Annotated in this window: 45 protein-coding genes (1 of these 45 running past the window's edge); 18 read left to right on the forward strand and 27 right to left on the reverse strand. The window is 34.6% G+C overall.

All coding sequences use genetic code 11. The features are described from left to right. Positions 1-489: the 3' end of an NADP-dependent malic enzyme gene (locus tag ACTCAF_RS01720; protein ID WP_463061577.1), read on the forward strand. Its footprint begins 1806 nt before the window's first position; the window shows 489 of its 2295 coding nt (coding positions 1807-2295); the start codon falls outside the window, past its left edge; it ends in the stop codon at positions 487-489. Between the two features lie 29 nt (positions 490-518). Here ACTCAF_RS01720 and ACTCAF_RS01725 read toward each other — a convergent pair whose 3' ends face one another. Next, on the reverse strand, positions 519-1043 hold the full coding sequence (locus ACTCAF_RS01725; protein ID WP_463061578.1) for a biotin transporter BioY: 525 nt from the start codon (positions 1041-1043) through the stop codon (positions 519-521). After that, positions 1036-1914 carry a patatin-like phospholipase family protein gene (locus ACTCAF_RS01730; RefSeq protein WP_463061579.1) on the reverse strand — a complete coding sequence of 293 codons (879 nt, stop codon included), beginning with the start codon at positions 1912-1914 and terminating at the stop codon, positions 1036-1038. The genes ACTCAF_RS01725 and ACTCAF_RS01730 overlap by 8 nt, the downstream gene beginning before the upstream one ends. A gap of 46 nt (positions 1915-1960) precedes the next feature. Between ACTCAF_RS01730 and ACTCAF_RS01735 the strand changes: the two genes are divergently transcribed. Next, positions 1961-2611 (forward strand): endonuclease V, encoded by a 651-nt coding sequence (locus ACTCAF_RS01735; RefSeq protein WP_463061580.1) that lies wholly within the window; start codon positions 1961-1963, stop codon positions 2609-2611. On the opposite strand, the gene ACTCAF_RS01740 is transcribed toward ACTCAF_RS01735, so the two are convergent. From ACTCAF_RS01740 to ACTCAF_RS01765, 6 genes are all read right to left on the reverse strand, one after another. Next, positions 2612-3361 (reverse strand): DUF169 domain-containing protein, encoded by a 750-nt coding sequence (locus ACTCAF_RS01740; RefSeq protein WP_463061581.1) that lies wholly within the window; start codon positions 3359-3361, stop codon positions 2612-2614. Next, positions 3358-3774, reverse strand: a complete 417-nt coding sequence (locus ACTCAF_RS01745; protein WP_463061582.1) for a CBS domain-containing protein — start codon at positions 3772-3774, stop codon at positions 3358-3360. The genes ACTCAF_RS01740 and ACTCAF_RS01745 overlap by 4 nt, the downstream gene beginning before the upstream one ends. 78 nt (positions 3775-3852) lie before the next feature. Beyond that, on the reverse strand, positions 3853-5775 hold the full coding sequence (locus ACTCAF_RS01750) for a putative nucleotidyltransferase substrate binding domain-containing protein (RefSeq protein WP_463061583.1): 1923 nt from the start codon (positions 5773-5775) through the stop codon (positions 3853-3855). A gap of 6 nt (positions 5776-5781) precedes the next feature. Next, entirely contained in the window at positions 5782-6150 is a 369-nt protein-coding gene (locus tag ACTCAF_RS01755; RefSeq protein WP_463061584.1) for a hypothetical protein, read from the reverse strand. A gap of 104 nt (positions 6151-6254) precedes the next feature. Continuing rightward, positions 6255-8060 (reverse strand): sodium:solute symporter family protein, encoded by a 1806-nt coding sequence (locus tag ACTCAF_RS01760; protein ID WP_463061585.1) that lies wholly within the window; start codon positions 8058-8060, stop codon positions 6255-6257. A gap of 12 nt (positions 8061-8072) precedes the next feature. After that, the gene (locus ACTCAF_RS01765; protein WP_463061586.1) at positions 8073-8333 is read right to left on the reverse strand and encodes a DUF4212 domain-containing protein; all 261 of its coding nucleotides are present in this window, start codon (positions 8331-8333) and stop codon (positions 8073-8075) included. Positions 8334-8819: 486 nt separating this feature from the next. Here ACTCAF_RS01765 and ACTCAF_RS01770 point away from each other — a divergent pair, with 486 nt between their 5' ends. Then, the gene (locus tag ACTCAF_RS01770; protein WP_463061587.1) at positions 8820-10694 is read left to right on the forward strand and encodes an AMP-binding protein; all 1875 of its coding nucleotides are present in this window, start codon (positions 8820-8822) and stop codon (positions 10692-10694) included. A 1-nt stretch (position 10695) separates the two neighbouring features. Here ACTCAF_RS01770 and ACTCAF_RS01775 read toward each other — a convergent pair whose 3' ends face one another. The 14 genes from ACTCAF_RS01775 to ACTCAF_RS01840 form a co-directional block, all read right to left on the reverse strand. After that, a complete protein-coding gene (locus ACTCAF_RS01775) occupies positions 10696-11508 on the reverse strand; it encodes a TIGR02757 family protein (protein WP_463061588.1) in 813 nt (270 codons plus the stop codon). Beyond that, positions 11474-11581, reverse strand: a complete 108-nt coding sequence (locus ACTCAF_RS01780) for an RCKP-type rubredoxin-like domain-containing protein (RefSeq protein WP_463061589.1) — start codon at positions 11579-11581, stop codon at positions 11474-11476. The genes ACTCAF_RS01775 and ACTCAF_RS01780 overlap by 35 nt, the downstream gene beginning before the upstream one ends. Further along, positions 11581-11988, reverse strand: coding sequence for a Fur family transcriptional regulator (locus ACTCAF_RS01785; RefSeq protein ID WP_463061591.1), 408 nt, complete (start codon positions 11986-11988; stop codon positions 11581-11583). The genes ACTCAF_RS01780 and ACTCAF_RS01785 overlap by 1 nt, the downstream gene beginning before the upstream one ends. Before the next feature lie 10 nt (positions 11989-11998). After that, a complete protein-coding gene (locus tag ACTCAF_RS01790; RefSeq protein ID WP_463061592.1) occupies positions 11999-14380 on the reverse strand; it encodes a TIGR03960 family B12-binding radical SAM protein in 2382 nt (793 codons plus the stop codon). A 14-nt stretch (positions 14381-14394) separates the two neighbouring features. Further along, positions 14395-15510 carry a rod shape-determining protein RodA gene (gene rodA / locus ACTCAF_RS01795; RefSeq protein ID WP_463061593.1) on the reverse strand — a complete coding sequence of 372 codons (1116 nt, stop codon included), beginning with the start codon at positions 15508-15510 and terminating at the stop codon, positions 14395-14397. Then, positions 15497-17311, reverse strand: coding sequence for a penicillin-binding protein 2 (gene mrdA, locus ACTCAF_RS01800; protein ID WP_463061594.1), 1815 nt, complete (start codon positions 17309-17311; stop codon positions 15497-15499). Before mrdA ends, rodA begins: the two co-directional genes overlap by 14 nt. Next, positions 17292-17684, reverse strand: coding sequence for a hypothetical protein (locus ACTCAF_RS01805; protein ID WP_463061595.1), 393 nt, complete (start codon positions 17682-17684; stop codon positions 17292-17294). The genes mrdA and ACTCAF_RS01805 overlap by 20 nt, the downstream gene beginning before the upstream one ends. A 64-nt stretch (positions 17685-17748) precedes the next feature. After that, positions 17749-18549: a rod shape-determining protein MreC gene (mreC, locus tag ACTCAF_RS01810; protein ID WP_463061596.1), complete on the reverse strand. Its 801-nt coding sequence runs from the start codon at positions 18547-18549 to the stop codon at positions 17749-17751. Positions 18550-18554: 5 nt separating this feature from the next. After that, positions 18555-19577, reverse strand: coding sequence for a rod shape-determining protein (locus ACTCAF_RS01815; protein WP_463061597.1), 1023 nt, complete (start codon positions 19575-19577; stop codon positions 18555-18557). Positions 19578-19665: 88 nt separating this feature from the next. Beyond that, positions 19666-20223, reverse strand: coding sequence for an HD domain-containing protein (locus ACTCAF_RS01820; RefSeq protein ID WP_463061598.1), 558 nt, complete (start codon positions 20221-20223; stop codon positions 19666-19668). After that, positions 20220-21167, reverse strand: coding sequence for a prolipoprotein diacylglyceryl transferase (gene lgt, locus ACTCAF_RS01825; RefSeq protein ID WP_463061599.1), 948 nt, complete (start codon positions 21165-21167; stop codon positions 20220-20222). Before lgt ends, ACTCAF_RS01820 begins: the two co-directional genes overlap by 4 nt. After that, positions 21167-22048 carry a DMT family transporter gene (locus tag ACTCAF_RS01830; protein ID WP_463061600.1) on the reverse strand — a complete coding sequence of 294 codons (882 nt, stop codon included), beginning with the start codon at positions 22046-22048 and terminating at the stop codon, positions 21167-21169. Before ACTCAF_RS01830 ends, lgt begins: the two co-directional genes overlap by 1 nt. Next, positions 22045-22926, reverse strand: a complete 882-nt coding sequence (locus tag ACTCAF_RS01835; protein WP_463061601.1) for a DMT family transporter — start codon at positions 22924-22926, stop codon at positions 22045-22047. Before ACTCAF_RS01835 ends, ACTCAF_RS01830 begins: the two co-directional genes overlap by 4 nt. Next, complete coding sequence (locus tag ACTCAF_RS01840; RefSeq protein WP_463061602.1) at positions 22907-23788, reverse strand: DMT family transporter; 882 nt, start codon at positions 23786-23788, stop codon at positions 22907-22909. Before ACTCAF_RS01840 ends, ACTCAF_RS01835 begins: the two co-directional genes overlap by 20 nt. Before the next feature lie 168 nt (positions 23789-23956). Between ACTCAF_RS01840 and pta the strand changes: the two genes are divergently transcribed. Together pta and ACTCAF_RS01850 are read left to right on the forward strand one after the other, a co-directional pair. Continuing rightward, on the forward strand, positions 23957-24943 hold the full coding sequence (gene pta / locus ACTCAF_RS01845; RefSeq protein ID WP_463061603.1) for a phosphate acetyltransferase: 987 nt from the start codon (positions 23957-23959) through the stop codon (positions 24941-24943). 13 nt (positions 24944-24956) lie between these two features. Further along, a complete protein-coding gene (locus ACTCAF_RS01850) occupies positions 24957-26201 on the forward strand; it encodes an acetate kinase (RefSeq protein ID WP_463061604.1) in 1245 nt (414 codons plus the stop codon). Between the two features lie 25 nt (positions 26202-26226). Here ACTCAF_RS01850 and ACTCAF_RS01855 read toward each other — a convergent pair whose 3' ends face one another. Beyond that, positions 26227-26970, reverse strand: coding sequence for a slipin family protein (locus tag ACTCAF_RS01855; protein WP_463061605.1), 744 nt, complete (start codon positions 26968-26970; stop codon positions 26227-26229). An 88-nt stretch (positions 26971-27058) separates the two neighbouring features. On the opposite strand from ACTCAF_RS01855, the gene ACTCAF_RS01860 reads away from it, so the two are divergent. The 9 genes from ACTCAF_RS01860 (at position 27059) to ACTCAF_RS01900 (ending at position 35960) form a co-directional block, all read left to right on the forward strand. After that, positions 27059-27928 carry a YicC/YloC family endoribonuclease gene (locus tag ACTCAF_RS01860; protein ID WP_463061606.1) on the forward strand — a complete coding sequence of 290 codons (870 nt, stop codon included), beginning with the start codon at positions 27059-27061 and terminating at the stop codon, positions 27926-27928. Beyond that, the gene (gmk, locus tag ACTCAF_RS01865; RefSeq protein WP_463061607.1) at positions 27925-28536 is read left to right on the forward strand and encodes a guanylate kinase; all 612 of its coding nucleotides are present in this window, start codon (positions 27925-27927) and stop codon (positions 28534-28536) included. Before ACTCAF_RS01860 ends, gmk begins: the two co-directional genes overlap by 4 nt. A gap of 1 nt (position 28537) precedes the next feature. Continuing rightward, complete coding sequence (locus tag ACTCAF_RS01870) at positions 28538-28759, forward strand: DNA-directed RNA polymerase subunit omega (protein ID WP_463061608.1); 222 nt, start codon at positions 28538-28540, stop codon at positions 28757-28759. Next, positions 28752-29945, forward strand: a complete 1194-nt coding sequence (coaBC, locus tag ACTCAF_RS01875) for a bifunctional phosphopantothenoylcysteine decarboxylase/phosphopantothenate--cysteine ligase CoaBC (RefSeq protein ID WP_463061609.1) — start codon at positions 28752-28754, stop codon at positions 29943-29945. The genes ACTCAF_RS01870 and coaBC overlap by 8 nt, the downstream gene beginning before the upstream one ends. Further along, positions 29938-30573 (forward strand): uracil-DNA glycosylase, encoded by a 636-nt coding sequence (locus tag ACTCAF_RS01880; RefSeq protein ID WP_463061610.1) that lies wholly within the window; start codon positions 29938-29940, stop codon positions 30571-30573. The genes coaBC and ACTCAF_RS01880 overlap by 8 nt, the downstream gene beginning before the upstream one ends. Positions 30574-30635: 62 nt before the next feature. Next, positions 30636-31823 (forward strand): CsgG/HfaB family protein, encoded by a 1188-nt coding sequence (locus tag ACTCAF_RS01885; RefSeq protein WP_463061611.1) that lies wholly within the window; start codon positions 30636-30638, stop codon positions 31821-31823. A 6-nt stretch (positions 31824-31829) separates the two neighbouring features. Then, positions 31830-32942 (forward strand): flagellar assembly protein T N-terminal domain-containing protein, encoded by a 1113-nt coding sequence (locus ACTCAF_RS01890; RefSeq protein WP_463061612.1) that lies wholly within the window; start codon positions 31830-31832, stop codon positions 32940-32942. A gap of 141 nt (positions 32943-33083) precedes the next feature. Then, entirely contained in the window at positions 33084-33485 is a 402-nt protein-coding gene (locus ACTCAF_RS01895; RefSeq protein ID WP_242820275.1) for an RrF2 family transcriptional regulator, read from the forward strand. Between the two features lie 168 nt (positions 33486-33653). Next, entirely contained in the window at positions 33654-35960 is a 2307-nt protein-coding gene (locus tag ACTCAF_RS01900; RefSeq protein ID WP_463061613.1) for a vitamin B12-dependent ribonucleotide reductase, read from the forward strand. A gap of 33 nt (positions 35961-35993) precedes the next feature. On the opposite strand, the gene ACTCAF_RS01905 is transcribed toward ACTCAF_RS01900, so the two are convergent. Next, positions 35994-37256, reverse strand: a complete 1263-nt coding sequence (locus ACTCAF_RS01905; RefSeq protein ID WP_463061614.1) for a sodium:solute symporter family protein — start codon at positions 37254-37256, stop codon at positions 35994-35996. Further along, a complete protein-coding gene (locus tag ACTCAF_RS01910) occupies positions 37253-37768 on the reverse strand; it encodes a macro domain-containing protein (RefSeq protein ID WP_463061615.1) in 516 nt (171 codons plus the stop codon). Before ACTCAF_RS01910 ends, ACTCAF_RS01905 begins: the two co-directional genes overlap by 4 nt. Before the next feature lie 145 nt (positions 37769-37913). Here ACTCAF_RS01910 and ACTCAF_RS01915 point away from each other — a divergent pair, with 145 nt between their 5' ends. Together ACTCAF_RS01915 and ACTCAF_RS01920 are read left to right on the forward strand one after the other, a co-directional pair. Beyond that, the gene (locus ACTCAF_RS01915) at positions 37914-38708 is read left to right on the forward strand and encodes a nitrilase-related carbon-nitrogen hydrolase (RefSeq protein WP_463061616.1); all 795 of its coding nucleotides are present in this window, start codon (positions 37914-37916) and stop codon (positions 38706-38708) included. 20 nt (positions 38709-38728) lie between these two features. Then, positions 38729-40294 (forward strand): acetyl-CoA hydrolase/transferase C-terminal domain-containing protein, encoded by a 1566-nt coding sequence (locus tag ACTCAF_RS01920; RefSeq protein WP_242820280.1) that lies wholly within the window; start codon positions 38729-38731, stop codon positions 40292-40294. Positions 40295-40428: 134 nt separating this feature from the next. Here the strand turns inward: ACTCAF_RS01920 and priA are convergent, their stop codons facing one another. After that, positions 40429-42366, reverse strand: coding sequence for a replication restart helicase PriA (gene priA / locus ACTCAF_RS01925; protein ID WP_463061617.1), 1938 nt, complete (start codon positions 42364-42366; stop codon positions 40429-40431). Positions 42367-42491: 125 nt separating this feature from the next. Here priA and ACTCAF_RS01930 point away from each other — a divergent pair, with 125 nt between their 5' ends. Continuing rightward, on the forward strand, positions 42492-43205 hold the full coding sequence (locus ACTCAF_RS01930; protein ID WP_463061618.1) for a FecR domain-containing protein: 714 nt from the start codon (positions 42492-42494) through the stop codon (positions 43203-43205). Here ACTCAF_RS01930 and ACTCAF_RS01935 read toward each other — a convergent pair whose 3' ends face one another. Further along, positions 43206-45278, reverse strand: coding sequence for a CHASE2 domain-containing protein (locus tag ACTCAF_RS01935; protein WP_463061619.1), 2073 nt, complete (start codon positions 45276-45278; stop codon positions 43206-43208). Between the two features lie 49 nt (positions 45279-45327). On the opposite strand from ACTCAF_RS01935, the gene ACTCAF_RS01940 reads away from it, so the two are divergent. Continuing rightward, positions 45328-45966, forward strand: a complete 639-nt coding sequence (locus tag ACTCAF_RS01940; protein ID WP_463061620.1) for an LPP20 family lipoprotein — start codon at positions 45328-45330, stop codon at positions 45964-45966. Positions 45967-45973 lie beyond the last annotated feature (7 nt).

Below are 45973 nucleotides of genomic sequence, written 5' to 3' on the forward strand. Positions count from 1 at the left end.
CCTGATGCCGAAGCACTTTCTCAGATTGCTATTCAATCTGCAGAAACATGTAAAAAGTTTGATATAGAACCTAAAATTGCAATGCTTTCATTTACTAACTTTGGTAGTGTAAAGATTCCAAGGACTATGAAGGTTGCAGAAGCTATGAGGCTTGTAAAAGAGAAGGATCCGACACTTGTTGTTGATGGAGATATGCAGGCTGATACTGCTACATATCCTCCAATAGCTGAAGAAGCATTTCCATTCTCTGCTATTAAAGGGGATGCAAATGTCCTTATTTTCCCAAATCTTGAAGCAGGGAACATTGCTTATAAACTCCTTTACAGGTTGGGAAATGGTACTGCAATAGGACCTATTTTGCAGGGTTTCTGTTATTCAGCTCACGTGTTGCAAAGAGGAAGCGATGTGGATGAAATAGTTAATATGGCTGCAATTGCTGTAGTTGATGCAGAATATAAGAGGGTAAACAAAGATAAGCTCTGTAAATAGGAGTGTATAAAGGGCAGGTTATCCTGCCCTTATTTTTTTATATTTATTTTATTTGCAATTATACAGGCTATTATTAGTTTTATAAAATCAAAGCCGACAGGCAAGAGAAAACCCACCTTTAAAGCAGTAGTAAGTGGAAATGTTTTGTTTTGTATATGGTTTATATTGAAATATAGATATAAAACGCCGATTGTGTAGATAACTACAAGTCCAATTAGCCCACCTAAAAGCTTCCCTTTTAATCCGCTGACTTTTTCTGAAATGAGACTTATAGGAATTGTGGCAAGCAGAAAACCAATGAGATATCCGAAAGTCGGCTGCAAAAAGTAAGACAAACCTCCGCCATTGGCAAATACAGGAAGACCAATAAGACCTAGCAGAATATAGGTAAAAATTCCAGTAAATGATATTTTCAGACCAAAAATCATAGGTATAATGAGAACTATGAATGGCTGTAGAGTAATAGGTACGGGTTGAAATGGAAATTTGATAAACGTACTTATTATCATTAGTGCTGTTGCAATGCCTGAATAGGCAATTCTTCTGTTATCCAAGGCCTGCCTCCTTAATAATTTTTATCCCTTCTTTATAGCCAATTTCTACAATTTCTTTAGCTTTTGTAAAATCTGTTAACTTGTAATCATCAAGGTCTGGTTTTATCTCGATTATATTTTTCAAACCCTTAATTTTATATTCGTAAATACTTTCCTGCATAATTGCAATTGTTTGCACAAGTGTTTCCAGCATATTGGGGTATTTTATTTCTTCACTGTTATTCAGTTTAAATAATTGCTTAATCATTGAGTTAAAAGATTCGTTAATATTTTTCTTTTGGGATTGCTGTTTATTTATGAAATATTTTTTTATAAGTTTGTCTTTTATTACAAATGGACCTACGTTTACAGCTATCTTTATATCACAATCTGATGGGAGAAGGTCAACTGGTACAGGGTTTTTTACGCCGCCATCTATCAGAAACATCCCTTCATGATACACCGGGATGAACACTCCCGGAAAGGATATACTTGAACGTATTGCTTTGATAATGTCCCCTTTGTTGAAGATTACTTCAAGACCGGTAAGAGAGTCTGTTGCCACACAGGCAAATTTTATTTTTAGTTCACTTATTTCTCTATTTTCGACAATTGATTCAAGGAAATCTTCTATCTTTTTGCCATCTACTATACCAGCCCTTGAAAGCTTGAAGTCTACAAAATTTTTAAAAACAGAAAAATCAAGATTCAAGATAAAATCTTCAATGTTTTTTATCGGGTATCCTGAAGCGTATATACCACCTATAAGTGCTCCCATACTACTTCCGGTGATAGCATATGGCTGTAACCCGACTTCTTCAAATGCCTTTAAAATGCCAACATGCGCAAATCCTCTTGCGGCACCGCTACCAAGAGCAAGCCCTATTTTCATAAAATAAACCCCTACATTTTACTGAAGGATAATTTATAAATATGTTATGTACGAACATCTATTATCCTTGCAAAATAAGTTAGCAAAAAAAGTGATAATTTGTCCATATAAAAATAATATAAGACTTATTGGGGGTGTTGACGTTTCTTTTGAAAGGTTTTCAAATACGGGGTTTTGTTCTTTTGTTGTTTTGAATAAAAAATTTGAAATAGTTGAGGTTAAAAATGTAAAATTAACAGTAAAAATGCCTTATGTCCCCGGGCTTTTATCTTTCAGGGAGTTGCCTTTGATTTATCAGGCATACAAGAAATTGTCTTTTAAGCCGGATATAGTTTTTTGTGATTCGCAAGGGATAGCCCATTCAAGAGGGTTAGGTCTTGCAAGTCATCTTGGAGTGGTATTAAACATTCCTGTTGTAGGTTGTGCCAAATCAAGGCTTGTAGGTGAGTATAACATACCGGGCAATAAAAAAGGAAATTACACATACTTGAAATACAGAGGGGAAAATGTGGGAGCAGTTTTGATAACCAAAGATAATTGCAAGCCAATGTTTATATCGCCAGGGCATTTAATTGATATAAAAACATCAATATTGACTGTATTAAAGTTTACAAAAAAATATAAAATACCTGAGCCTACAAGGGTAGCACATATTTTATCAAATAGCTTCAGGCGTGAAGATTCAAATTTTTATTAGTTAATTCAAGTCGTTTTCCTGAGTAGTATATTCAAAGGGCAAATCACAACCTTCAGGAATTTGAAATGGAATAGGGTATCTAATTCCTGCTTTGTGCGTAGCCTTAAGCCCATTGATTATTTCATCCTTCATTTTATAGGGGAATCCGACGGCAAGCTCGAAGTCCTGCGTCATAGCAAATCTTCTGTCCCCCAAACAGGGTATTTCGATTACAGGTTTGCCTTTTATGTATGTTTCTGCAACGGCTCGTGAGCAAACCCCGGCATCACCAGAAGAGCTGAAATCAAATTGTCCACCTTTTTCATATAAAAAAGCCTGTACCATTCTCATTGCCTGAGCAGTATTACAATAAAATACTACTACGTCAGGCTCAATTCCTTCAATCGGTCTATTTAAAGGGTAGGTTAATACAGCCTTAATATCTTCATTTATTCTTGGCATATTTTGTTGCATATATTTTGCTGCATCTTTATCTTTTTGATAAATATTGCAATTGACTGTGCCTTCGATTACTCTTTCAGGTGTTTTTATCAAACCGGCACAGGATGCTCCCAACACACAGTAACTAAACTCTTTTGTTGCGATAGTCGACCACCCATAATATCTGGAATAAGCAATTTGCTGGCATACAGTTAACTTTTTATCTTTGACCTTTACTTTTAATTCAGGTAATTCTTTTAAAAGATTTACTCCTACAGGGATAGTTTGAAGCCTTAAATATTTGTTTAATTCCTCAAATAAGTTTATCATAATTTTACCTCACTAAAAGCTTTTAAAACATCGCCCAATGAAACAATACCAACAAGCTTACCGTTATCTACAACAGGGACGCGGTGAATATATTTTTCCAGGAAAATTTTTGCTACATTTCTGATATCTTCATCGCTTGTAACGACAATTGGAGGTTTGCCCATTACTGTTGAAACAGGAGGTGATGTTAATTCCTGAACATCTATCATAGGTATTTTTTCTGCTTCTTCCAGTATGTCAGGCAATTTGTCAAGGATATCCGTTTCACTAAAAACCCCTACAACATTTTCATCCGAATCAAGGACAGGGACTCCTGAGATTTTGTGCCTTCTTAGAATAATAACAGCATCTTTAATGGATTGATCAGCTTTAACAGAAATAACATTTTTAGTCATAATCTCTTTTACTTTCATATTTTCTCCCTATTAATAAAAATTTTGTTTGTAAATATAACATTATTTCAATTTTGTAAAGCTTTATTTGTGTATTTTTTAAAGCCCTACAATTTTTGCAAAATGTCTTCGTGTTGTATCTTGCAGTTTATCAGCTACTTTAAATGCTTCTTTTAAAAGCTCCTGTTCATTTTTTGGGAGTGTATATGGGTCTAAATAATGAGACGGCTTTTTGTTTTCATCTAATAGTTTTATCTCATTTTTCAGCCTTATATACGTAAAAAACTCAAAAGCGGCCTTAATATGCTCCAATGTGGCTGAATTAAAGATTCCTAATTCATGTAATTTGTCCAGTCTTTCCATTGTGTTAGTTTGCGGTAGACCATGTTCAAGGCAATACATTCTTATGCAGTCGACTATAAAAATACTACCATTTTCCTTTACAGAAAGCTCACCTTTATGTTCTTCTTGATCAGAAGTAATAAATCTATTTAGAAGCCCCAGTGGGACTTTGTGTTTGTAGTCAAGCTCCATCATTTTAAATAAGAATAGCATATTATTTTTAATTTCTTCAAATATATGTTCTTTTAACTGCATGCAAAGTTTAGGTTCTCCCACCAGAGAAAAAAGGTCAAAAAATATTGTTGAATACCTGACACGTTGAGGCTCAGGAACTCTTATCCATTTGCTAACTCTCTTTTTCCATTCGGATATTTTGCCTCTCCATAATGGATTATTTGCCATAACTTTACCATTACAAAGAGGGTATCCTACTTCATTCAAGGCGTTTACCAGATATTCTGCAAAGGGTACAAAAAAGTTACTTACTTCGCCTTCCATTTCATTAGGGTAGTCTTCAAAAATCAGCCCATTATCCTGATCAGGGCCTAAAAGCATCTCCCTTCGGCCGCCACTACCCATTATTATAAAGGAGTATTTGATATCTGGCAAAACACAGCCCTCTGAAAGACGTTTCTCCATAACAATTTCAAAGCACCTTTTTATGATATTGTGGTGAATATATGAAATTATCTCCATGGTTTCTACATGAGACCTGTTTTCCATCAAAAGAACTTTAGCAACCGAGGTTATTTCGTTTTTAACATTTTTTAATTCCTTGATTGATGTTGCCTCTTTAACTTTTCCTACCAGAAGTACCGTTTTCTGACTTCTGAATTTCATCAGGTCTCTTACAGTTACAATTCCTATGATTTTATCATTTTCCAGTACCGGAAGATGTCTTATGTTGTGGCTGATCATAAATGCTGCAACTTCATACATATATGATTCAGGGGATACGTAAAAAGGATCGGGAGTCATTACCTCTTTTGCTTTCATATCTTTAAGGCATACCCCGGTATCTCTTGCCAAAACTTTTGTCACTAAATCCCTTTCCGTAATTATCCCTTTTAATTTTCCATTACTATCACAAACAAGAAGCGAGCCTACCCCTTTTACAGTCATTATTTTTGCTATCTTACCTACTGTGGTATCCTCACTGCATACTTCTACAGGTGAAGACATTATCTCTCTCACCTGCTTTTGGAAAGGGTATGCTTCAATTTGAGCTATAGGGTCAGAAGATTGTGACTTTACTACATCATGGTATAATTTCCTGATTTTGGAAAAAACTGCCTTACTGAAAAATCTGGTAATTTCCGGGTACGATTGTGCCAGGTTGAGAATAACTTCTTTGGGAATCAAGATGCATTCTGTTTTATCTACAGTCCTGGCACCTGCAGAGTAACCGCCATCAGTAAATATAGGTGTCCAGCCAAAGAATTCTCCATCTTTCCTGTAATCGACGACTATTTCTACCCCTTCTTCAGTTTCAGATATGATTTCCACTGCCCCTTTGTGAATAAAATAAAGGTAACCTGTAGGAGTGTCTTTTTGAGAAAATATTAATGTGTCAGCATCATATGTTTTAAAAAGGCAGGTATCTTGGATTATTTTAAAATTATCTTCAGATATTACGTTGAAAGGTTTAACTGTTTTTAAGAAATCCAACATTGGTATCATAAGATATCAGTCAATTTCCTTTTTTTTCCCAAATATAGGATGAGCTTGTGATTTAATTATAAAATCACCGAAAATTTTAAACCATATTGTTACCCCGGCAATGCCTGTCCACTTTTGATAAGGGTAAGCCAGAAACAAGACGCCTATTATCGCCCATAATGTGGCAATTCCTGCCCCAAGATTGAGGATTCCAACAAAAGGAGCCCATTTTTTGGGGTTTTTGGGTGGCTCTCCTCTTTTTAAAGCCACATTCGAGTAATCTTTTTTTATAAAGATTGTGTAAGCCCTCCTAAGCCAGATAAATGCCAACGGGAAAAGCGCAATAAATAAAATCCAAGTCACAGCCATATTGGTATCAATTATTAAATTATCCATATTCACCTCTTAATTTAATTATAACAAAGGTATGAAAAAAATTAAAGATATTTTATAATAAAAAAGCCTCCGACTAACGGAGGCTTTTATGATTTTATTAATTTTTAGTGATCTACAGCGGCACCAGCACCTTTAGGATAGCGAACGCTTTCTACCATTTCAGCTATATCATGAGGAACAGGTGTAGTCATGTTTTTCACAGCAAAGGCAACTATGAAGTTTACAATTGCTCCTATTGTACCAAATGCATTTGGTTCAATACCAAGGAAGAAGTTTGGTTTGCCACCAAAAAGGCCAAGGAATTCAGTCCCTTTGATAAAGAAGATACCTTTGTGGGCAAAAACGTATAGCATTGTTACACCAATACCAGCTATCATACCGGCAATTGCACCCTGCCTATTCATAGTCTTGCTGAAGATACCCATCATAAGTGCAGGGAATATTGAGCTTGCTGCAAGTCCAAATGCTATTGCAACGGTACCGGCAGCAAAGTCAGGAGGGTTCATACCAAGATAACCAGCAACTACAATAGCACAAGCCATTACAATTCTTCCTGCCATAAGCTCCCCTTTTTCGGAAAGATCTTTCATGAACATGTTTTTCAACAGGTCATGTGAGATCGCTGATGATATTGCAAGCAAAAGACCAGCAGCAGTTGAAAGAGCAGCCGCAAGACCACCGGCAGCAACAAGGCCAATTACCCAGTTAGGAAGTTTAGCGATTTCAGGGTTAGCAAGAACCATAATATCGTTATTAACTGAAAGTTCGTTCCCTTTCCAGCCTGCAGCTTCTGCCTTTGCCAGGAAGTCTTTATCTTTGGATTTGTCATTGTAATACTGGATACGTCCATCTCCATTTTTGTCAGTAAACTTAAGCAAGCCAGTTACTTCCCAGCGCTTCATCCAGTTTGGACGTTCATCAATCAGAATGCTTGATTCTGGAGCAAAAACATCTCCACCCTTAACAACAGCCTTGTTAACAGTTGCATGAAGATTAAGTCTTGCCATAGCAGCAACAGAAGGAGCTGTTGTGTAAAGGATAGCTATGAATACAAGAGCCCAACCGGCGGAGCTTCTTGCATCCCTTACCTTTGGTACAGTAAAGAAGCGTATAATAACGTGAGGAAGCCCCGCAGTACCAATCATCAAAGACATGGTGTAAACAAACATATTCAGTTTACTTAATCTTGGGGTATTAACGTAAGAAGCAAAGCCAAGATCTTTTACAATATGGTCAAGTTTTTCAAGAAGATACATGTCTGAGCCTTCAAACCCTGAGCTAAGGCCAAACTGAGGAATAGGGTTGCCGGTAAGATGTAAAGATATGAAAATCGCTGGAATAGTGTAAGCTAAAATTAATACACAGTACTGTGCTACCTGAGTGTATGTAATTCCTTTCATACCACCAAAAACTGCATATACAAAAACTATTGCCATACCAATTAAGACACCAAGGTTATTAGAAACGCCCAAGAATCTTGAAAAGGCAACACCAACGCCTGTCATCTGACCAATAATATAAGTGGTGGAAGCAATAAGAAGACAAATAACAGCAACAATAGCTGCTCCATCAGAATAATATCTTGTCTTAAAAAACTCTGGTACAGTGTATTTCCCAAATTTTCTCAAATATGGGGCAAGAAGAAGGGCAAGAAGAACATATCCACCTGTCCAACCCAGCAAAAACACTGCTCCACCATATCCCATAAATGCAATAAGACCCGCCATAGAGATGAAAGACGCTGCTGACATCCAGTCTGCACCAGTTGCCATACCATTAACTACAGGGTGAACACCACCACCTGCTACGTAAAACTCTTTAGTGCTACCAGCACGAGACCAGATAGCAATACCGATATAAAGTGCAAAAGTAAGACCAACAATTATATACGTTGTAACCTGTAAACTCATATTATCCCCTCCTTAATCTTCTTCTACGTCAAATTCTTTGTCAATTTTACCAATAAGTTTTGCGTAGATAAATATCAATGCTACGAAAACATAGATAGAGCCCTGATGCGCAAACCAAAATCCGAGAGGGGTTCCACCCAGTTTAATATTGTTGAGAGGCTCAACAAAAATAATGGCTAAAACATAACCGAATATAAACCAGATTATTAAAATGTTACGAATTAGAGCCAAATTTTTTTTCCAATAGGCTTCGAGTCTTTCCTTGTCTACCATAAAAACACCTCACTTAAATATTAAGTTAAAAAAAAGTGTACCTTCGTTGCCTTGGCACCTGCCCGACCGCTTCTTTTCATCACCTCCTTATTATTTTTGCAAAGCAGGTAATGTATCTTCATAAAATCCCCCTATGTGGAAATTAATATAATATTGTTTTATTAATGTCAATAATTAATTTGAGATAAATATTTGAATTTAAGTGTACTTGGTATACTGTACACTGGATACTGTATACAATATTTTATAAAATATTGATTAATTTATTTAAAAATATAATAAAATATCTAACAGTGTTATAGATATGCGATTATTTCTAAAAAAAATATATAACATTTTTTTATTTTAATTTTGATTAATTATAAAAAATGCTATTGATTGTTATTTTGGTTCAAAAATAAGCAAATTTTCAAAATTTTATTTTACAACCTTGCCGAAATATATAAAATACCAATGGGGAAAACTCAAACTATAGGGGGATGTGATATGGTTTACGAGCTTATTAATGAGGCAAATAAAAAGTATAAGAGGCATTTTCTTACACCTGAAGATATTGATAATCTGAAAAAGATGCCGTATATGGATGTGGCTGATTATGTCGGGAAGAATTTTATCGAGTGGGAAGAGCAATATAGTCAGGTATTTGAATACAACAAGCCGCCAAGGTATACATTTTTTAAAGGTGGAAGACTCAATCCATTTTATAATATCCTCGAAAAACATCTTTATAGTAAAAATAAAAACAAGGCTGCAATAATATGGAGGGGCTCTGACTATACCGAAAAAATATTTACATATCAGTCTATCGCATTTGAGGCTTCAAAACTTGCTTACGCGTTCAAAAAATTAGGGGTTAAAAAAGGGGATAGGGTACTGATTTATTTACCCAATATTCCTGAAGCAGTAATTACAATGCTTGCTTGTGTAAGAATAGGCGCTGTCCATGCCCTGTATCATTATAGCTATTCTGCCGAGGCTTTGAAGGAGAGGATAGAAGACTGTGAGCCCTCTATAATTGTTACAACAAATTATAGTCTTACAGGTAATGAGCTTGATGTTAAGACTAAAGTGGATGAAGCCTTGAAAAAATCAAATTATCAGCCAAAACATGTTGTTGTAGTGGAAAGGATTCCTAAAAAAGCACATATGAAGCCACTGAGGGATTTATGGTATCACGATTTACTAAGTGATACCGATTTTAAAGAAGCAATGACACTTGAGCCCACAATCTTAAACAGTGATGAACCTTTATTTATAATGATTACCACCACTCATTTTGTTGAACCAAAAGGGCTTGCCTACAGTATTGCGGGGTTTCTTGCCTGGGCACATTTTACTTTTAAACTAATTTTTGACCCAAAAGATGAAGATACAATCTGGAATATGTCTGATGTGGCCTGGATGAATAGCCACAACTATAAAATTTATGGTCCTCTGATGGCAGGAACCACTTCAGTTATGTTTGAAGACTCGATACATATGCAAAATGCAAGAAGGTTTTATGGTATTGTGGAAAGGTATAATGTAAACAAATGTTATACTTCTCCCAGAGTTATAAGGGCACTAATGAGTGCGGATATGAGAAAAAGGGTATTTGAACGTCTTGATAATCTCGAGCTTTTTTTTCTGGGCGGTGAACAGATTGATGAGGAGCTTTTGAACTGGCTATTTAAAAAACTTGGTAAGAGTAAAATGCCTGTATTAAATGTGTATTCTGCAACTGAGCTTGGTTCGGCGATAACTGCTCAGTTACCAGGGTATTCTGAAGTTAAACAAAACTCGGTTGGTCAGCCTTTGCCAGGTGTTGATCTTGGCATTTATGACAGCATCACCAAGACAAAAATAAAATGTCATAACGAAAAGGGGCTTGTATCTATTGAAAAACCACTGATGTCAATGTGCAGCAAACTTTGTCATGGAGAAGAATTGTTTTATAAGACTTTTTGGAAAAATTTTGACGGTAAGTATGTTTTCAGAATAGGTGACGCAGGATATTTTGATGAAGAGAGTCATTTTTATCTCACGGGAAGAATTGATGACGTCATACACGTCGGTGGAAAGAGGATCAATTTGCAACAGGTTGAAGATGCCATCAATAAACATAAGCTTATAAAAGAATCTGCTATTATTATACTAAATGATGAGAAAAAAGGGGATTCTATTATTGCATTTTGTGTTTTAAAGAAAAATGTGGATGAAAGTTCATACAGCTTGATAATAGATGAAATAAATGAGGTTATTATAGAAGAGCTTGGTGAGTCGGTGCTGCCTCAGGAAATAAAATTTGTGAGAGTATTGCCAAAAGGGGCGGAAGGGAATATTTTGAAAGATTTGCTAAAAGAGATAGCTATGCAAATGTAATTTAAATAAATGGACAAAAATCAGCTTCATTACATTTATTACATTTTAGCGAGCTTGAATAATTACAGCCGCCTGTTATCCCAAGTCTTGTTATGGGGAAATCATACTTTAAGGGGTCAGCAGGCTCAATATTCTTAAAAAAATTTGTCACCGAAACAGCATTTTTGTGAGTGCCTGAGGAGGAACTGATTAGTTTTAAATTTCTTGAAAATCTTATTATATGTGTATCAAGTGGAAACAAGAGTTCAGATTTGTCAAATTTTTTCCATAGTCCAAAATCGATGTCGGTGTCTCTTACCATCCACCTTAAAAACATTCTCATTCTTTTTAGCGCAGATTTACCGTAAACAGGAAAAAGAAAAAAATAGCCGTTGCCTGCATTGTTATTTATTCCAAAATTATGCGCTTTATTGATAAAATGTTTCAAACCCTCTTCAAGATTTTCTGATAAAGAGAAAAAGCAGTTTTCAATACTTCCGTAATCTTTGTAGATATTAGCAAGAAACTTTACTAAAATGTAAATGTCATTACCTGTTTGGAATCTGTAGTACAACTTTTTCTTGATAATATTTTTTTTAACAGGAATACTTCCATATTGCTCAAAAAATTCGTTCAAAAATTTTTGAATAAGCGGCACTCTTCCATATGCAAACAAAGAAGAGATAAATGCAATATATTCCGTATCCCCTTTATAGGTTTTCGGATAAATAATTGGGTCAGTGCCGAGATATTCGTCGGCACTGAACTTTTGATAGATATTTTCTAAAAATATTTTAAGGTTATTGTTTTTTGTCAAAACTGTTGGATTGGCCACATTGAGGACATTTTCTTGGTTTGCATCTTCCTTCTTTTTCATAGCCGCATTTTGAGCATACAAAAACTGCCATCAGTTACCCCCTTTTAAACATTTTTCACATATACCAAAAAGATTTAGCTGATATTCTTCTACTTTTCCCTTTAATTCATTAAAATTTATATCAATATCAAAAATGTCGTAAACGGCACCACACTTATTGCAGTAAAAATGTCCATGGTTTGATAAATCCGGGTCAAACCTGCTGCATTTAGGGTCTGTTGAAATCTGTCTGACAATCCCAGATTTTACAAGTACATCAAGTGTGTTATAAACTGTTGCAAAAGAGAAACTTTTATCTTTTGACCTGAGCTGCTCATAGATTTCAACTGCAGATGGGTGGGATGTGTTGTTTTCAAGAAATTCAACAATCCATTTTCTTGGTTTTGTTATTTTAAAACCCTCTTTTTTCAATGCTTCAATGGCTCTTTGCGAAAACATGCTCATCTCCTTAAGGTTTATTAAGTCCACTTACAGGGGTTATTTGCTTTCTTGTAATTCTTATTTTAGAAATATTATATTTTAAAAATTTAAAAAATTCAACAAAATTAAATGTGCCTGTATTGGAAACTTTTAATTTTAGTGTGTTACAGGAAATTTCAGTTATATAGTTTTTTAAGTCTATTCTTTTGATAAGATTATTTTTTCCGGTTTTTTCATAGTAAGCGGTATCGTTTTCGATATGCGATTTGATTATATTAAAATATTCATTATCAAACTCATATTCTGCAATAAAATCTTTACTTAAATCAATTTTTGATGCTTCAAATATAGTTTTTATTCCAAGTCCTAAAGGTAAAATTGAGTTTAATTTTTTTATCTTTTCCTCAATATGCTCCAATTTGATATTTGCAATCAATATTTCATTTTCCCCTTCAACACCGACTGGCAGAGGATATAAATAACTTAATTTGGGTTGCGGGTTAAATCCTCTGGAATATGCCACATCAATCTCTGCGATGTTAAATGAATGAATAAAAATTCTGTTTAAATCTATTGCAGAAAAGAGAGTGCTGATATTTTGTTTTGTAAAGATTAGTCCTGTTTTGTTAAATGATTCACTTTCTGATAGCTGGATATTAAAATGAGTATTTAATGTGGCATTTATATTTTTGATTTCTTTAAAATCACATATTCCACATCCTGTACACCCTTTTTCTCTGCAGTCGAAAGTAATCTTTTCATTTTTTGATTTTTCGTATTCACTCCATAAAAATTCTTTTGAAACACCCACATCTACATTATCCCAGGGGAGAATGTCATCCTTTGCAAAAGGTTTTGATGCAAAATCTTCTATTTTATATCCCGATATCTCAAAACATTTTTTCCATTTTTCAAAATCAAAGTATTCGCTCCAGCCATCAAAAATACTTCCATTTTTAAGAGCATTGATAAATATGCTGCTTAATCGTTTGTCACCTCTTGAAATGGCACCCTCAATTATGCTCTGGTATGGGTCGTGAAACTTGTATTTGATTTTTGTATTTTTCAGGATTTCTTTTATTATGTTTTGTTTTCTTATCAATTCATTTACACTGTCCTGGGGGTACCATTGAAACGGTGTAAAAGGCTTTGGTACAAAGTTGGAAACGGAAACAGTTATATTAAAACTTTTTCTTACATTTCGTTTTATTTTGGAGGCAAGATAAGCTATATGTGCAACATCTTCGTCATTCTCAAATGGAAGACCTATCATAAAGTAAAGCTTTGCGCCATTAAATCCGTTATTGGAAGCACAGACTACAGCATTAATAATTTCTTCTTCACTCAAATCTTTGTTGATAATATTTCTCATTCTTTGACTACCTGCCTCTGGGGCAATTGTAAAACCTGATTTTCTTACCTTTTTTAGTTCTCTGAATATATAATCTTTTACCCTGTCAGCCCTTATTGAAGGAAGGCTAAGTGAGATTTTACTTTCAGATAAAGAAGATGCAAGTTTTATCAAAAGCTCTTCAAGACATGAATAGTCTGCTGCAGACAGGGATAACAATGATACCTCGAGATATCCTGTATTTTTTATCTGGTCAAGTGCATTTTTCAGTATGTCTTCTATATTTCTTTCCCTTGAGGGTCTGTAAATCATACCGGCCTGACAAAACCTGCACCCTCTGGTACAACCTCTTGAAATTTCAACAGTAACTCTATCCTGTACTACAGGCATTAATGGCACAAGGGGTTTTTCAAGAGTTATATCCTGATGAAAATTTTTATATACGTTTCTTTTAACAGTTTTTTCAGGTTCAACAAAAGGCACATATGTAAATGGGAAAGAGTTTAGAAAATTGAGGCTATCAACTCTGTTAAGATTTTTATCCTTTAATTCATTTAATATTTGAGTAATCTCTTCTTCCATTTCACCTATGAAAAACACGTCGATAAATTCGGAAATAGGGGCTGGATTGACGGTGCACGGTCCACCTGCTATTATTAATGGATGACGGTTATTTCTGTCTTTTGAAAACAGTGGGATATTTGACTTTTCTATTATTTTGAGCATATTTGTATATGACAGCTCATATTGAAGCGAAAAACCAAGTATGTCAAATTCTGATAGATGGGTTCCTGATTCAAGTGAGATGAATATTTCTGAATCAAACTCATTGATTGCATCAACCCACGGCATAAAAAATCTTTCACAAACTATATCTTTGCTTTTATTTAACCTTTCATAGAGGATTTTTAATCCAAGGTGGGACATACCCACTTCATACACATCAGGAAAAATCAGGCACATTTTGAGTAGATTTTCTCTGTCTTTATGGTACGAATTAAACTCGTTATTGATATATCTTAGCGGTTTGCTTAATTTCAGAAGATTTAAATAGTCCATTTATTATATCCTTTTTAATATTCAGAAGGGGAGTTATATTTTCTCATGCTGACGGAATTTACAAGCCCCATCATCCCCATAAAAGTAATCATTGATGAGCCACCATAACTTATAAAAGGCATGGGGATTCCAACTACAGGCATAAGCGAGACTGTCATAGCAGAATTTACAAATACCTGAAAAAAAGTTACGGATGCTACAGCAACGCACAATATCTTGCCACTTGCTTCTTTGGTTTCTATAGAAATTTGTAATATTCTATAAATTAAAATCACGAACAATAGAAGGATGATTCCTCCTCCTAAAAGTCCAAACTCTTCATTTATTAGTGAGAATATAAAGTCAGTATGTCTTTCTGGAAGAAATTTCAGGTGAGTTTGTGTACCATGCATAAATCCTTTGCCAAACAATCCTCCTGAACCAATTGCAACTTTTGATTGAATTACATGATATCCGCTACCAAAAGGGTCCCTTTCAGGATTTAAAAAAGTCAGCACTCTATTTTTTTGATATTCTTTGAGATTAAACCATAACACAGGTAAAATAGCCAAAAAACTTACCAACGAGACAATGAAAGTTCTTTTGGTTATACCCCTGTATAGCAACACCATACCCCATGTGGCAAGAAATATTGTTGCTGTTCCAAGATCAGGTTGAAAAAAAATCAGTAAGAAAGGTATTATCATGATTAAAGATTTTTTTATAATATCAATGAAAGTAAGTTTATTTTCATTTAAATCCCTAAAGCTGTATGCAAGGATTATTACAAATACGATTTTAAATATTTCAGAAGGTTGGAGTTTGAATCCACCTAAGTTTATCCATCTTTGAGCGCCCATTCCTACATGACCGATGAATAAAACAAGCAAGAGGAGAATAATCCCTGATAAGTACAATAAAGGTGCAAACTCAATCAATCTTTTGTAGCTTATTGCTGAAAATGTAAAAAATGTAACTAATCCTGCAAAAAACCATACAATTTGTTTTTTGTAGAATGGATCAAAAATACCATCTGTCATATCATAAGATGCGCTGTATATGGCAATAATCCCACATATAGATATTACTACAACAATAGTCAGCAATATAATGTCAAAATTTTTAAGTTGTCTTTTATCAATTTGAAACATAACCTAAATCCACCATTTTATTAATTAACGCTCCTGCAAGTGCTGCTGCGCTCTGGCTACCTGAACCACCGTGTTCAACCATAGAAATCAGTGCATATTGTGGATTTTTTGCAGGAAATATTGCGCCAAACCAGGAATGGTCTCTGAATTTTTCAGGGATTTTATCGTCGTCGTACTTTTCGGTTTTTTTAAGACTTACTACCTGTGCTGTTCCGGTTTTTCCGGCAACGGTGATTGATTCTACTCTTGCCCTGTATGAAGTGCCGTGAGTTCCATATACTGCCTCTTTCATCCCTTCAATAATAGCTTTTTTTATCCATTCCGGTATGGAAATGTCAGCATACATTTCCGTTTTGAGATTAAGTTCCTGCTGTCCATCAATAATTGATTTGACCACATGTGGTTTTAATATCTTTCCTCCATTAAAAGTACCTGCTAGCATATTTACCATCTGAATTGGAGTAAGACTTACGTAACCCTGACCTATTGAGGCAATAATAGTTTCCCCAGGAAACCATATCTGTTTTAAAACATCTTTTTTCCACTGTCTGCTTGGGAATACCCCCTTTTTCTCGTTTGGCAGATCAACTCCTGTATATTGTCCAAGCCTGAAGAGGTCTGCATATTCTGAAATCTTGTCTATCCCAAGCAGAAGACCAACATTATAAAAATAAACATCACATGATTCGGCAATAGCTTTTTTTAAATCTACGTTGCCATGACCACCTTTTTTCCAGCATTTGTAGTTGTAATTTCTGTAACTAAGTTCACCGTTGCAAAAAAATTCTGTCCTGGGAGTAATTACTTTTTCATTTAATCCAGCATAAGCCATAAGTATTTTAAATACTGAACCCGGGGCATAATGACTTTCTATCGCTCTGTTTAAAAGTGGTTTCTTTTTATCCTCGACTAGTTTTTTCCAGTCTTCCACAGATATATAAGGGATAAAATCGTTCAAATTATATGACGGAGATGAAAACATTGTAATAATCTCTCCTGTGTGGATATCTTCAACAATTACAGAGCCCTGTTTTTTTTCGAATAGTTTTTCCGCAAATTCCTGAAGTCGATAGTCTATTGACAGTTTTATTGTTTTGCCTGGTATAGGTTTTTTATAGTCAAAAGTGTTTATGACCTGGCCAAGGCTGTCTACTTCCACATATTTTTTACCATCGCTTCCCTTTAAAATATCTTCGTAAAAATATTCTACGCCTGTTTTGCCAATTAAATCCCCACCAGTATAACCTTCTTTTGTCTTTAAGTCATTTTCAGTAACTTCACCTAAATAACCTACTATATGGCTTATGGAAGTACTATCCAGGTAATCCCTCACAGGTTCAAGCTTAATTTTTATCCCCTGTAGTTCTTCTATGTTCTCACTGAAGTATGATAGTTCTTCAAAAGTAAGCCCTCTATATGCCAGTACTTCCTGGTAAAAGTAGGCCTTTTTCAATCTTTTTTCTATCAATTCTCTGTCAAACTTGAGTTTTTTTTCCAGAGTTTCAAACAATGTATCTTTGTCCTCTATATCTTCTCTGACAAGATATAAATTATAACTTGGCTTATTTTTGACCAATACGTTGTCATTCCTGTCAAGAATAAAACCTCTGTTGGCTTTTACTCTAATTACTCTTACTCTATTATTGTCAGAAATTTTCTTGTATTTTTCGTAGTTTATAATTTGAAGATAGATTAATCTGCAAAATATTATAAAGATGCCGGATAACAAAAATGAGAAAAATATTATTGTCTTTTTGTTGTATATTGATAAAATCTTATCCTCAAGTTTGCGAAATAACAACTTTATGCCTCACTATAAAAGTCTCTATCATATAGTATATGAATAAATTTCCAATTATTGACAAAATTAATTTTATAAGAGCTAAGTTTGCAACTTCTTGAATTAAAAGTATGAAAAGCAATTTGTATAAAATTACAGCTAAAATGACAAAAATTACATATCCGCTTTCGCTATCTTTGATAAAAAATTTTTCATAGATGAGTTTAAATATGAAGATTGAATAGAATATCAAAAATCCTGTTCCAATATATTTACTGAAAAGATAATCAAAGAAAACTCCTGCTATTACAGAGTAAATTATACTTTGTTTATGAGTATGTTGCCCTGTTATACCAATCAAAAAAATCACAAGAAAGATATCAAATAACCCCATAAATCTGTTGTATTGGAGATAAAAAATTGTGGCAAGGAAGCAGAAAATAGTAAATCTAAGGTATTTATTTCTTAGCATTTTTAATTATTAAAGCATTTTCTATTTTATTAAAATTAACGATAGGTTTTAAAATAATTTTTTGAAACAAGTTATTTTCGGCATCTTCTATTTTATCTACTGTTCCAACAGGTATTCCTTTTGGATAAATTCCGCCAAGTCCTGTTGTTACAAACAGATCACCTTCATTTACAGGTTCAAATTTATCATAATAGTCAACAAATACACCACCGTTGCCATCCCCTTTTAGTATGCCTGTTGATCTTGTTTCGAAATTCATCACACTCACGTTGTTAGTTACATCAAGAATTATTTTAACAAGAGAAGAGGATATGTAAACATCGTCTACTTTGCCAACAAGCCCGCTATGCCCAACAATCGTGTCATTTTTTTCAACCCCATCTCTTCTTCCTTTATCTATAATTATGTAGCCTGGAAATGTGTTTATATTTTTACCAATTACGTTGCAAGCAATAGTTTCAAAATTATATGCGTCCTTAAAGTTTAGCAGAAGTTTTAGTCTTTCGTAATCAGTAAGTTTTTCTTTTAATAAACTTATTTCAAATTTATAATTTTCTATTTCACTCCTGAGTTTTAAATTTTCCTTTTTTACATTGATAAGAAAAAGGTAATTGGTAAATATGTCTTCTAAATAGTTTGAAGTAGAATTGTAAAGGTAGACGAAGGGGTTTATTAAATTTCCCAGCAACCCCTTAAAGGGACCAGATATTTTTGGATTTTTTACCTGAATCAATATCAACGCAAATACTATGGCGAATATTAAAATCAGGTACTTTCGCTTCAACATCTAATTTACGAAATACATACCTTTTTAAGTAATTTTATTTCATCAAGTGCTTTGCCCGAACCAAGCGCAACTGCTGTAAGAGGGTCATCGGCTATGATAATGGGCAGCCCTGTTTCGGCACTAAGCCTTTTATCCAGACCTCTTAACAGTGCGCCACCCCCTGTAAGCACAATACCCCTGTCAACAATATCTGCAGACAGTTCAGGAGGAGTTTTTTCAAGAGCTACTTTTATTGCCTCTATAATTTTTGAGACTGCATACTCGATTGCTTCTCTGATTTCACTGTCGGTAACTTCAATGGTTTTGGGTATTCCATTTACAAGGTCTCTACCTTTGATTTCTATGGTAAGGCTTTCCTCAAGTTCAAATGCAGAGCCTATTTTGATTTTTATCTGTTCTGCTGTATAAGTACCAATCAGAAGGTTATATTTCCTCTTTATATAATTGACTATCGCTTCATCCATTTCATCGCCGCCAATCCTTACAGAGTTTGAGTAAACTATACCTGAAAGAGAAATAACGGCAACCTCCGTTGTTCCCCCCCCAATGTCTACAATCATATTTCCACAGGGTTCTTCTATGGGCAGACCGGCGCCTATCGCTGCTGCCATGGGTTCTTCGATGAGATAAACCTCTCTTGCACCAGCCTGAATTGCCGAATCTTTTACAGCCCTTTTTTCTACCTGTGTTACGCCTGATGGAACACAGATTATTATCCTTGGTCTAACAAGAGACTTTCTTTTATGCACCTTCTGAATAAAGTATCTTATCATTTTTTCTGTTACTTCAAAGTTTGCAATAACACCATCTTCCATAGGTTTTATAGCTACAATATTGGCAGGAGTCCTGCCCAGCATGCTCTTTGCCTCATTTCCGACAGCGAGCACCTCTTTTGTGTCGTTATTGATTGCCACCACCGAAGGCTCACTACATACTATCCCTTTACCTTTTATATAAATAAGCGTATTTGCCGTCCCAAGATCTATTGCAAGGTCATTGGAAAATATTTCCATAATCTTTCCAAACATATTTCCTCCAATGTAAAAAATACTAAATAATATAACTAACAGAATGTAATATATAATTCAATGAATATTATTTTAAATTTGTAATTTTTTACCCCATAAGCGTATCTTCTATTTCAGAAAGTGAATTTATAACAAATTGTATGTGTTCGTCTCTATCGACTCCAAGCTCTTCAATACCTTTTTCAATGTCTTCCCTGTTAACACCTCTTGCAAATGATTTATCTTTGAGCTTTTTTTTGACGCTTTTAAGCTCAATATTTGAAATTTTCCTGTCTGGCCTGACATATCCACAAGCCATTATAAAACCGCACAACTCGTCTACTGCAAAAAGTGTTTTTGCCATAAGCGAGTCTCTGGGAGAATTGGTATAATCAGCATGGCCTAAAATTGCTTTTAAAATATCCTCTTCTACTCCTTTTTCTTTAAGTATCTCCACACCTTTATATGGGTGCTCTGATGAAGAAGGGAACATTTCATAATCAAAATCGTGCAAAAGCCCTGTAACTGACCATTTTTCAATATCTTCACCAAATTTTTGTGCATATGACTTCATTGCCTGCTCTACTGCAAATGCATGTTTTAAAAGGGATTCAGATTTTGTATATTCTGTCAAGATGCCCAGTGCTTGTTTCCTGTCCAGTTTCATTTTGCCTCCCTTTTTAAATTTAATATAATTATACCGATTATAACCATAATAATACTGGCAAGGTGCGGTGCCCTGAGTAATCCTATCATTAAATCATCTGCTCTGAATGTGGTAACAAAACCTCTTATGAGTCCGTAAAAAATAAGGTAAAGTCCTGTTATTTTGCCCCGCCCAATATTATTATCATTTTTCCATAAATATATTAAAAAAGCTGCTGCTATAAAGTTTAATATCATCTCATAAAAAAATGTAGGATGCACAGGTAGTCTGCCAAATTCTTGGTATGCCGGAGGAAAATATTTTTCAGGAAAACTTATGCCCCATGGGACATAATATTTTAATTCATAAATTTTATTTTCAAATAAAATTGTAATTTTTTTTCCGCTTTCAACCATTTCTTTTAACGACGAGATTGATGAAGGGTTATTTTTGAGATTAAGCGTGCCTAAAACTGTTGACCAAAATTCAGGGAATTTGTTTTTTAGTGAAAATATTATTGATGGTGGTGTGATTGTGGGTACTCCGTGTGCTTCACCGTTAGCAAAGTTTCCAAATCTCCCTATCCCCTGGGCAAGAAGAAGAAAGGGGAGTATCAAATCTCCAAACAACAATGCTCTTATTTTTTTGAGTTTTGAAAATAGCAGGAAAGTGATGAATCCTCCAATAATTCCTCCATGGATTGCAAGTCCGCCGTGCCATATTGCAAACATTTCAAAAGGGGTGTTTTTATAAAAATCCCACCTGAAAAGTACATAATATATCCTTGCTCCAAGTATTCCACCTATAAATGTAAAAAGTATCAGATTTTCTATCTCTTCAGGATTCAGACCTAATTTTTTTGCTTTTTTTTTCGTAAAGAATAAGGTCAGTAGAATACCTATAAGATACATCAAACTATAATATCTGATTTCAAAATTTCCAATTTTAAAAATATAGGGAAACATTATTTTGCTCCTTTTTTTGAAGCTGTTATAATTGCTATAAAAATTAGAATTATTCCTATAAATTGAAACTTGTCAATAGTTTCTCTGAAAAAAAAGTATGCAAGTATTGCTGAGCCTATGGGCTCACCCAATGTTGTTATGGCAACCATACTGCTTTTTAGATGTTTTAGAGCCCAATTCAAAGAAGTATGGCCTATAAGTTGGGGTATAACTGCGAGCATAAGCATAAATAAGTATGAAGATGGCTGATACGTAAAAAACTTTTGATTTGTTAAGAGAGCTACAAATAAAAGGGTTATTGCACTTGATGTGTATGTAATTGTTATATAAGGGACTATATCGACTCTTTCCCTGACTTTACTCCCTATCATAATATAAATAGCTGCAGCAATTGCACCTATAATTGCAAACATATCTCCAATTAATGCTTTTTCGTTTATATCAAAAGTGTTTGCGATATTTATGTCACCTAAAGTCAGTATAACGCTTCCAAGTATGGAAAAGATTATACCGAAGATAATAGATGCATTTTGTTTTTCCTTTAAGAAAATATAAGAAAAGATGCCTACAAAAATAGGGCTTGTAGTTACAAGTACTACACTGCTTGCAACAGATGTAAGCTTTATTGAGGTAAACCAGGTATAAAAATGAACTGATAAAACGATTCCGGAAATTATTGACAAGATAATATCTTTTTTTTCTATCTTTTTAATTGAGTGCTTCCTGATTTTAAATATTGCAATTATTATAATACTTGCAAATATTAGTCTGTATGTAGCTATCATAAGTGGCGGGACGTCATAACAAAATCTTACGAAAATAGCTGCAAATGAAATTGATATTACACCTGAAAGCAAAATGAAAAATATCTTTAATTTCATTTTTTGACTCCTATGATGGCACTGCCTATTTCACTTGTCAGCATTGCAAGGATTATTATCAATGCTCCGACGTATTGATTAAATGTAAGTATTTCTTTGCCGATAAAATATCCGAAAAATGCTGCAGACACAGGCTCTAATGTAAATAAAATAGCAGCTTTTGTGGGTGTGGTATATTTTTGCATTGCTGTTTGTATGAAAAATGCCAGTACTGTTGCAAAAAAACCTGTCAGAATAAACGCAAATATTGTTTCATTGTTTAATTGTATATAAATATTTTTATTTGTTGCAAAAGATACAAATGTTGATAACAAAGCCGTTACAGTTATCTGTATAACGGTTAAAATCATTGCATCATATTTTCTTGAATAAAAATCGGTTAAAATTATGTGTATTGCAATCCCTATGGCATTCAAAAGAATCAAAAACTCCCCTTTGCCAAAATTTACTTTTCCTTTAAATGATATAAAATACAGCCCGATAATTGATAAAATGACCCCTATTATTGAAGTAGGGTAGGGTTTTTTCTTTAAAAAAAGGAATGAAAAGAGTGGTACAAATACAATATAAAGACCTGTCAGAAATCCTGTTTTGGAAGCAGATACATACATCAGTCCGACAGTTTGCAGATAAAATACCAAAAACATAACAAAACCCATAACCAGACCTGCATAAACTGACGAAAGTGATATTTTATTTTTTCTTAAAAACAGAAAAGGAAAAAGTAGTAATGACGCAAAGAAAAATCTGTAGCTTAAAAATACTACCGGGTCAATTTTATTCACTGCCTCTTTAACTATTATAAAAGTACTGCCCCAGATAATTGAAATAAAAAGCAGTGAAATATCTGCTGAGTATTCAAGTAATCTTCTGTTCATAATTTGCAAACTCAATTTTTTTTATTTGGGGAAGCATTATAGATATTAATATCAACGCCATTCCTGATATTTGAATATAATCAACCTTCTCTGAAAGGATTAAACCTGAGGCAATGACTGTTATAACAGGCTCAATGGATGAAAATATTGATGCATACATGCTTCCTATTTTTTCGATAGACAGGTATAGCAGTGTAATGGCAAGAAAAGTGGAAATAAAAGACAGGCCTGTGATAAGCAGTATTGCATTTTTATCAAACTTAAAAGAAAAATCGGCCTTCAATGAAAATGAGAGCGCAGCAAAAAGCATTACATAAAAGCTAAAAGTAAGCGGTTTTTGAGTTTTCAAGGAGTACTGTATAAAAATAATGTAGCAAGAAAATACCATTGAAGCGCCAAGTGCAAATGCGATGCCTGTCAATGAATATCTGTTATAAAAAGCATTATAGAATATCAGGCAGCTGCCAATCGCAATGAATATCAGTGAAAAAATGGTTACATTATTTAGTTTTTGTTTATAAATAAATACAGACAATATTGTGACAAACAGGGGGTATAAGTAGAGGATTAATGATGCAGTTGAAACTGAAGTGTTTTTGATTGCCAGAAAAAATAAATTGCTCTGCAAAAAATATAAAATGCTTCCTGCAAACATTGCTTTTAGAAGGTTTATCCTTTTTATTACAAAAAGTTTCGGGTTTTTTAATGCAAAATAAATAGCAAAGATTAAAGATGCAAAGAAGAATCTGTAAAACAACATATTTGACGTAGATATATCCATATTATAACCCTGTTTGGCAAAAATTGCCAGGAAGGCAAAGCATGTTGCTGACAGAAGAGCGTATATAATTCCAGTTGACATTTAATCACCTATAAAAAAATTAAGTATTAATAATCGATTATTTTTATAAAATCAAATATAATCTGATAGTTTATTAAAGTTTAGTTATATTTTAATATTGTTAAAAACAACTTGACAAGTTGTAGTTATTTATTAAAATAAAATATCATTCTATTTTAGGGGGACATTATGTCTTTGATGGAAAAGTTTTGGCAAATGGCAAAAGAAAAACAGGGGACAGTTGTATTGCCCGAAGGTGTTGACGAAAGAACAATTGATGCTGCACACACTATTTCAAAAAATGGTCTGGCTAAGGTAATTGTTTTAGGTGAAGAAGAAAAGGTAAAGAATCTTTTTAAGTCAAAAGGATACCCTGTGGATTGTGAAATAATTGAGCCTGAAAAGAGCAAGTATTATGAAGAATTTGTAACGGAGTATTATGAAAAAAGAAAGTCAAAAGGGATGACTCTTGATGAGGCGAGAGCTTCCATGAAAGATGTTAATTACTTCGGTTGTATGCTTGTTGAAAAAGGGGTTGCAAATGGTGCAGTTACGGGCGCCTGCCATACAACTGCAGACGTGTTGAGGGCTGCTATAAGGGTAATCGGTACAAAGCCTGGGATGAAAACGGTTTCAAGTTGTTTCATTATGGTGACTCCCAAAAAAGAATTTGGGAAAGATGGCGCAGTATTGTTTGCTGACTGTGCTGTAAACCCCAATCCGGATGCAAGAACTTTGGCAGAAATTGCTCTTGCCACAGCTGATAGCTGTAAAGCCTTTTTGGGGGTTGAGCCTAAGGTTGCAATGTTGTCGTTTTCAACCAAAGGGAGTGCGAGTCACCCTGATGTTGATAAGGTTCTTGAGGCGTTAAAAATTTCAAAAGAGATGGCTCCTGAACTAAAAATTGACGGTGAATTGCAGGCAGATGCAGCACTTTTAAAAAGTGTCGGGGAGAGAAAAGCGCCTGGTAGCGATGTCGCCGGAAGTGCAAACGTATTGATATTCCCTGATCTTGATGCAGGAAATATAGGGTACAAGCTTGTAGAAAGGGTTGCTTCTGCAGAAGCGATAGGCCCTATTATTCAGGGTTTGAAAAAACCTGTCAATGATTTGTCAAGGGGTTGCAAGTATATGGATATTGTTAATGTAGCTGCCATCACGATGGTACAATCTTAAAGGGGGATTAGTTATGAAAATTCTTGCGCTTAATTGCGGTAGTTCATCAGTAAAATATCAACTTTTTGATTGGGAAGAAAAAAAGGTTGTGGCAAAAGGTGTTGTTGAAAGAGTTGGTATAGGGGACTCTTTTATTATACATGAAGTTCCTGGCAGGGATTCTTATAGAAATGAGTATGAATGTCACGATCATAATACTGCTATAAATCTTGTTGTTAATACTCTTGAAAGTAAGGAAAATGGTGTTATTGAGAAAATTAGCGAAATTTCTGCCGTAGGTCATAGGGTCGTTCATGGAGGGGAAAGGTTCAAAAGTAGTGTGCTTATCGATGATAAGGTTATAAAGGCGATAGAAGATGTTCAGAATCTTGCACCACTGCATAATCCACCAAACCTTGCGGGGATAAGAGCTGCTAAAGCTGTTTTACCTGATGTTCCTCATGTGGCAATATTTGATACGGCTTTTCATCAATCAATGCCTGATTATGCTTATACATATGCCATTCCTTATGAATGGTACAAAGAGTACGGCGTAAGAAGATACGGTTTTCATGGCACAAGCCATCTGTACGTATCAAAGAGGGCGGCAGTACTTCTGGGGAAAGATCCTAAAGATTGTAATATAATTACAATGCATATAGGAAACGGTGTATCCCATACTGCAATAAAAAATGGGAAGTCTGTTGACACGTCAATGGGCCTGACGCCACTTGAAGGTGCTGTGATGGGGACCAGGTGCGGAGACCTTGATCCGGCTGTCCCACTGTTTATGCAGCAGCAACTCAATGTTGGACCAAAAGAAATGGACAGCTTGCTTAACAAGAAATCAGGTATTCTTGGTATTACAGGTAAATATACGGACAGAAGGGATGTGCTGGAACACGTGGATACAGATGAGAGGTGCAGACTTGCTATCGAAATAGAGGCGTATAGGCTTAAAAAATATATTGGCGCTTATTATGCTGTTCTTGGCAGAGTAGATGCTATTGTGTTTACTGCAGGTGTTGGCGAAAACGCAGGTATTATTAGGCAAAAGGCCTTAGAAGGGCTTGAGGAACTTGGTATAAAAATTGATAAAGATAAAAATCTTAAAACATTCAGCAAGTCGGGAGAAACTGAAATTTCCACTCCTGACTCAAAGGTTAAGGTTTTTGTGATTCCTACAAACGAAGAACTCGTCTTCGTGGAGGATGTGGTTGCAATATTGCAAAATACCTACAAAGATCACACAGAATATCCATACTCATTTCTAAAATAATAAAGCCCCAAAAATGGGGCTTTTTTTATTCGTTTTTTATAAAACTTTTAAGCATTTCAACAGGTAATGGAAATACTATTGTAGAATTTTTTTCCGATGCTATTTCATTTAGCGTCTGAAGATAACGTAATTGAATAGTGATAGGGTTTTTGGACATTATTTCACTTGCCTGAGATAATTTTTCTGCTGACTGCAATTCCCCTTCGGCGTGAATAATTTTAGAGCGCCTTTCCCTTTCTGCCTCAGCCTGTTTTGCCATTGCCCTTTGCATTTCCTGTGGCAAATCGATGTGCTTTATTTCCACTGCAGTAACTTTTACACCCCACGGATCTGTTTGTTTGTCTATTACATCCTGTAATTCAAGGTTTATCTTCTCTCTATTGGAAAGCAGGTCATCCAATTCAAATTGGCCCAGGATACTTCTTAAGGTAGTTTGTGATAACTGACTTGTAGCATAATAAAAATCTTCGACTTCCAGAACGGCTTTCTCCGGTGAAACAACCCTGAAGTATACTACCGCATTCACTTTGACGGAAACATTGTCTTTGGTTATAACATCCTGTGGAGGGACATCCATTACAACTGTTCTTAAATTAATTTTAACCATCTTTTCAATACCAGGGATAAGTATAATTAAACCAGGGCCACGGACAGAAACATACCTTCCAAGCCTGAATATAACCCCTCTTTCATATTCTTTCAGAATTTTTACCGTATTGAAAATTATAACAAGTATTAGAATAAAAATGATTGCAGGCAAACTAAACATATTGACCTCCTTTATTTATTTATGTATTATTCACCTCAATTTTACATTAAAATGTACACTACTTCAAAATAATTTAAAAGAGGAATTTATGATAGTAAGTATGACAGGGTACGGGAGTGTTACAAGGCACTTTGATTTGTTTGATATTACGGTATCTATAAAATCTGTAAACAGCAAATATTCAGATATCAAAATAAAATTGCCGAAGTTTTTATATTTAAGAGAGGTAGAGTTTATAAATATTGTCAAAAATGAACTGTTAAGAGGAAAAATTGATGTAATAATAGATGTTTTTCTAAGAAAACCTATCAAAAAGGCAAGGCTCAATACCGAATATTTCAACATGTATATGGATGTTCTAAGAGAGGTTCAGATTAGAAGTGAAATACTTGATGACATTAAGATAGAGCATATATTACAATTTGAAAATATAATAGATTTTGTTGATGAATCGGATATGACAGAATTTATTGATAGGGAGGTTGTGGCAGTTTTAAGAGAATGCTTGTCTGAAGTAAAAAGGATGAGAGAAATTGAAGGCAAGCATTTGCAAGATGTTATAACAGAATCCCTGAAAAAGTTGCAGGCTATGAATGATGAGATTTCAAATTTAAAGGATGAAGTTTACAATATTAATCTTGATAAATATAGAAAGAGAATTGAAGAGCTTGTTTTAAAATTTGATGAGGATAGAATAATTACGGAAGCTGGAATAATTTCGGAGCGCCTTGACATTTCTGAGGAAGTAAACCGTATAAATTCCCATATCAGGCAGGTAATAAATGTAATTAACAATGAGTTTCCATGTGGCAAAAAGCTTGATTTCTTTTGTCAGGAATTAAACAGGGAATTTAATACAATAGGTTCAAAATCATCACAGATTGAAGTTATAAATTATGTGGTTAGTGCTAAAAGTGAAATTGACAAAATAAGGGAACAGGTACAGAATATCATATGAATGATTTGGGTAAACTTTTTGTAATAAGTGCACCTAGCGGGGCAGGTAAGACTTCACTTTGTAATGAGCTTTTGAAAACTTATGGCAATCTGGAGTATTCAATATCTTATACTACGCGTGAGCCCAGAGCGGACGAGGTTGACGGGAAAGACTACTTTTTTGTGAGTGAGAAAGTGTTTAGAAAAATGATAGAAAATGATGAGTTTATAGAATGGGCTGAGGTTCATGGGAATTTTTACGGTACACCGAAGAAATTTATAGAAGACAAGTTGAAATCAGGGGTTAATATTTTGCTTGATATCGACCCCCAGGGCGCAAGGCAGCTAAGGAAGAGACTTAATTTTGGTATTTATGTGTTTGTTATAGCACCAAGTATCAAGGAATTGGAAGAGAGGCTAAGAAAAAGAAGGAGTGAGTCGGAGGAGAAGCTTCGTCTCCGGCTTGAGAATGCAAGAAAAGAGGTTCAGTTTTACAAGGATTATGATTATATTATAATTAATAAAAACTTTGAAAAAGCATTCAATGAGCTCAATGCAATATATATTGCCGAGCATTTAAGGTCGAAAGATGTAAAAAAAATAGAAGATATTGTGAATTTGGAGGTTTGAAGTGGCACTTATTGATATTGAAAAGTTGGTTAAACGAGAAGATATTAAGGGGAAGTACAGGCTCAACAGGATATTAAGCCTGAGAGCAAGGGAGATTGTTGATGCCAAAGAAGGGACACTACCTCCTCAGGTAAATGAAGGGAGCAAACCTACAACCAAAGCGATTTTTGAGCTTGTTAAAGGAAAAATAAGGGTGGAAAAGATAGAAGAGGGCGATGAGTAATATTTTAATAGGGGTTTCAGGGGGGATTGCTGCATACAAAATCCCCATTCTTTGTAGAAAATTTATACAAGCAGGCGATAGTGTCAAAGTAATTTTGACTGAGAATGCTGCTAAGTTTGTTACCCCTCTTACTCTTGAAACTTTGACAAAAAACAGGGTATATCTCGATGACTTTTTGACAGATATAAGTCCGAGAGATATTGAGCATATTGACCTTGCTGAGTGGGCGGATATTTTCATAATCGCACCTGCCACTGCAAATACAATCGCCAAGATGGCATGTGGCATAGCCGATAATCTTTTGACTTCAACATATCTTGCCTACAAAACTGAAAAACCTTTATTCATTTGCCCTGCGATGAATACCAATATGTATCAGAATCCTGCAACAGTAGATAATTTAAACAAAATTGCACAAAGAGGCGTTAATATTATAAGCCCTATTGAAGGTGAACTTGCATGTAAAGATGTGGGCATTGGAAAGATGCAGGAGCCGGAGATTATCTTCGAGGCAGTTAAAGATAAACTCAGTGCTTGCAATGTGCTAAATGGATTAAAAGTGATAGTGACAGCCGGCCCTACCATAGAGGATATTGACCCTGTAAGATACATTTCAAACAGAAGTAGTGGGAAGATGGGTTATGCTATTGCAGAAATGGCAAAAAAGATGGGGGCTGATGTTACTTTAATTTCAGGTCCTTCTAATTTAAAAACTTCCCTAAATGTAACAAAGGTTAAAAGCGCAATAAATATGTTGAATGTATTAAAGCAAAAGGTTGAAGACTGTGATATTTTGATTATGGCTGCAGCAGTGGCAGATTATCGGGTAGAAAATATAAGTGATATTAAGATTAAAAAGAGTAGCAATGAACTTCATTTAAAGCTTATCAAAAATCCTGATATACTTTTTGAGCTTTCAAAAGTAAAAAGAGAAGGGCAAGTTTTTGTAGGTTTTGCTGCAGAGTCTAATGACCTTGAGGAAAATGCCGTCTTAAAGTTAAAAATGAAGAATCTTGATATGATAGTTGCCAATGATATCAAAAGAGAAGATATAGCCTTTGATTCTGACTACAATGAGGTAATTGTTTTCAATAAAAAGGGTTCAAAGTTAACTATTAAGAAAGATAAAAAGGAAGTAATTGCAGAAAAAATATTGAAAGAGATCAAAGCTTATATAAATGGGTAAGTTTATTAAAGAAAATTTTCTAAATGATGTTTATGGGGTTTCTGAAATACTGATTGACAGCTGTTTAAATAGTGAAAGTGACCCTTTTATGGAATTAAAGGATGCAGTTGAAAACTGTAAGAAGTGTCAGCTTTCAAATTATAGAAGCAATGTTGTTTTTGGTGAAGGTGATATAAATGCTGGTTTGATGTTTGTTGGCGAAGGGCCGGGAGCTGAGGAGGATAGGCAAGGGAGGCCTTTTGTGGGCCGGGCAGGGCAACTTTTGACCAAAATGATTGAAGCTATGGGACTAAAAAGAGAAGAGGTATATATAGCAAACATTGTCAAGTGCAGGCCGCCTGACAATAGAAACCCTTTCATGGAAGAGGCTACAGCATGTATTGATTATCTAAAAAAGCAGATTGAGCTGGTCAGTCCAAAAGTTATTGTTTGTCTTGGAAGTGTTGCTGCAACTTATCTTCTTAATACTGAGAAACAAATTTCAAAACTTAGGGGTGAATTTGTTGATTTTAATGGAATAAAGGTTATGCCTACATTTCACCCTGCATATCTTCTTAGAAATCCTTCCAAAAAGAAAGAAGCATGGGAAGATTTAAAAAAAGTTATAAATTTTTTAAATTTGAAATGATTTTTTTGAATTTAGTGGTATAATATTTTAAGGTCTTAAATTATTAACTTTAGGGGGTTTAGATGAAATCTTTGAAATTATTAGCTTTAGTTGTTAGTTTATCCTTGGTTCTTTTCGCCTGTGCTCCACCAAAAATTGACCCGATGAGTATGCAGGTTACGCCTGCCGATACTGAGCAGGTTAATATCCCTCAGATTTGTATGGCCCAATACGAAAGCAAAAAAATAAGTGTTGCTGTACTTCCTTTTACCAACAATACTACTTTTGGAAAAATGGAAGGGGTTAATACAAATATTCAGGGTGAGGCTACCAGGACTCATACTTCTGCAGGTGTTGCAGGTGTTGTTGCTGCGCCGGGTGCAGTTGGAATAGGTTATGCAGGTGCCAGTAAAACAAATGTTAAGTACTCAAAAGATATTAACACTTTTTACAGACAGATTTCACCTCAGCTTGGTGAGTTTGCTCAGTCAGCAGTTGAGGATACTATTGTTAACATTGGTGGTGTGAATGTTTTTAGCCGTGCTCAAATGGAAAAAATACTCCAGGAGCAAGGATTTCAGATGAATGTGGCTGATCCTAATACTGTTGCTCAGTTTGGCAAAATTGCCGGTGTAAGTTATGTAATCACAGGTACTGTTGACAATATAAATGCAAAATATGTTCCTAAATCAGATACCAATACAGGAAATGTCTGGGTCAACCTTGCCCTTACTGTTGGAAAATCTATGGTTGATGGATGGAATGTTACCACTGATATGACAGTACAGCTTATTGATGTATCCACAGGACAGATTTTGCTTTCCAAAAAGGTAAGCGGACGTGAACTTGGGGGGACACAACCAGGCTTTAACCCTGAGCTAGTAGTTACTGCTGCCAAGAAGGCTATGCAGGAGTCTGTTGATGATATAAAACCTGTTTTTTCAGAGCATTTTTCTGCAAAAGCGTATATCAATCAACTTAGAGGAAATAAGTCTGCGGCAATGGTTTCCATGGGAAGAAAAGATGGAATAAAGCCAGGTGACAAGCTTGAAGCTTATGAATTTTTGGAAGTGCAGGATTTTATGACAAAAAAATCAAATTGTACAAAATCCAAAATTCCTGTTGAGTTGATAGTAAGTGACCAGGTGGATGAATCAACTTCGTGGGTTGTAGTTGAGGGTGAGCCTAATTCAAAAATGAGACTTAAACTGGGTACTCTGGTCAAAAGGGCACCAATGTCAGGGCAAAGTGTGATAAAAAAATTGTGGTAACTGGTTATGTGTAAAAAGATATTTATAACTGCTATTATACTGTTAGCGGCATTCTCTGCACAGTTATATGCTGCATCTGTAGAGGCTGTCGGTGAAGCATTGATAGCAAATAACGATATTGGTGCTGCCAAAAATCAGGCGATAGCGCGAGCAAAATGGGCAGCTCTTGAAAAGGCTGCTCAGGTAAATGTGAAGGTTGAGACAATTGTTCAAAATGCGCTTTTGGTTGATGAATCTATTAAATCAGAAGTATCAGGAGCTATTAAGGATTTTTCGGTTATTGACGAAGGTAAAGATGGGGATACATATTGGGTAAAGATTAAAGCCAATGTAGAGCAAAAAGATGCGGTTAAAACAGTAAGTCTTTTTGCAAAAAATACTTCGGTATCTGTGCTTTTGCCTGTGGTATTCCCTGATGGAAGAGTGCTTGAAACATCTCCATTGTCTGAAAAAATCATTAATGAACTTTTGCTGCAAAATTTTGAGGTTGTGGATGTTGCTTCCCTTGGCAACCCCTATTCAATTGAACAGCTCAGCAATGCTATGCAGAATAATGATTTTTTGCTTCTTAGAAGTCTGGCTTACAGGTCTCTTTCAGGGGTATTGCTTGTTGGTAAAGTTGAAAGCATTGCCACTGCAAAAGAGGGTAAAAATATTGGATATGGGATTAATCTCCCTTTTAATATTGTAAATGGTAAACTGACTTATAGACTTATAGGAAGTAAAGACGGACAGAAAATTATTCTTGATAGTGGCTATGTTTCGGCAAGAGGTCAGGCTGCTTCTGTTGATGATGCAGTTTATAATATGCTTGAAACCCTCAGCTATGAAGTAACAAACAGAATTATATCAAAAATCTCTGAAAAGATCAGGGGGATTGAAAACAGAAAGGTGGAAATTGTTTTGGCGGGGAATACCGACGTAAACAAGCTGTTGCAGTTAAAGGGTGACCTTCAGTATATTGCCTGGGTACTAAATATTGAAACTCAAGGTACTGACAAACTTGTCCTTGATTATCCGGAAAAAGTAATTTATCTTGCCAATGCTATTGAGCAGAAGAGGATATACAGTATAAAAAAGATTGATGACAGACGAATAGTCCTTGAGTCAAACAGATAATCAGAAGAGCCGCATAATTTAAGCGGCTCTTTTATTTTACCATTTGAAATATATCTGATTTAAATAAAATCATACCTCTATTGACATTTGGTTTAAATAAGACTAATATTGTCTAAATTAAGTTTGCAAGAGGTATTAGTTATGAAAATAACCAGAGCAGGGGATTATGCTTTAAAAGTTATGGCTTATATTGGTTCGCAGGATAAAAATAAGTTATTTATGCGTAATGAGTTATCGGAAATTTGTGGCATTCCTGATAGTTTTTTGGGCAAAATTTTACAGTCCCTTGCAAGAAACAATATTTTGTATTCCGAGAGGGGTAAAAACGGTGGTTTTAAGTTTGTTAAAGAGCCTCAGGAGATAACATTGTACGACATAATAAAGGCTGTTGAGGGGGAAATAAAGATAAATGATTGTCTTGTTGACCCGGATTTTTGTTCAGGTCTGACTTCTTGCAATATCCATAATGTGCTTGGTAAAATCAGGGAATCATTTATAGATGAGCTCAAAAAATATACCCTTGAAAATATTATCCAAGGTTAAAGTAGTTTACATATTATTAAATGTAACTTATTGATAGTAAATGTAAAAATATATTGTTTTTATTACCATAAGGTTATAGGTTTTTAGATTATTTGCTATTGAAATTAAAAAAATATAGGTTAAAATCCTACAGCTAATTTTCAAATAAGTTATCCTGGAGGAATTTTAATGATTAAAACAGATTTATTAGAAAAACTAAATAAAGAGCCAAAACTTTCAGCTAATGCTGTCACGGTTTTAAAGAAAAGGTATCTCAAGAAAGATGAGGATGGAAATGTAGTTGAGACACCTCAGGGTATGTTTCAAAGAGTAGCTTTGAATATTGCAAATGCTGAATTAAAATATGGCTCTGAATCAAAATACGAAGAATACGCCGTGAAGTTTTATGATATGATGGTAGACTTAAAATTTCTTCCAAATTCGCCCACACTTATGAATGCTGGTAAGGAGCTGCAGCAGCTTTCAGCCTGTTTTGTGCTTCCTGTTGAGGATTCTCTGGAAAAAATATTTGAGGCTGTAAAACATACTGCTCTTATTCACAAGTCGGGTGGCGGGACAGGGTTTTCTTTTTCAAGGCTAAGGCCCAAAGATGATGTTGTGAGGACTACAAAAGGGGTTTCAAGTGGCCCTGTTTCATTTATGAGTGTTTTTGATTCTGCTACTGAGACTATCAAGCAGGGGGGCACAAGACGAGGCGCAAATATGGGTATATTGAGGGTTGATCATCCCGATATAATGGAGTTTATCTATGCAAAACAGGATAAAACCAAATTGACAAATTTCAATCTTTCGGTTGCTATTACTGAAGAGTTTATGGAAAAGGCGCTGAAAAATGAAGAATACGAGCTAAGAAATCCGAAAACTGGTAAAGTTGTAAAAAAACTAAATGCCAAAGAAGTTTTTGACCAGATGGTTAAACTTGCTTGGGAGGGTGGCGACCCAGGGATAGTTTTTATTGACAGAATTAATAAATTTAACCCTACCCCTAATGAAGGTGAAATAGAAAGTACCAATCCATGTGGGGAGCAACCACTTTTGCCATATGAATCTTGCAACTTAGGCTCAATAAACCTTGGTAAATTTGTAAAAGGTAATGATATAGATTGGGATGACTTAAGATATGTTATTCAAACCGGAGTGAGATTTCTTGATAATGTTATCGATATGAATTGTTATCCTATTGAAGAAATCGATAAAATGACCAAGAAAAATCGCAAAATTGGGCTTGGTGTGATGGGTTTTGCTGACATGCTTGCTTTGCTTGATATCCCTTATAACTCTGAAGAAGCTATTGAAATGGCAGAGATGGTGATGAAATTTATTCAGGATGAGGGAAGAATAGCTTCCGGAGAGCTGGCAAAAGAGAGGGGTAATTTCCCTAACTTTGAAGAAAGTATATACCCTGATATGGGGTTTGAATATATGAGAAATGCAACAGTTACCACCATTGCTCCTACAGGTACAATATCTATAATTGGAGGTTGTTCGAGCGGTGTTGAGCCTTATTTTGCAATTGCTTTTTACAGAAATGTTATGGACAACAATAAGCTTGTGGAAGTAAACCCTATATTTAAGGAGAGAGCTAAAAAGGATGGATTCTTTACGAAAGAGCTTATGGATAAAATTGCTGAGAAAGGCACATTGCATGACATTGATGAGATTCCTTCTCATATAAAGAATGTTTTTGTTACTGCTCACGAGATTTCGCCTATATGGCATGTGAGGATGCAGGCGGCTTTTCAGAAATATACAGATAATGCGGTAAGTAAAACCGTGAATTTTCCAAATGAAGCTACGATTGATGATGTAAGGGAAGTTTATATACTTGCTTATAAGCAGGGGTGTAAAGGGATTACAATTTACCGGGATGGAAGCCGTGATGCCCAGGTTATAAACCTTGGAACAAAAGAAAAAGATGCCAAGGAACAGGCTGCTCAGGAATACCACGCTATTTTCAGACCAAGGCCAAGGCCAAAAGTATTGTTTGGAAAAACTCTTGAGATGATGACAGGTTGTGGGAAACTTTATGTTACTATTAATTTTGATGAAAATAATGAGCCTTTTGAAGTTTTTACAAGTATGGGTAAAGCTGGCGGATGTGCCCAAAGTCAGTGTGAAGCAATAGGGAGGTTAATTTCCCTTGTTTTCAGAAGTGGTGGTGACTATGATATTGTGGTCAAACAGCTTAAAGGTATTTCTTGCCATATGAGATATGGTTTTGGACAAAATCAGATATTAAGCTGTGCTGATGCAGTTGGAAAAGCCATTGAAAAAGCAATAATGATGGGCTCTGAGTTTAAGGTAATCAATCAGGAAAAACTTACCGTCGATAAACTTCTTGAAGAAGCAGAAAAAAAGTCAGGAAGTCTTAACGAGCAAATCAGAAACGGAGCTTGTCCTGAATGTGGCGGACCGATACAATATGTAGAAGGGTGCGATGTCTGCCATTCTTGTGGTTATTCTCACTGCAGTTAGGATTATAAAAGACGGGGGCCAAAGCCCCCTTCTTTAAATCATATAAAAGATAATTGCTGCAAATGTAATATAAAAAAATATTTCTATTTTTCTAAGATCGATTTTTTCATTTAAATATAAAGCTGCAATAAGAGGTAAAAAGACAATTGAGCCCCTTATCCCCATAGAAAGATAGCTCCATTTTAAAATTTTTGATTCAAATCCTAATGCAACAATAAGATAAGAAGATGATACAACGGTTAAGTTTATTAGTCTGATAGCAGATATTTCATTTTTTATTTTGAGCTTTGAAATAAAATCTTTGTAGATGTTTGTAGTAACTCCTACCACCAATCCTGACGCAGTTCCTAATACTATAAATAGTATGAAAGAGAGAATAATTGATGTTATGAGCGGTGAAAAATGAGAATTGATAAAATATGGGAAGACTTCCGCTCCGGTTTTGGTGACGAAACCGGAGGCTCTGACATACATTCCGATATACACACCTAAAAAACCTACCGGAGGGATTAATGCAGCGCTTAAAATACTCCCCCAGACAGCATCTTTTTTGCTTTTAGCAGAGAATATGGCCTGGAGATACACCTGGGTTGACAGGACACCTATTATCATAAAAATAAGATCAAATGTTGCCTTTTTTTTCCCGTAACTGAATAGACTAAACCAGTTAATATTATCTGGCAAACTGTCAAAGATGTATAAGCCGCCAGCTTTGAAGGCTTCAAAAAAACAGACCAGCATAACGATATAAATAACAAATATTTTTATTTTACCTATAACTGATGAGCCTTTGACACCTCCATACACAGAGTAAAGTAAAATGATGAGGGATGATATAAAGGAGCCGTTTATTAATTTTAAACCGAAAAAATGTGATATGATAGCACCTGACGCGATAATTTGTGCAATTATATGTATGTAGATTCCAAGTGTACTGAAAAAACTACTGACTTTTCTAAATCTTTGTCCAATGTATCTTCCAAGGAATTCTGTAATTGTGGTAATATTACTTACATATAACTTATCAGTGAGAATAAGGCCTAAAATGATGCAGGCTATCCCTGAGCCAAGGGTGAAAATTACACCGGCCAATCCGTAGAAGTAAGCCATCTGTACAGTACCTAATGTGGATGCTCCCCCTACGAGCGTGCCGATAATAACACCAGCTACACCGAAATAGCTTAAGTTTTTTCCAGCCAATAAAAAATCGTTGCTGTTTTTTGCTTTGTTTTTTGTGAGAAATACCTGGAAACTTAAAATTAATGTTACTGAAATAAATAGGATTTTATATATCATTTATTGTTTAGCATCTCATAAGTTTTACTAAATATGTCGAAATCATTTTTTGTAAAGAGGCATATATAACAGTTTTTGATTTTATTGGATAAATTTTCTTTGAAATCAATCATAGCTTTTAAGATAACGTGTGATGCCTCTTTTATTGGATAACCGAAAATCCCGGTGGAAATAGCAGGGAAAGCAATAGTTTTGATGTTGTATCTATCAGCCAAGCTTAAAGAATTGTATATTGCATTGTATAAAAGTTTGTCCGGGTTTTTATCAATGTTATATCTTGGACCTACTGCATGGATGACATACTTTGCCTTTAAATTTCCTCCTGAAGTTATAACAGCGCCCCCTATATCGCAATGACCTATTTTGTTGCATTCTTCCTGAATTATGTCGCCACCTTTTTTTCTGATTGCACCAGCAACGCCACTTCCAAGTATCAGATCAGAATTGGCAGCATTTACAATACAGTCTACATCAAGCTCTGTAATGTCTCCGGTTAATAACTTAACTTCCATATAAGATTAATAACATCTTTTTGTCAGAAATTCATCAAAAAATTTTCCAATTTAACATATAGAAAATTTATATCCATAAGTATTAAAACATAAATCTTGACAATTTAGAAATATTGTTTTAAAAAGAGAGTAATAAGGAAAGGCTATGAAAATAGGATGTTCACAACGAATTATAAAAACTGGTAACCTGGAAGAAAATTTGAATCATTTTGTTAATGATTTAATGTTATATGCTGATAAAGGTGTTGACATTGTTGTTTTTCCTGAAATGTGGGCAACCGGGTTTGATTATAAAAATATATTGGAACACTCAAGGAAGACCGAAGCTATTATTGAAGAAGTGTCCAAAAAGCTTAAAAACTTTCAGCTTGCTATTTTGTCTCTTCCAGAAAATGATAATAATGAAGTGTACAATACGATTTTTGCTGTTGACAGTTCCGGGGTTATTGCCAGATATCGAAAGATTTTTCTTTTTTCCCCTTTGAAGGAGGATGTTTACTTTAAAAAAGGGGACTTTGAAATATCTGTTTTTACCTTTAATTCTGTAAAAATTTCACTTCATACATGTTATGAAATAAGATTCCCAGAATTATTTAGAATTGCAGCTTATAATGGATCACAATTAATGATTGTTCCTGCTATCTGGCCTGATTTTAAAAAATACCATTGGCTTACGCTTTTAAGGGCAAGGGCTATAGAAAATCAGACGTTTGTTGTGGGTTGCAACGCTTATGAAGTGTATAACAATGGAAAAACTATAAAATGTGGACATTCGGCTGTATTTGACCCCTGGGGTGAGTCAGTTGCTTATATAGAAAATGTATCTGATTTAATGATTGCTGAGATGGATTTAAGCAAATTGTTGGAGGTAAGACAGGCCATACCAAGCCTGAAAGATGCAAGTGGTTATTTTAAAATAGATAAAATTAAAAGCCTATAAAGGCAAATAAGGAGGAATGTATGTCAGAATTAGAAAAGCGTATTAGAAAGAAAAGTCTTTTATCCAAAGTAATGAAACCGGAAGATATTGTTAAGCTTTTTGCTGAGGCTGGTGCTGGTAAAAAAGTTTTAAACCTTGGTTGGTCAGGTTTTACTCCTGTTGGTTATCCGAAAGTAGTTCCAATTGCTTTGGCTGATTATGTGGAGCAAAACGGTTTGCAGGGGAAATGGAAATTCAATCTATTTATAGGTGCATCTGTTGGTGTAGAAACTGAAGACAGATGGGCTACTCTTGATATGATTGATAGAAGATGGCCATATCAAACTGGTAAGAATATACAGAAATCTATTAACTCTGGTAAAATTAGGTTTGGTGACAAACACTTATCAATGTTTGCTCAGGATTTAAAATACGGTTTTTATACAAAAGATGAAGGTGGGAAGCTTGATTTTGCTTTGATAGAAGCTTCTGCTATTACTGAAGATGGTGGGATAGTTCTTGCTGGATCTATCGGAGCTGCTCCTGAAATTATTGATGTTGCTGATAAAATAATAGTTGAAATAAATACTGGTGTGCCATCTTTTGAAGGTATTCACGATATAGTTTCTACTGATTTGCCGCCTAACAGAAAGCCTTACCTAATTACTAAGGTTACTGACAGGATTGGTACAACATATGTTCCTGTTGATGATAAGAAAATAGTTGCAATTATAGAATCAAAAATGCCTGATAACGGTAGAGCTCTTACTGAACCTGATGACCTGTCCAACACTATTGCTGGTCATATTATGGAATTCTTTAAGCATGAAATCAAAATGGGAAGATTACCAGAAAACCTTTTACCACTCCAATCGGGGGTTGGTAATATTGCAAATGCAGTTGTTGGTGGACTTGTTAATGGTGACTTTAAAAACCTTTTAGTATTTACTGAAGTATTACAGGATACAATGCTTGACCTTTTTGACAGTGGAAAGCTTGATTTTGCAAATGCGACTTCACTTTCTCTTTCTGCGAAAGGTTTTGAGAGATTCTTTGCAAAATTTGATGAGTACACAAAGAAAATAATACTCAGACCTCAACAAATTTCAAATAACCCTGAGTGTATCAGAAGACTTGGTGTTATAGGTATGAATACACCTGTGGAGTTTGACATCTATGCACATGCTAACTCTACTTGTGTTGGCGGAACAAGAATGATTAATGGTCTTGGTGGTTCTGGTGACTTTGAAAGAAATGCATATATTTCTATCATGCATACACCTTCATGCAGACCATCCAAAACTGATGAGTTTGGTATTTCTGCCGTTGTGCCTAAGGCTCCGCATGTTGACCATACTGAGCATGATATTGATGTTCTTGTTACTGAGCAAGGACTTGCAGATCTTAGAGGTATGGCACCTAAGGAAAGAGCTCGTGAAATTATTAAAAAGTGTGCTCATCCAGCTTACAAAGATTATCTTATGGATTATCTTGAAAGAGCTGAAAAAGCTACCGGCTATGCTCATGAACCACAACTTCTCGATGAATGTTATAAAATGCATTTAAGTTTGGCTGAAAACGGAACTATGAGGTTCTGGAATAAATAACAAATTTAGACCCGCCGAAAAGGCGGGTTTTTTTATACACGGCAGTAGGCAGAATACCGCGTATTTATGCGTGGGTGAATGAGCTTTTTAGTGGTACACTTTTAGATGGAGTATACAAAAACATCATATAGTGTTTATAAGAAGAAATAAGGATCTACATCAATTTTGAATCCGAGTGTAGTGAGTTTTAATTTTTCGAATTCAACTTTTAGCAAATTTATTGATTTGTTAATTTCAGTATAATTTTCTGATTTTATTACAATATGAAATCTGTATCTGTTTTTTATTTTGTAAACTGGTGCAGGTACAGCAGGAAGAATTTTTATGTTTAAATGAGAATTTTTTAAAATCGATTCTATTTTTTTTGCAACTTCTTTTACAGTTTGCTCTTTAAAATGAGAAAAAATAAATCGAACAATTCTATAATATGGTGGGTAAGAGAAAGTTTTTCTCATTTGCAACTCATAAGTGTAAAAACCATTGCTTGTAAGAAAGGTAAAAACAGGCATATCCGGATTGTATGTCTGAATTATTACCTCACCTTTCTTTTTGAAACGGCCAGCCCTACCTGCAACCTGAGTTAGAAGCTGATAAGCCCTTTCATTGTTTCGAAAGTCAGGCAAGGAAAATATGTTGTCAATATTAAGTATTCCTACAAGGGTTACATTTGGAAAGTTTAACCCTTTTGCAATAAGCTGTGTACCAAGCAGAATTTTAAATTTATTTTTTTCAAAATCGGTTAAAATTTCTGATATTTTTTTTTGTGAAGACACTGTATCGGCATCAATTTTTATTACTTCGCCAGGGAATAATTTTTCGAGAATCAAATAAGCTTTTTCTGTGCCTATGCCAAAATCAAGAAAATCATGACTACCACATTTGCATTTAAGATATTTGATCTTTTCTCCGCAGTAATGGCATCTGGCTGTTTCGTCACTTTTGTAGTAGGTCATTGTAACAGCACAATTTTTGCAAAAAAGTGTTTCACCGCAAGACTGGCATATGAGTTGGGAAGAATAACCTTTTCTGTTTAGAAAAAGTATTGTTTGCTCACCATTTAAAATTCTTTTTTTTATGGCATCATATAGTTGAAGGGATAAAATGCCAGAAATTTTGTCTTCTGTTTTTAAATCAATAATTTTGATATCAGGGCTTGAATCATTGTGAAATCTTCTATCAATTTTAAAATATTTGTATTTTCCTGTTATTGCATTGTAATAAGATTCAAGTGACGGTGTTGCACTTCCCAGAACTACAGGAATATTATAAATTTTTGCCTTGAAAATAGCCGCATCTCTAAGGTTATAACAGGGCACTTCTTCCTGTTTAAAACTGTTTTCGTGCTCTTCATCCACTATAATTATACCAAGGTCATTGGAAGGAATAAAAAGGCTGCTTCTTGCGCCTATTATTACCGGTATTTTCCCTTTTTTAAAGCCTGATACAACCTTCTCTCTTTTTTGAGGTGTAAGTTTGCTGTGGTATGTTTCTACAACGATACCAAGTCTGTCCGAAACCCTTTTAACTAACTGTGGAGTTAGAGATATTTCGGGAACAATAAATATTGCCTGTTTTCCTTGCAGGATACAATTTTTGATAAGTTCAATATATACTTCTGTTTTTCCGCTGCCTGCAACACCATGAATCAAGAAACATTGAAAATCTTTTTGTTGTGAAATTTCATTGTAAATAATTTGCTGTTCATTATTTAGGTTTGCAAGTTTTGATAAATTTGATATGCTGTTTTCGTAATCTATTATTTTAGTGTTTAAAATTTTTCTTGAAATAATCCCGGATAAAACTGCCCCTAAACTGTATCCGTAATAGTTGGAAACAGTTTCCAGAAATTTCAAATCCTTTTTGTTGAAAAAAGGTTTGTCATCGATTATTTCACATATTTCTCTTACTTCATACTCGAATTCTTCTTTTTGTGAAATATTGTAAATAACCCCTGTAACAATCTTTTTACCGAGAGGAACATTGACCCTCATTCCAATTTCAAGAGCAGATTCAGTTTTATAAGTCAAAATGTAACTTTTTGGTATGGGCAGCAAAATATCGTAATAATTCATGATGAAATTATTACTAATCTAAAAATCTAAGTCAACGTATAAGTGATATTTTTAATTTTTATTACTTTCCATTAGAAAATCTTGATATTTGCCAGAATACAGGTATAATTTGGCAGGGGGACTATATGAAGAATATAATTTTCTTTTTGTTAATTGTATTTTTTTCTTTTTCTGCTTATTCTGCACAAAATCTTGACAATGAGTCTTGTGTAGGTTGGATTATAGACTTCAAAGGGATTGTAAAAATTTACAAAGAAAACGATTTCAGAGGGTCTGTTGTAAAAGATAACAATACCGGTATTTTAAAGGGGTTTGCCATTAAAACCGGTCTAAAGTCCGAAGCAAAGGTAGATTTAATTGATGATACAAAAATTATTTTAACTGAAAAATCTTCTGCAATCTTTCCCAAATATAATGATATTTTAACAGATAACGGAACTGTTTTGTTCAAAGTAACAAAAAGGGATGAAATTCAGGGTTTTACTGTTAAAACTAAGACAGCAACTATTGGTGTAAAAGGGACACAATTTGCCGTTACAGTTGACAACAGTAGTGTTAAAGTTTTTTGCAAAGATGGTAGTGTTTCTGTGAAGTCCTTGAAAGGGGAATTTAAAAGGTATGTCAAAAAAGAGCTTGATGATTATAGTCAGTTTTTGAAGGATCAATTTAAGGACTACAGTAAATACAAAAAGGAACTGAAAGAGGAGTTTATAAAATTTGTGAAGGAATTTGATATGAAGCCTGATATGGCAGTAGTCATTTCTGATACCAATGAGGTGAAAAATATTGATTTTCCAGAGAATATAAATGAACTTTTTGAAGAGTTAAATAAATTTTAGTTATTTTGTTTTTGCGATGTATGCCCCATTCCAAGGCATATCTGGCGGATTTGAAATAAAGTATTTGCATCTTTCGGCGAATATAATGGATGTCTCATCCTGAAACTTTTTGTAAATTTCTTCAAAATGCTGTAGTGCAATATAAAAATCAGTTGAAAAATATTTGTTGATTGCTTCATTAAATTCTTTTGTTAAATTTCTGTTATTTTGATTATCTTCAAGGAGTTGATAAATAGTGACCGGTTTTTCTTTACCCTTGACCACAACTTTATCAAGAAGCCTCAGGCAATAATCGTCATTTAATTTTTCCTTGACAAATTCACTGATGATTATGTGTGTTTTGTATAATTTATTAAGCCCTTCCAATCTCGAAGCGAGATTAACTGAATCTCCTATAGCAGTATAATCAAATCTTACATCACTGCCTATATTCCCTACGGTCGCTATACCCGTATTTATCCCAATACCAATATCTACGGAAGGCAGATTTTCAGACTTAAATTTATTATTAACGTCTTTTATGATATTAAGCATTTCAAGTGAAGCCTTGCATGCCATATCTGGATGATTTTCAATATTTACAGGTGCATTGAATATGGCCATAATTGCATCCCCAATATATTTATCGAGCAGCCCCTTATTGTTTAGTATTGCATGGGTGAGTGGTGTGTTGAGCTGATTAAGCATATATACAACCTTTTCTGAATCAAGCCCCTCAGAAAGGGTAGTAAAGCCCCTTATATCTGTAAACAAAATCGTAATTTCCCTTGTTTCACCACCAAGCTTTAGTTTATCAGGATGCTCAGTCATTATTTCTACTACATCCGGCGAAACATAAGATGAGAAAGCTTTTTTAATTCCAATAGCTTTCAGGTCTGTAAATACAAACAAAACAAGCTCAGTTAAAATAATACCTATTGCAAATGAAAAAAGAAAATAAAAGTCATTTATCCACAAATTGTACTTAATAAACAGGAAAATACTTGTTGTGTAAATCAACATAAAGGATAAAAAGTATGCCGCAATACGTTTGTATATTTTTTTGAAAAAACTGACAAAAAATATTATTAAGCAGGAAAAAATGATAAAAAGTATATCAGTTTTGTTATTTTCCTCAATCAATACATTGTCTAAAAAGTTTGAAATAAATGTTGCATGAAGGGAAACACCAGGCGTTATTGGATTTATAGGGGTGGGTCTTAAATCGAATATTCCTGTTTCTGTAATCCCAACAATTACAATTTTATTTTTCAGTTTAGATGTATCATATTCACCTGAAATTATGTCATATGCTGAAATGTAGTGTACTTTATTGTAAAAATTGAGTTTGAGATGATTTGAGTCTTTGTATTGCAAATTACCTAATTTGAATTCCACAAGACCTTTCTTATTAAATGTCGCTTCAATATCTGAGTTTAAATAAAATCTTAAAATCTGGAGTCCTAAAGATGGAAAAATTAATCCTTTGTGCAGATAAAAAAATGGATAATTTCTGTAGAGTCCGTCAATGTCAGGCTCGATGGTGAAAAATGCTGATGCGGCAAGACTTTCTGTAATTTCATAAATGTTGGGTTCGATATATTCAAATTCTTTTAGTCCTATAGTTTTATCAAGGAGTTTTATCCTGAAAATAGCTGAATCAGAGAGTATATCAATCAGCGACTCGTCAGCATTTTCTGTTGCCTGACTTCTAAAAAAAACACCGCCTATTACATTTCCATTTTCCATTATAGTCTGGCTAAGCTGGTTATCGTCTTCGGGATTGGAATACTCTGAAAATACAATATCAAGACCTATTACAGATGCCGGTCTTAATTTGGAAAAAAGCTCAGCAATTTTTTTTCTATTCCAGGGCCACCTGCCAAGTTTGTTTATGCTTTTTTCATCAACTTCCACAATTATGACATTATCATTTATTTCTTGTTGTTTTACCAGAAATTTAATTTTGTATTTGTAATCATTTACACTGAGTGCGAATTTTTCAAAAAAGTAAAAATGGCTATTGTACAAAAACAATGTTAAAATCAATAAAATGTAAATTGCGACTGATTTATACGTTAATACACTTTTCATATTCTCTCCGATATGCTATAGTATAACATAAAATATCAAAGGGGGAAAAATGTTTTCTAAATTATTTTTATGTATTATTGCATCGGCGTTTTTGTTTTCCGGGTGTTCATTTACAAAGCCTTCTGTTACAAAGCAAAATTCTGCTGCTCACCAGCAGGCTGAGGCAAAAAAGGCGTTTGAAGAGCTTGATAAAGAAACAGGCGAGCCAAAGCTTGATGATCCAATGATTGAGAAAGAAGTAGTTAAACCTGAAGCGCACAAACCAGATGTAGTTGAAGAAAAAAAATCTCCATTAAACAATGGTGAGAAAAAAATGGAAAATCAAACAAAATTTCCATTAAAAGATGGCAGACCGGTTTGGTTTTATGATGCAAACTATGACGGTTATTTTGGTGCAATCGGTATTGCAAGAAAGTCAGCCACAAGGGATGGTTATGCTACACAAAAAAGACTTGCCAAGACACTTGCGCAGGCTGAGCTCGCCAAGCAGATAAAGGTATTTGTTAATACTGAGCTTGAAACAGAAAGGGTAAGAATTTTGACTAAAATAAGTGATACTTACACAAGCAAGCTGACTACTCTGTCCGTACACCAATCTGAAGAGTTGATTAAAAATGCTGTAATACTTGATGAATGGACTGATCCAAATAACGGAGATTTATATGTATGGCTGGTAATTGAAAAATAGTAAATTT

This window comes from Deferrivibrio sp. (genome assembly GCF_055117995.1).

Coding starts and splice junctions, on each gene's coding strand:
- ACTCAF_RS01730 (WP_463061579.1), bottom strand. CDS start 1,914: ATGAAAATAGGGCTTGCTCTTGGTAGCGGTGCCGCAAGAGGATTTGCG.
- ACTCAF_RS01735 (WP_463061580.1), top strand. CDS start 1,961: ATGTACGAACATCTATTATCCTTGCAAAATAAGTTAGCAAAAAAAGTG.
- ACTCAF_RS01740 (WP_463061581.1), bottom strand. CDS start 3,361: ATGATAAACTTATTTGAGGAATTAAACAAATATTTAAGGCTTCAAACT.
- ACTCAF_RS01745 (WP_463061582.1), bottom strand. CDS start 3,774: ATGAAAGTAAAAGAGATTATGACTAAAAATGTTATTTCTGTTAAAGCT.
- ACTCAF_RS01750 (WP_463061583.1), bottom strand. CDS start 5,775: ATGATACCAATGTTGGATTTCTTAAAAACAGTTAAACCTTTCAACGTA.
- ACTCAF_RS01755 (WP_463061584.1), bottom strand. CDS start 6,150: ATGGATAATTTAATAATTGATACCAATATGGCTGTGACTTGGATTTTA.
- ACTCAF_RS01760 (WP_463061585.1), bottom strand. CDS start 8,060: ATGAGTTTACAGGTTACAACGTATATAATTGTTGGTCTTACTTTTGCA.
- ACTCAF_RS01765 (WP_463061586.1), bottom strand. CDS start 8,333: ATGGTAGACAAGGAAAGACTCGAAGCCTATTGGAAAAAAAATTTGGCT.
- ACTCAF_RS01770 (WP_463061587.1), top strand. CDS start 8,820: ATGGTTTACGAGCTTATTAATGAGGCAAATAAAAAGTATAAGAGGCAT.
- ACTCAF_RS01780 (WP_463061589.1), bottom strand. CDS start 11,581: ATGGCAGTTTTTGTATGCTCAAAATGCGGCTATGAAAAAGAAGGAAGA.
- ACTCAF_RS01785 (WP_463061591.1), bottom strand. CDS start 11,988: ATGTTTTCGCAAAGAGCCATTGAAGCATTGAAAAAAGAGGGTTTTAAA.
- ACTCAF_RS01790 (WP_463061592.1), bottom strand. CDS start 14,380: ATGGACTATTTAAATCTTCTGAAATTAAGCAAACCGCTAAGATATATC.
- rodA (WP_463061593.1), bottom strand. CDS start 15,510: ATGTTTCAAATTGATAAAAGACAACTTAAAAATTTTGACATTATATTG.
- ACTCAF_RS01805 (WP_463061595.1), bottom strand. CDS start 17,684: ATGGGGTTATTTGATATCTTTCTTGTGATTTTTTTGATTGGTATAACA.
- mreC (WP_463061596.1), bottom strand. CDS start 18,549: ATGTTGAAGCGAAAGTACCTGATTTTAATATTCGCCATAGTATTTGCG.
- ACTCAF_RS01815 (WP_463061597.1), bottom strand. CDS start 19,577: ATGTTTGGAAAGATTATGGAAATATTTTCCAATGACCTTGCAATAGAT.
- ACTCAF_RS01820 (WP_463061598.1), bottom strand. CDS start 20,223: ATGAAACTGGACAGGAAACAAGCACTGGGCATCTTGACAGAATATACA.
- lgt (WP_463061599.1), bottom strand. CDS start 21,167: ATGTTTCCCTATATTTTTAAAATTGGAAATTTTGAAATCAGATATTAT.
- ACTCAF_RS01830 (WP_463061600.1), bottom strand. CDS start 22,048: ATGAAATTAAAGATATTTTTCATTTTGCTTTCAGGTGTAATATCAATT.
- ACTCAF_RS01835 (WP_463061601.1), bottom strand. CDS start 22,926: ATGAACAGAAGATTACTTGAATACTCAGCAGATATTTCACTGCTTTTT.
- ACTCAF_RS01840 (WP_463061602.1), bottom strand. CDS start 23,788: ATGTCAACTGGAATTATATACGCTCTTCTGTCAGCAACATGCTTTGCC.
- pta (WP_463061603.1), top strand. CDS start 23,957: ATGTCTTTGATGGAAAAGTTTTGGCAAATGGCAAAAGAAAAACAGGGG.
- ACTCAF_RS01850 (WP_463061604.1), top strand. CDS start 24,957: ATGAAAATTCTTGCGCTTAATTGCGGTAGTTCATCAGTAAAATATCAA.
- ACTCAF_RS01855 (WP_463061605.1), bottom strand. CDS start 26,970: ATGTTTAGTTTGCCTGCAATCATTTTTATTCTAATACTTGTTATAATT.
- ACTCAF_RS01860 (WP_463061606.1), top strand. CDS start 27,059: ATGATAGTAAGTATGACAGGGTACGGGAGTGTTACAAGGCACTTTGAT.
- gmk (WP_463061607.1), top strand. CDS start 27,925: ATGAATGATTTGGGTAAACTTTTTGTAATAAGTGCACCTAGCGGGGCA.
- coaBC (WP_463061609.1), top strand. CDS start 28,752: ATGAGTAATATTTTAATAGGGGTTTCAGGGGGGATTGCTGCATACAAA.
- ACTCAF_RS01880 (WP_463061610.1), top strand. CDS start 29,938: ATGGGTAAGTTTATTAAAGAAAATTTTCTAAATGATGTTTATGGGGTT.
- ACTCAF_RS01885 (WP_463061611.1), top strand. CDS start 30,636: ATGAAATCTTTGAAATTATTAGCTTTAGTTGTTAGTTTATCCTTGGTT.
- ACTCAF_RS01890 (WP_463061612.1), top strand. CDS start 31,830: ATGTGTAAAAAGATATTTATAACTGCTATTATACTGTTAGCGGCATTC.
- ACTCAF_RS01895 (WP_242820275.1), top strand. CDS start 33,084: ATGAAAATAACCAGAGCAGGGGATTATGCTTTAAAAGTTATGGCTTAT.
- ACTCAF_RS01900 (WP_463061613.1), top strand. CDS start 33,654: ATGATTAAAACAGATTTATTAGAAAAACTAAATAAAGAGCCAAAACTT.
- ACTCAF_RS01905 (WP_463061614.1), bottom strand. CDS start 37,256: ATGATATATAAAATCCTATTTATTTCAGTAACATTAATTTTAAGTTTC.
- ACTCAF_RS01910 (WP_463061615.1), bottom strand. CDS start 37,768: ATGGAAGTTAAGTTATTAACCGGAGACATTACAGAGCTTGATGTAGAC.
- ACTCAF_RS01915 (WP_463061616.1), top strand. CDS start 37,914: ATGAAAATAGGATGTTCACAACGAATTATAAAAACTGGTAACCTGGAA.
- ACTCAF_RS01920 (WP_242820280.1), top strand. CDS start 38,729: ATGTCAGAATTAGAAAAGCGTATTAGAAAGAAAAGTCTTTTATCCAAA.
- priA (WP_463061617.1), bottom strand. CDS start 42,366: ATGAATTATTACGATATTTTGCTGCCCATACCAAAAAGTTACATTTTG.
- ACTCAF_RS01930 (WP_463061618.1), top strand. CDS start 42,492: ATGAAGAATATAATTTTCTTTTTGTTAATTGTATTTTTTTCTTTTTCT.
- ACTCAF_RS01935 (WP_463061619.1), bottom strand. CDS start 45,278: ATGAAAAGTGTATTAACGTATAAATCAGTCGCAATTTACATTTTATTG.
- ACTCAF_RS01940 (WP_463061620.1), top strand. CDS start 45,328: ATGTTTTCTAAATTATTTTTATGTATTATTGCATCGGCGTTTTTGTTT.